Below are 57,671 nucleotides of genomic sequence, written 5' to 3'. Positions count from 1 at the left end.
GATCATTCCTATACTGACATTACCAGCCTCTATCCTGGCGCTTGTGAGCTTGTGTTTGGCGTAGTTGCAGATGCCCACACAATGTTTCCGTAGGGATTTCGCGAACTTTTTTAGATAGAGCATCTGTGACTGATCTGCTATCAGGCACCAACGTTCCAGTTGCTCCGCCATCGCCTCAAATGAAGCGGCACTCCACAGCAGCTGAAGCTGTTCTTTCAAGACGTAAAGTGCATTCAGGTTGCTATTGCTCTCCAGCAACCTTTGCAGCTTGTCACTTTGTTTTTCACTCAACTTATCCGCATTTTTGAGCAACAGATAATGTGTCCCTTTCATCAACTCTTTACCACTTGGATCGGCCTTTCTGAACTCAAGTCGACGCTGATTATGGATAGCTTTGCTGTAGTTTTTCATGACGTGGAAACGGTCAAATACTATGTCGGCCAACGGCAAGGACTCTCTGACAGCCTTTTGGTAGGCAGGCCCCATATCCATCGCTACGGCCTTTATTTTGCAGGCTGTATCTGGTTGCAGTTGTTTCAAAAACCTTGAAAAAACCTCGGCAGTTCGGCCTGCTTCAACCCAGATCAGATGACCGCCAACCATATCGTAGACCACCGTCATGTAGTCATGACCTTTCGCCCGGGCAACTTCATCTACACCAATATATTCCAAGCCAGTTAGCTCTGCAGGATCAAGCGTAGGGAGAGTTTCAATAAGGTATGCCCTGTCGATATTCTTGACCGTTTCCCATCGTATATCCAAATGTCTGGAAACCGCTTGAATAGACATATGCCGACATAATCCACTGATCAGTCGGCAAAATCGGTGAGTGAAACGGCACCCTTTATCAACAAAATCACACCCCTCAATGCGGCGTTCGCCCTTGTTAATATAAACCTGCGCCAGCTCAATCTCGACCACACAAGGATACCCAAAAAGGGGGATGTCGTTTACTTGTCGGCGGACATGCTGGTTGATGCTTCCCTTCTGGCCTGTAGCAGGGTCTATAGCCCTCCTACGCGCGTCTCGGCTGCAGTGAATGACAATCTTAACACCGCCGTCATCCAGTTTAATTTAATCCGGTAAACCCCCGGCTATGCCGGGGGACTCTCAATGGTTTGACCGTTCCCACGGTCTTACATTTCTTTGTTTATTGACCAAAATAACAAAGGAATTAGCCGATGAGAGATTACAAAAGCCTTGCACATACGAGATGGGATTGTAAATACCACGTGGTTTTCATCCCTAAACGCAGGAAAAAAGTTATCTATGGCAACCTACGTCAGTATCTTGGTGAAATTTTCCATGAACTGGCCGGGCATCGCGAAAGTAAGATTGAGGAGGGCCATTTGATGCCGGATCACATTCACATGTGTATCAGCATACCGCCCAAACATGCTGTTTCAAAAGTCGTTGGATACCTAAAAGGAAAAAGCGCGATTGCCATAGCTCGAAAATTCAAAAATAAAGCACGGAATTTCAAGGGTGAAAATTTTTGGGCCCGTGGATATTTCGTCTCAACTGTAGGGCTCGATGAACAGATGGTGAGGGAGTATATCAGAACGCAAGAAGAGCGTGATAAGTACTTTGACCAAATGGATATATTCAATCCATAACCGCTTTAGCGGTTCCCAATTTGCCCCTTTAAGGGGCTCACCCGCTTAAGCCCCCGGCTTTGCCGGGGGTCATTTAACTTCATTTACACGTTGCCCTTTGAGGCCTAAAATATGCTGCGAGATGTTGATTGTCATATACCTGCTCTATGTAAAGTTATCAGAAACCATACATATCAACAGGTTACTTGGCGGTCGGCATCTTTTTCTACTCAACAAAGCGGAGAAGAGCCAAATTTTTGCTTTTGCCTGCCAATTTGCGCTTTGTTTCCATAGCCTTACAAACGCTTCCTGAGCAATGTCTTCTACTTCTGAATTATTGTTGGTAATTCTTAGGGCTAATCCTACTAGAGGGCTAAGATGGCGTTGCACAAGGAGCCGGCAGGCAACTGCATCTCCCTGTGCGACCAGGGCCATAAGCTTTGCATCCTCTTCGGGGGTATGAGGGTGTCTCATCCTAGGCCCTGGTTTCTTGTTTCGTTGCCAACATCTTTGCTTGCTTTGTCGTAACGTCTAGCTTTTGTCGCGACCATGCTGTGGTATTTCGTCGATACTGATTACACCGTCGCCGTTTTTATCTAAGTGCTCCATCATTTTATTCATACGGGCGTTAAATTCGTCGGCGGTAAGACTGCCAGAATTATCGGCATCCATCTTTTCAAATTTAGATTTCATTCTCTCTGCCATGCGCTTGGCCATTGCCTGTTCCATTTCAACAAGGCTGATCTGGCCATCACTATTACTATCGGTTTGGCTAAAGTGTGTTGCCTGCGAGTTCTGTAATTCCTCTTGTGTAATCTGGCCATCTCCGTTTGCATCGGCATCTTTAAAATGATTATTCCACTTACCGCCGCCTGCTGCGAGAGCGGCCCCAGCAGTCATGAAAGCAATACTGGTTGCTAAAATAATCGTTTTCTTACTAATCATAATTTAATCCGGTAAACCCCCGGCTATGCCGGGGGACTCTCAATGGTTTGACCGTTCCCACGGTCTTACATTTCTTTGTTTATTGACCAAAATAACAAAGGAATTAGCCGATGAGAGATTACAAAAGCCTTGCACATACGAGATGGGATTGTAAATACCACGTGGTTTTCATCCCTAAACGCAGGCAAAAAGTTATCTATGGCAACCTACGTCAGTATCTTGGTGAAATTTTCCATGAACTGGCCGGGCATCGCGAAAGTAAGATTGAGGAGGGCCATTTGATGCCGGATCACATTCACATGTGTATCAGCATACCGCCCAAACATGCTGTTTCAAAAGTCGTTGGATACCTAAAAGGAAAAAGCGCGATTGCCATAGCTCGAAAATTCAAAAATAAAGCACGGAATTTCAAGGGTGAAAATTTTTGGGCCCGTGGATATTTCGTCTCAACTGTAGGGCTCGATGAACAGATGGTGAGGGAGTATATCAGAACGCAAGAAGAGCGTGATAAGTACTTTGACCAAATGGATATATTCAATCCATAACCGCTTTAGCGGTTCCCAATTTGCCCCTTTAAGGGGCTCACCCGCTTAAGCCCCCGGCTTTGCCGGGGGTCATTTAACTTAATCCGGTAAACCCCCGGCTATGCCGGGGGACTCTCAATGGTTTGACCGTTCCCACGGTCTTACATTTCTTTGTTTATTGACCAAAATAACAAAGGAATTAGCCGATGAGAGATTACAAAAGCCTTGCACATACGAGATGGGATTGTAAATACCACGTGGTTTTCATCCCTAAACGCAGGAAAAAAGTTATCTATGGCAACCTACGTCAGTATCTTGGTGAAATTTTCCATGAACTGGCCGGGCATCGCGAAAGTAAGATTGAGGAGGGCCATTTGATGCCGGATCACATTCACATGTGTATCAGCATACCGCCCAAACATGCTGTTTCAAAAGTCGTTGGATACCTAAAAGGAAAAAGCGCGATTGCCATAGCTCGAAAATTCAAAAATAAAGCACGGAATTTCAAGGGTGAAAATTTTTGGGCCCGTGGATATTTCGTCTCAACTGTAGGGCTCGATGAACAGATGGTGAGGGAGTATATCAGAACGCAAGAAGAGCGTGATAAGTACTTTGACCAAATGGATATATTCAATCCATAACCGCTTTAGCGGTTCCCAATTTGCCCCTTTAAGGGGCTCACCCGCTTAAGCCCCCGGCTTTGCCGGGGGTCATTTAACTAAATTCTCCGGCATAAATTGTTTCATGTTCTTAGAACGCAGGAGAAATTGAAAACCGTCGCTTAGTGTAGAAAAAAATTATTCGAGATCGATTTTCCCCTCTATCGTATGATCAAGGCCAAGTTCGGGTAAGTAGAGTTTAACGCTGATAGGAAGCGTGGCTTTATCGTTTAAATCTCCGCCTTCCAACCCTTGGCGAATAGCGGCCTCAATCTCTCTTTGTGAGGTAATGCCTACCTTTTTTAAAAATTTTCGGATACTCATGTTTAGGGCATCTTCGTTCATTTTATACTCCCGATTTACACTGCTAATTTGCCATTATATCTGTTTTAGGTAGATCTGGTTGTTGAATTTGTAAGCATTTCAGGCTTTTATGATCCCGCAATGCAATATAAGGGGCAAAACGAGTGACTGCGACGCAAAAGGTAATGATAGTAACTGGCGGAAGCCGAGGCATTGGGGCTGCTATTTCGCGTTCAGCAGCAGCTCAGGGGTACTCTGTCTGCATCAATTATCACAATCGCAAATCTGAAGCCGATGACCTCGTTGCTGAAATAGTTAAAAAAGGTGGTCGTGCGATAGCTCATAAAGCAGATGTTTCTGATTTTGAGCAGGTTGAAAGTCTGTTTCATAAAGTAGAAACAGAACTGGGGCCCGTTACCGTGCTCGTCAATAATGCAGGAGTTACGGGTAAGATTTGTCGATTTGATGACGTAGATCCCCAAATTATGAACCGCGTCATTGGCATCAATACTATGGGGGCACTCTACTGTTCTCAAGCTGCAGTAAAGAGAATGTCGACCAGGCATGGAGGGGATGGTGGATCTATCATCACTGTTTCGTCGATTGCCGCGCGCTTGGGCTCACCGGGAGAATATGTATGGTATGCAGCCTCTAAGGCAGCCGTTGATGCCATGACTATCGGCTTAGCAAAAGAAGTTGGCGGAGAGGGCATCCGGGTGAATTCGGTTGCACCTGGCATTATCGATACGGAAATTCATGCTTCTGGCGGAGAGCCTGAACGCGTGGACCGTATTGCGCCGATGATTCCAAAAGGCCGAGCTGGTACGGCTCAGGAAATTGCGAATGCTGTGATGTGGCTCTCCTCTGATGGGGCCTCTTATTGCAATGGCTCTATTCTTGATTGTTCAGGAGGGCGGTAAATGAAGTTGTGGCGAAAACAGGGATTGATGGTTTGGAAATGCGTTTATGAGTGAAGGTCCCCTTTTTCTTTATCGTGATATGCGTAATTCGGGAGAATTACGTCCCGATCAGACTCAGGAACTTGCCGCAGAAAAATTGCAGAGTCTTTATCTCGCACTGAAAAAATACCAACCCTCTGCTGGTTTGGGTGGGTGGAAGGAGAGGCTTGGTCTCGGCCGTAGGAAAGCCTCTCCACCTCAAGGGCTTTATTTTTTTGGTGGGGTTGGTACAGGTAAATCCACGATTATGGATATGTTCTTTTCCGTTGCCCCGGTAGAAAAGAAAAGGCGGGTGCATTTCCATGCTTTTATGCAAGAGGTTCAAGAACGGTTACACAAATGGCGTGAACGCCACAAAGGGACGCGTTCTGACCCGCTCCCAGATCTTGCCGCTGAATTAGCTGAAGATACCCTCTTGCTCTGTTTTGATGAGTTCCACGTTGTGAACATTGCAGATGCGATGATTCTGGCGCGCTTGTTTGAAGCTCTGTTTGAGCAGGGTGTCGTTGTTGTCGCAACATCAAATTGGCCGCCAGATCGTTTATATGAAAACGGATTGCAGCGTGACAGCTTTCTTCCCTTTATCGATATTCTGAAGGAACGACTGGATGTACTTCAGCTTGATTCCGGAATAGATTATCGTCTCGAACGAATGAAAAATTTACCTGTTTATCATACTCCTTTGGGCGAGACCGCGAACAAAGCTCTTGAAGATGCCTTTCTTAAATTGACAGAGGGGGCAAGCTCTGAAGCCGAGATACTTCTTGTTAAGGGAAGAGAGCTCGAAATAAGCCGCGCAGCTAGAAAAGTTGCTTTTGTGAGCTTTGATGATCTTTGTGCAGAGGCGTTGGGGCCTGGTGATTACCTGGCAATTGCAGGGCATTTTCACACCATTATTATGTCAGACGTCCCCAGTATGGGATCAGAAAACCGGGATAAAGCCCGGCGCTTTATGTCCTTAATTGATGCGCTTTATGAGCATAGATGTAATCTTGTTGTCTCTGCCGCTGCCGAACCCGAGGCGCTTTATCCTCAAGGGGACGGGGCTTTTGAGTTTGAACGTACTGTTAGCAGGCTTCAGGAAATGCGATCTCAGGAATACATTTCGCTGCCGCACTTGGGATAATAAGGAGTAGGGAGTTTGGCTGCGATTGTTCTGAGCTAAGCAAAGGAAATACTTCCTTTTTTTACCAAAAAGCCTTAAACTTTAGGTCGAGGATGTTTCCTCACCTGCTGTAGACTCGGAAAATCTGATTTGTATCAAGGTGCAAAGATTTTACGAGTGGCACCATCCCAATAGCAATGTCTGAAGGGAGAAGATGCAAATGCTGAATCTGAAGAATGTTGAAGCAAAACTGAGAGCTCGAATGGTAGATCTTGGGGCTCGGGTTGACCAGATAGAGCAAGATTTGCGTGAACCGCATAGTCAGGATTGGGGGGAAAACGCGACCGAGAGTGAAGGCGATCAAGTTCTTGAAGGGCTCGAGGAAGCTGGATTGGACGAGATTAATAATATTCGCGCCGCTTTAACCCGTATTGAGAAAGAGACTTATGGAGTATGTTCCGGCTGCGGGGAAGATATTCCTGAAGGGCGCCTTGCAGCTCTTCCCTATGCAACAACCTGCGTAAACTGTGCAGAATAATTACTTTTTCGCATTATCCTGTCGTAAAATAACTTTTTTAAACGGTCACTTTTTAGTTAGTTTGTAACGGGTTTGTGTGCGTTGCAACAATGCTCCTTGCTCAGTCAGGCCTTTCGCGTTAGGAATCTCGTTATAATTTTCGCAGGTTACTCTACCTGCTCCGCATATTGTTCGAGGGTCCGACCGGGCCTAAGAAATCCGAATAGGGACAGAAATCATGGCACGTAAAAAGATCGCGCTTGTTGGTGCTGGTAATATTGGCGGGACGCTCGCCTTGCTAGCTGGAATGAAAGACCTGGGAGATGTCGTACTTTTCGACATCGCAGAAGGTATTCCTCAGGGTAAGGCTCTTGATCTTGCACAGCTTTCACCAGTTGAAGGTTTTGATGCTAACTTCAAAGGCGCAAATGATTACGCTGACATCGCTGGTTCCGACGTTGTTATCGTCACAGCAGGTGTTGCGCGTAAGCCAGGCATGAGCCGCGATGACCTTCTTGGTATTAACATCAAGGTTATGCAATCTGTTGGTGAAGGCATCAAGCAGAACTGCCCGAATGCTTTTGTTATCTGTATTACCAACCCATTGGACGCAATGGTTTGGGTTCTTCAGCAGGCTTCTGGTCTTCCGACCAATAAAGTCGTCGGTATGGCTGGCGTACTTGATTCTGCTCGTTTCCGTCACTTCCTGGCAGATGAGATGAATGTTTCTGTCGAAGATGTTACCGCTTTTGTTCTTGGCGGGCACGGTGACACCATGGTTCCAATGGTTCGCCATTCGACAGTTGCCGGTATTTCTCTTCCTGAACTCATCAAGATGGGTTGGATGAGCCAAGAGAAATTGGACTCCATTGTTGAACGTACCAAAAATGGTGGTGCAGAGATCGTTGGCCTGCTTAAAACGGGTTCTGCATTCTACGCACCGGCTGCGTCAGCAATTTTGATGGCTGAAAGTTATCTTAAAGACAAGCGCCGTGTCCTGCCATGTGCTGCCTATCTTGAAGGTCAATATGGTGTTGATGGTCTCTATGTGGGCGTTCCGGCTATTCTTGGTGAAAACGGCGTTGAGAAGATCGTTGAGATCGATTTGAACGAAACCGAATCTGCTCAGCTGGCCAGTTCTGTTGACTCCGTTAAGGGGCTCGTTGCAGCTTGTAAGGAAATTCAATCTAAAGCTTAGGGGTGATTGTGCATCGCACAATAAACACTGCTTAGGATTGCGTAAAAAGAAGGCGTTGAGGATTTCGGTCCCAACGCCTTTTCTTTTTCCGACTAATTGCGCCATTTTATGTCAGTTTTCCGACAAAAATTGTTGCGGTGCGGTTGCGCTCTCTGTTGGGGGTGTTAATCTATCGATAAGTATCACGCAGTATGCTTTTTGTAATAACAGAGAGTATGCTGTCACTATCCAGGGCTTTTCGGCTCTAATCGAATTCAAAAAATAAAAACCATTGAGGCTTTGTGGCGTCCCATGAACATTCATGAATATCAAGCTAAAGAGCTGCTGAGAAAGTACGGTGTAGCCGTCCCTAGAGGATCTGTTGCATTTACACCGGAAGAGGCAGAGAACGCAGCCCGCGAATTTGGCGGTCCAATCTGGGTAGTAAAATCCCAAATTCACGCAGGTGGACGTGGCGCTGGTCGCTTTACGGACGACCCTGATGGCGATGGCGGAGTTCGACTCTGTAAATCTCTTGATGATGTAAAAGAAAATGCGCGCAAAATGCTCGGTCATACCCTCGTGACCAAGCAGACTGGCCCTGCGGGTAAAGAAGTTAAGCGCCTTTACATCGAAGAAGGTTGCGATATCAAACGCGAATTGTACCTCGGTATGCTTATTGACCGCGCGACGAGCCGTGTAACGATCATGGCGTCTACTGAAGGCGGTATGGAGATTGAGGAAGTTGCAGAAGCAACACCTGAAAAAATTCTCAAAGTTGCTGTTGATCCAGTTGAAGGCTTCATGCCTTACCACGGACGTAAGCTCGCTTTCGGTCTTGGCCTTGAAGGTAAACAAGTCGGTTCTGCCGTTAAGTTCATGGCAACCATGTACAAAGCCTTCTTAGATCTTGATGCCAGCATCGTTGAGATCAATCCTCTGGTAGTAACGGGTGCAGGCGACATCATCGCGCTCGATGCCAAAATGAACTTCGATGATAACGCACTCTTCCGTCATAAAGACGTTGCAGGAATGCGTGATGAAGACGAAGAAGATGCCAAAGAACTAGAAGCTGCCCGTCACGAACTAAACTATATCTCTCTTGATGGGGAAATTGGTTGCATGGTGAACGGTGCTGGTCTTGCGATGGCAACGATGGATATTATCAAGCTATACGGTAGTGAGCCGGCTAACTTCCTCGATGTTGGTGGTGGCGCAACTAAAGAGCGTGTGACCGTTGCTTTCAAGATCATTCTTTCTGATCCAAATGTGAAGGGTATTCTGGTGAATATCTTTGGCGGCATCATGCGTTGTGATGTGATCGCCGAAGGTGTTGTCGCTGCTGCCCGTGAGGTTTCTCTCAGTGTCCCATTGGTGGTTCGTCTTGAGGGAACAAACGTTGAATTAGGTAAGAAAATTATGGCGGAATCCGGTCTGCCGATTATCTCAGGTGATGATCTGGCTGACGCTGCAGAAAAAGTGGTCAAAGCCGTGAAGGAGGCCGCGTAATATGTCGGTACTTGTAAATAAGAACACTCGTGTAATCTGTCAGGGCTTTACTGGTGCTCAAGGAACTTTCCACTCTGAGCAAGCAGCCGCTTATGGCACACAGATGGTTGGTGGCGTTACGCCGGGCAAAGGTGGCACAAGTCACCTTGATCTTCCTGTTTTTAACACTGTAGCCGAAGCCGTAGACACAACCGAAGCGAATGCTTCTGTAATTTATGTGCCTCCTCCGTTCGCTGGCGACGCAATTCTTGAAGCCGTAGATGCGGGCGTCGAGCTTATCGTTTGTATTACAGAGGGTATTCCCGTTCTGGATATGGTCCGTGTAAAACGTGCCCTGGTAGGATCGAAATCCCGCCTGATTGGCCCGAACTGCCCAGGTATCATTACCCCGGATGAGTGTAAGATCGGTATTATGCCAGGTCACATTCATCAACGTGGTAAAATTGGTATCGTTTCGCGCTCAGGTACTTTGACCTATGAAGCTGTTGCTCAAACAACTGCCGCAAATCTAGGTCAGTCTACCTGTATTGGTATTGGTGGTGATCCTGTAAACGGCACTAACTTTATCGATTGCCTCGAACTGTTCCTCGAAGATGATGAAACTCAGGGTATCATCATGATCGGCGAAATTGGTGGTAGTGCAGAAGAAGAAGCCGCAGAATTTTTCGCAGCTTCTAAAGTGAAAAAGCCAATCGCTGGTTTTATCGCAGGTGTTACAGCGCCTCCAGGTCGTCGCATGGGTCATGCGGGCGCGATTATTGCTGGTGGTAAAGGTGGTGCCGACGACAAAATTGAAGCCATGAAATCTGCAGGCTTCCAAGTCGCTGATTCTCCTGCTAGCCTAGGCAGTACTATGCTGAAAGCGATGCAAGGATAAACAACCTAATTGGGAGGGAGCCGGACTGGTAACCTCCAGTTCGGTTACGTTTAAAATGGCGAACACCAACGTTGGGCTCGAAGCCCGCTACTTTGGACCTAAAGCCGGTGAACTGGCAGACCTTTATGCTCAGTTTCTAAGCAACCCCGCATCAGTAGATGCGGGGTGGCAGTCCTTCTTCTCAAATCTTGAAGACGATGCCAAGGACCTCTTGACTGGTATACGCGGAGCAGCACCAGCTGTCGCAGCCAGTACACCATCTGCACCATTGAACGAAGAAGAAAACCGGCGCGCAATTCTCGATTCTATTCGGGCGTTGATGTTGATCAGGGCTTACCGTGTTCGTGGACATCTCGAGGCTAATCTAGATCCTCTGGGATTGAAAAAAATTACCCCACATCCTGAATTGGATCCCCGGGCCTATGGCTTTGGTGATGGTGATATGGATCGTCCCATTTTCATTAACGGAGTGTTGGGGCTAGAAACCGCTACCCTGCGTCAGATCGTAGAGCGTGTGCGTAAAACCTATTGTGGTAAAATTGGTGTCGAGTTTATGCATATTCAGGAGCCCGAGCAGAAAGCTTGGATCCAGGAGCGCATAGAAGGTATCAATAACCGTACAGATTTTACTTCAAAAGGTAAGCATGCGATTCTAGAGCGCTTGGCTGCTGCAGAAATATTCGAACAATTCCTCGGTAAAAAGTACACCGGAACCAAGCGTTTTGGTTTGGATGGAGCCGAGACAATGGTTCCGGCCTTAGAGCAAATTCTCAAGCGTGGTTCAGCCCTTGGTTTGGAAGAAGTTGTTCTCGGGGTTGCCCACCGTGGCCGCCTGAATATTCTCGCAAACCTTATGGGCAAGCCTTTTCGCGCGATCTTTAATGAGTTTAAAGGCGGCGCGGCAAACCCGGAAGATGTTGGTGGCTCAGGGGATGTAAAATATCACCTTGGAACGTCCTCAGACCGCGAGTTTGATGGAAATTCCGTCCATCTGTCCCTAACGGCTAATCCCTCTCACCTCGAGGCCGTTGATCCCGTCGTCATTGGTAAAGTACGTGCTAAACAAGATCAAAAGAATGATACTGAACGTACCAAGATCATGGGGATCTTGCTGCATGGTGATGCTGCGTTTGCGGGACAGGGACTTGTCCCCGAAACGTTGGATCTTTCAGAGTTAGATGGCTATACCACTGGCGGGACGATCCACTTTATTGTGAACAACCAAATCGGCTTTACAACGGATCCGGTTCACTCTCGTTCTGGTCCTTATTGTACTGATGTTGCCAAGGCAATTCAGGCGCCAATTATCCATGTGAACGGCGATGATCCCGAGGCCGTGGTTCACGTAGCACGTATCGCCATTGAATATCGTCAAACATTCAAAAGCGATGTTGTTATCGACATGTTCTGTTATCGCCGCTTTGGCCATAACGAAGGTGATGAACCGACATTTACCCAGCCCCAGATGTATAAAAAGATTGCTCAACAACGCTCCGTGCGTGAGCTTTATGCGGAACAATTATCCGCTGAAGGCGCGCTCACAAAGAGTGAAATTGATGCGGTCAATCAATCGTGGTGGGATAAACTGGAAGAAGAATTTGCGATCTCGGAAGGCTACAAACCTAACAAGGCTGACTGGCTTGAAGGTAAGTGGGCTCATATGGGTGCTGTTCGCGGTTACGATGCTCGCCGTGGTGATACAGGCGTCAAGCTTGAGCTTCTTAAAGAAGTCGGTGCAACGCTCTGTAAGGTTCCGGGTTCCTTTAATATTCATCGCAAACTGACCCGTCAGCTCAAAGCCAAGAAGGCAATGATTGATACAGGTGAAGGTATCGATTGGGGCACGGCAGAAGCCCTTGCTTATGGTACTCTTCTAGTCGAAGGCCACCCGGTTCGTTTGTCTGGTCAGGATTGTAACCGTGGCACTTTCTCACATCGCCACGCAGCTTGGATTGATCAGAAGGATCAGACCGAATACAAACCGTTGAACAATATCCGCGAGAGTCAGGCAAATGCTGAAATCATTAACAGCCCTTTGAGTGAGCTGGCAGTTCTTGGGTTTGAGTACGGCTATTCGCTTGCTGAGCCAGACGCGCTTGTTCTTTGGGAAGCACAGTTTGGTGATTTTGTTAACGGGGCTCAGATCATTATTGATCAGTTCATCGTATCTGGAGAATCAAAGTGGCTCAGAATGTCTGGTGTCGTGATGCTTCTTCCTCATGGATATGAAGGTCAGGGACCAGAGCATTCATCAGGTCGGGTAGAGCGGTTCTTGCAGTCTTGCGCAGAGGACAACATTCAGGTTGTTAACTGTACAACTCCTGCAAACTATTTCCATGTTTTGCGCCGTCAAATTCATCGTGGCTTCCGTAAGCCTCTGATTATCATGACGCCAAAATCTCTTCTGCGTCACAAGCGTTGTATCTCCAATCTTGACGACATGTTGCCAAATACATCCTTCCACCGTGTATTGCCCTGCAAGCATACAGTGAACCCACCGAGCAAAATTAAGCAGGTGGTTCTCTGTACCGGTAAAGTTTATTACGATCTCTTTGATGAGCGTGAAAAACGTGGCATGAAGAATGTTCACCTTATCCGGTTGGAACAGCTGTATCCGTTCCCGGCAGAAGCACTGTCACAGGCCCTAAAAGGGTATGAACATTGTGACCTTGTTTGGTGCCAGGAAGAGCACCGGAATATGGGTGCATGGTCTTTCGTGTCTACCTTCATTGAGGAAGTTGCAGAGGAAATGGGCTTCAAGCACATTCGACCTCGTTATGCGGGCCGTAAGACAGCGGCTTCTCCTGCAACAGGTTCCGCAAAGAAGCACATTCTGCAACTGGAATCCTTACTTGAAGATGCCTTTACGCTTGGTAAAAAAGCGATGAGCCGGATTCAGACTCGTAAAGCAGAAGAGCTTGAAGCGCGAGATGCTGCAGCAACTAAAGTTGAGAAACTTCGCCCGGTGGCAAAAGCCGGTGAATAATTGAAGAGGGTGGTCCTGTTGGATCACCCTTTTTTACTGACTGCTTAGCAAGTTAAGCAAAAAGCCCGATTAGAATATCTGATAAAACAAACAAACATATATAGAGACAAAAAATGGCCACCGAAATTGTAGTTCCGGCACTTGGGGAATCTGTCACAGAAGCAACTATCGCTAAATGGCTCAAACAGCCAGGCGAAGCAGTTGCTATGGACGAAGCTATCGTTGAGCTAGAGACCGATAAAGTTACGCTCGAAGTAAATGCCTCTGTTGCAGGTGTACTCTCTGGAATATTTGTTCAAGAGGGTGACGATGTAGAAGTCGGCGCTGTTTTGGGCTCGATCGGAGAAGGTGAAATTTCTACTGCACCTGTACACGAGCCTGCAGCACCTGCAGCACCTGTAAAAGAAGAGGCCGCCGCCGCGGCAACTCCGAGTGCAGTTCAAGCATCAGGGGATCCGGTTGAGATCCCTGTACCCGTTTTGGGAGAGTCAGTGACCGAAGCCACGGTTGCGCAGTGGATGAAATCAGTCGGGGATGCTGTTGCTCAGGACGAAGCAATTTGTGAGTTGGAAACAGACAAGGTGACTTTGGAAGTAAACGCTCCTGTCGCTGGCGTGTTGACAGCTATAAACGCAGAGGCTGATTCTGACGTTGGCGTTGGCGCAATATTGGGCGTGATCACACCTGGAGGAGGCGGCGCGACAGCTGCTCCTGCAGCAGCCGCTGCTTCATCAACCCCGGCTGTATCTGCACCTGCAGCTCCGAAAGAGGCAGCTGCGGTTAATGGTGCCGGTTTGGATCCGTCACAGATTTCAGGTTCGGGCGCTGGTGGGAAAGTTACTCCAGCCGATCTTGTTTCATTCCTCGAAACAAGTACGGCTTCTGCGGCAATGACACTCCCCCCTGCAGTTGGAAAACTCATTGCTGAAAATGATCTTAATCCCCATCAGATTAAAGGGACTGGTAAAGATGGCGCCCTTACCAAGGGCGATGTTCTCGAGCATCTGAAAAACCCACCCGCCGCTCCGGCGCCAGTTGCTCCTGTTTCTGCACCAGCACCGGCAGCCGTATCTGCAAAAGCTGCTCCCGCAACAGCGAGAGAAACCCGTGAGAAAATGTCGAAGATGCGTAAAACCATCTCTCGCCGTCTCAAGGAAGCTCAAAATACTGCGGCCATGCTGACGACTTTCAATGAAATTGATATGTCTGCTGTGATGGCAGTGCGCAAGCAATACAAAGAAGCTTTTGAGAAGAAGCACGGCGTTCGCCTTGGTTTTAACTGTTTCTTTGCCAAAGCTGTTGTTCAGGCAATGCAAGACGTTCCAGCTGTTAATGCCCGCATTGACGGAGATGATATTGTTTATAATAACTTCTTTGATATTGGCATGGCGGTTTCAACGCCTTCCGGTTTAATGGTTCCAATTATTCGAGATTGTGATCAGAAGAGCTTTGCTGAAATTGAAGGCAGTCTTGGTGATTTGGCCAAAAAGGGCCGCGATGGCAAGCTTGGCATGGATGACATGACCAATGGCAGCTTTACGATTACCAACGGTGGTGTTTTCGGATCCCTGCTTTCAACGCCAATCCTGAACATGCCTCAAGGCGGTATTCTTGGCCTGCATAAGATTGAAGAGCGTCCTGTTGCGGTGAACGGCCAAGTTGTTGTTCGGCCAATGATGTATACGGCACTGAGTTATGATCATCGCCTCATTGATGGTCGCGAAGCGGTCACCTTCCTGGTTCGCGTAAAAGAATGTATGGAAGATCCTCAGCGGCTCTTATTGAGTATGTAAGGCACTGTAATAAAAGGGAGGCTTTGGCCTCCCTTTTTCTTTGGTGGACAAGGCCTGTGCTTCGACTTGGTGTTGTCACGTTTTCCGGATAAGATGGCATCCCATGAGCGAAGGATTTACTTCGTATGGGGTTAGGATGGGGTTCGAGTATGGATGATGCGTCACTGAATTTTAATGATCTGATCGATCGTAGTGGTCATGCGGATTTTGAGCTGGATCTCACGGGGTTGGACCTCAGGCACTCGCTTGAATCAATCCGGCAAATGATCGAAAGACAACGCCGTCGGCGCAGCATACGGTCGGTGCTTATTCGCCTGGACCCACCAGTTCCCGGGAATGGCGAAACTTTGTTCCGACCCGTCGGCAAACATTTGGTAGAGCTCTTAAAAAAAGAAATGGTTAGCCGGGTAAAGCCCTATGCTGACGAGGAATGTTCTGGCTTCGTTATCCACCTCCCGGCGGGGAAGGATGTTGAGTTAGATGAGGCTAAAGAATAAAAAAAGCCTCTGATAACGGAGGAGATATCAGAGGCTAAGTACTCACCCGAGAAAAGGTGAGGAGTAGGCTTGTTAAAAGGGCTGAGTATTACAGGGAGTCAATGAATGCCCTGCCCTTAGGCCTTAAAATTTAAACGCCGGAATTTTGTGATCCCGCATCTTTTTCTTCTGCATCTCTATCTTTGAAGTACTCTTTGGTCAGTTTGAAGACCACAGGGCTAAGCAGTAGAAGTGCAATCAGATTTGGCAGTGCCATCATCGCGTTAAGCGTATCAGACAAGAGCCAAACAAAGTCGATTTTCAAGAATGCACCGATAAATACAGCAATACACCAAACGATTCTGAACGGCCAAATTGCTTTTGTGCCAAACAGGAAGCCAATGCATTTCTCGCCGTAGAAGCTCCAACCAAGAATGGTTGTGAAAGCAAAAATCGAAAGCACGATGGCGATCATATAGTTACCAACACCAGGAAGGGCGGTTTCAAAAGCAAGAGACGTCAAGCTTGCACCGTTCTCTCCACTGGTCCAGGCACCACTTGTAATGATGGCAAGGCCTGTGATGGAGCAAACGATGATGGTATCGATAAAGGTACCGAGCATCGCAATGCTACCCTGACGAACGGGATCATTTGTTGTCGCTGCTGCGTGGGCAATAGGAGCACTACCCAAACCGGCTTCGTTGGAGAAGACGCCACGGGCAACACCAAAGCGGATCGCCATCCAAACGGTAGCACCGGCAAATCCACCTGCACCAGCAACTGGTGTGAAGGCGTGTGTGAAGATGAGGCTCAGAGCGGCAGGAATTTCTGCTGCATTGATAAAGAGGACAATTAATCCACAGGCGATGTAGATAATTGCCATGGCTGGAACCAGTTTACCTGCAACGGAACCAATGCGTTTGATACCGCCAAGAATAACAGCAGCCGTCAAGACAAAGAGAATTCCGCCCGTTACATAATCCGGCACACCAAAAGATGTGTTAATGGCAGCGGCAATTGAATTGGACTGAACCATGTTACCAATACCAAAGCCTGCGATGGAACCAAAGATGGCAAAGGCAGGTGCGAGCCAGTACCAGCCTTTGCCAAGGCCGTTTTTGATGTAGTACATTGGGCCACCAACGTGGTCGCCGTTTTCATCTGTCTCGCGGTATTTTACAGCAAGAACAGCTTCGGCATACTTCGTGGCCATACCGACCAAGGCTGTACACCACATCCAAAAGAGTGCGCCTGGGCCACCGATGAAAATTGCTGTAGCAACACCGGCGATGTTTCCTGTTCCGATTGTCGCTGACAGAGATGTCATTAGGGCGTTGAAAGGGCTGATTTCCCCCGCATCACCTGTTTTTTCTCTTCCTTTCCAAAGAAGTGAAAAGCCGTAGCTGATTTTCCGAATAGGGAGGAAAGTCAAACCGACTTGGAGGAAAAGGCCTGTTAACAGGATGAGCGCAAGCATCGGCGCACCCCAAACAATACCGTTTATATCATTTATAAAATTGGTGAGTAGTTCTAAAGCTTCCATAGCTATCCCCTAGTTCGCTTGTTCTTAAGACGAGCGAAGCTGTTTGATGTATGCAGTTTGCTGGAACGGCACACATACAATGCGTTGATACTAGTTAGGCTCTTCTCCGCTTTGTTGAGTAGAAAAAGATGCCGACCGCCAAGTAACCTGTTGATATGTATGGTTTCTGATAACTTTACATAGAGCAGGTATATGACAATCAACATCTCGCAGCATATTTTAGGCCTCAAAGGGCAACGTGTAAATGAAATTAAACTGGATGACGGCGGTGTTAAGATTGTCATTCACTGCAGCCGAGACGCGCGTAGGAGGGCTATAGACCCTGCTACAGGCCAGAAGGGAAGCATCAACCAGCATGTCCGCCGACAAGTAAACGACATCCCCCTTTTTGGGTATCCTTGTGTGGTCGAGATTGAGCTGGCGCAGGTTTATATTAACAAGGGCGAACGCCGCATTGAGGGGTGTGATTTTGTTGATAAAGGGTGCCGTTTCACTCACCGATTTTGCCGACTGATCAGTGGATTATGTCGGCATATGTCTATTCAAGCGGTTTCCAGACATTTGGATATACGATGGGAAACGGTCAAGAATATCGACAGGGCATACCTTATTGAAACTCTCCCTACGCTTGATCCTGCAGATCTAACTGGCTTGGAATATATTGGTGTAGATGAAGTTGCCCGGGCGAAAGGTCATGACTACATGACGGTGGTCTACGATATGGTTGGCGGTCATCTGATCTGGGTTGAAGCAGGCCGAACTGCCGAGGTTTTTTCAAGGTTTTTGAAACAACTGCAACCAGATACAGCCTGCAAAATAAAGGCCGTAGCGATGGATATGGGGCCTGCCTACCAAAAGGCTGTCAGAGAGTCCTTGCCGTTGGCCGACATAGTATTTGACCGTTTCCACGTCATGAAAAACTACAGCAAAGCTATCCATAATCAGCGTCGACTTGAGTTCAGAAAGGCCGATCCAAGTGGTAAAGAGTTGATGAAAGGGACGCATTATCTGTTGCTCAAAAATGCGGATAAGTTGAGTGAAAAACAAAGTGACAAGCTGCAAAGGTTGCTGGAGAGCAATAGCAACCTGAATGCACTTTACGTCTTGAAAGAACAGCTTCAGCTGCTGTGGAGTGCCGCTTCATTTGAGGCGATGGCGGAGCAACTGGAACGTTGGTGCCTGATAGCAGATCAGTCACAGATGCTCTATCTAAAAAAGTTCGCGAAATCCCTACGGAAACATTGTGTGGGCATCTGCAACTACGCCAAACACAAGCTCACAAGCGCCAGGATAGAGGCTGGTAATGTCAGTATAGGAATGATCCGTAAGCGAGCCAGAGGCATCAAGGATACCGAATACTTCAAACTCAAAATTAGACAATCATCCATTCCAGATAATCAATCTATGCTCTATTTGAAATCCTAAATCTACTCAACAAAGCGGAGAAGTGCCACTAGTTACTCTGCTGGGAGCTGCTTTTATAAAATCGTTTTTCGATTTCTAATTTTGGTCGTTTTATCCTATTGGAAACATTTCCGCAATGCGGGAATCTGTGTTCTTGTAATAAAAATTATGTGATGGGGCTGTGATTGTACTAAAATTATTTAAGTATCAGTATCTTAATAAGGGTGTGGCGTCGAAACCCAGATGATGACGGCATCTTTTTCACTGGTTGATATGCAGGCGTGACCCATTCCACTATCATAATAGAGGCTATCACCTTCATTCAGAGTTATGGGTTCATAGAACTCGGTATAGAAAGTGAGCTGGCCCTCTAACACAAAGAGGAACTCTTCCCCATTATGGCGCACGAGTTCTCCAAAATCGGCCATGGAGCGTGCGTGAATGGTGCTCTTAAAGGGAATCATCCTTTTGTTGATGATTTCAGTGCAGAGCAGTTCGTGCTCATATGTGGCCGTGGGGTGAGGCTTTCCCTCACCTTTGCGGGTTATCGTTTTCCGACCAACATTTTTCTGAGTGTCCCCTTTGGTAAAGAGTTGGGGAATGTCGATCTCTAGCCCGGCAACCAGCTTTTGAACGACTTCAAATGTTGGCGACATCTGGTCGTTTTCGATTTTAGACAGTGTTGAACGGGCGAGTCCGGTTCTTTTGGATGCTTCTTCCAGGGTCCAGTTTCTTCTTTTGCGTACATCACGGAGTCTGGTCCCTAATTTCAAGGGTTCCAGGGTTTGCTCGGCCCCTGATATGGTGGCTTTAGGCTCTATAATTTTATGTGTATCTTTCTTTGCCATGCCTTGCCCCAATCCCCTGATTTTTATATTTGTTTTTATACTTCTTAATAGCCGCTCAAAAAATCACAACAAGTTTCCGATAAGAAATATTTGATTGCTATCGGAATATTAGCTAATCTCGCCCCGTTTGTGAATGTTTTTATATCTGCGTCGATAGCAGAGTCATCATAGTCTTGAACTTACCAGTGAAGTTTTCTGTAGTTTTTATTGCTTCAAGGCTATGTGCATCAGGTTTCCTATGCTATCCAGATTATCGAAATCAAATAGCTTATAGCCGACCTGTCGCAATCTCTGTGCGTCATGGTTATGGGGGAGAATCCCCAGGACACTGAAAGGATCCATAGTAAAATGAGTGAAGCTCTCTACGATCTGGTCATTATTGGTGGTGGCCCGGGTGGGTATGTTGCGGCAATTCGCGCAGCACAATTGGGGCTTAAAACGGCATGTGTTGAAGGCCGAGGCGCCTTGGGTGGTACCTGCTTGAATGTTGGGTGTATGCCGTCAAAGGCGTTGCTGAACTCATCCGAAAAGTATGTAGACGCTCAAAACCATTTTGCCGAGCATGGTATTAAAGCCAGCATTGAGCTAGATCTGGAAACGATGTTGGGTCGCAAAGACAAGGTTGTCGATGATCTGACCAAAGGCGTTGAGTTTCTTCTAAAGAAAAACAAGGTTGATTACATCAAGGGCTGGGGCTCTATTCCAAAAGCTGGAGAAGTAGCGGTTAAAAGCGAGGATGGCGAACAGACGCTCAAGACCAAGAATATCCTGATTGCTACAGGTTCCGAATCTACGCCGCTTCCTGGTATTAAAACGGATGAAGATCAAATCGTAACCTCAACTGGCGCACTTTCGTTGAAGAAAGTCCCGGAAAGCATGGTTGTGATTGGTGCTGGGGTTATTGGGCTCGAGCTTGGCTCCGTCTGGTCACGTCTTGGTGCAAAGGTAACTGTCGTTGAATTTCTCGATAAAGTCCTCCCTGGTATAGATGAAGAGACTGGCAAACTTGCCAAGAGCGTTCTGAGCAAACAGGGCCTCAAATTCAAACTTGGCATGAAGGTAACGGGCGCTGACAAAGCGGCTGGCAAGGTCAAGCTGACCATGGAATCCGTGAAAAAAGGTAAGGTTGAAGAACTTGAAGTGGATACCGTCCTTGTTGCTATTGGGCGCCGTGCGTACACATCAGGTCTTGGCCTTGAAGAGCTCTGCGTTACTATGGAGCGCGGCATCATCCAGGTAGACGGTAACTTTAAAACATCCGTAGATGGTATCTATGCCATTGGTGATTGCGTGCCTGGCCCTATGTTGGCTCACAAGGCCGAAGAAGATGGCGTTGCCTGTGTAGAAACATTGGCAGGTCAACATGGCCATGTAAACTATGCCTTGATCCCAGGTGTTATCTATACCCATCCTGAAATTGCCAGCGTTGGTAAAAGCGAAGAAGCTTTGAAAGAAGCAGGTGTCGCTTACAATGTGGGTAAATTCCCCTTCAGCGCCAATAGCCGTGCACGTTGCATGGGTGAATCTGATGGGCAGGTAAAAATCCTCTCTGATGCGGCCACCGACAAGGTGCTTGGGGTTCACATCATTGGTCCTGTGGCTGGTGAGTTACTCTCAGAGGCCGTCGCCGTGATGGAATTCGGTGGATCAGCCGAAGATATCGCCCGTACCTGTCACTCACACCCAGGTTTGAGTGAAGCGGTTAAAGAGGCTGCTCTGGCTGTCGATAAGCGCGCAATCCACATGTAATCCGATCAGTTCATCGGATTTAAGATTGAGGGGTAGCTTTTTGCTGCCCCTTTTTTATTTTGCCAATATATGCATGTAAAATTATAGCATAAATGAGTGCTTTCCATATTCGGCAGTCTTAATAGAATACGATAAATAAAAAGACCTTTTGGGGCATGGGGGGGAAATGAAAAAAGCAACTTTTCTGGTGTTTGCAGTTGGGATGCTGATTAACGTTACGACTGTTAAGGCAGAGGGGTTTTTCTCTTCATGCCCAACTGCAGCAGATCTTGATCAGGGGATAATCTTTACGACACCTGCGCGAGTTGGTGTCCTTTATAAACGATACCGTAGGTTATCGGGTCCCCTCATTGGGAATAACTATATTAATGGCATTTTTCCTGACAGGACCTCTGTTACTTATGCGGGACTGTTTACGCATAAACATTGGCGTGATGGGAATGTTATTCAATATGAAGAGCCGTTAACAGATATGAGTGAGTTGCTACAATTCAAAGTAGGAACAGAACATATATTTGAAAGTGTCAGATATAACCCTGCCACGCCATCACGGAAGGTAAAAACTACCGCAACCTATTTTATCGAAAAGGCTGACGAGGTTGATCTTGGCGGCTGCATTTATTCAGCTGTGCATATTCGTAAAGAAGGTTCTATGGAAATGGCTGATGGGAAGGTTGTGTCAGATAACCAAAGTTTTCGTTTTATTCCAAAGTTGTATCTCAAGGTTTCGGGAAATTATGGTGATATTGAAGGTGTTAGAAACAGGCGCTTCTGGGACAATGACAACTGGCCCTTTTCTGAGAAAGCGGTAGAGGTCTTGTCAGACTGACTTTATATACGGAGTGGTAGTTTGTTGGATTGCAATGCTTGACGGTAGTACAACAAAAAAAGCGACGTCTTTGATCGCTGTGATGTGTCTCTCACAAGTTTTGGGCATGCTCGATAACGCAACCTTTTCGGCCCTTATCATTCTCTTTCAGGAAAAATGGCTGCTGAGCAACACTGAGATTGGATGGATCAGTGGGATCTATTACGGCGGTTATGCCGCGGCGGTGCCTTTGCTTGTTGCGCTTACCGATAGAGAAGATGCGCGACGTATTTATCTCTACTCTATGGCGCTCGGTGGTTTTGCTGCCCTTGGCTTTGCGTTGCTGGCTGAGGGGTTTTGGACAGCGATGGTCTTCCGGCTCTTTGCGGGGGTCAGTTTGGCTGGAACCTATATGGTGGGGCTAAAACTTCTAACCGATCTGGTGAGCGAAAAGAAACAACAAAGCCGAGCAGTTGCTTATTATACGGCGCATTTTGCCATTGGTACTGGAGTATCCGTTTTTGTTGCCGGAGAAGTCTGGAGCATTTGGGGTTGGCAGTGGTCATTTCTTGTTGCTGGTATTGGTAGTTTTTTTGCCTGGGGCGTGGTTTTACTTTTTGTCTCAAAAGGTCATAAACCTGAACACCATATCCCTCTTAACGAGCTCATAGATTTTCGCCCCGTTATCGCCAACCGTCCCGCTCTGGGATACATCTTTGCCTATGCGGCTCACCTTTGGGAGCTTTTTGCCTTCAGGGCATGGCTGGTCGTGTTCCTGGTTTTTTCTCTATCTTTGCAGCCTGTCGATAGCTTTGGCTGGAGCCCAACTCAAATTGCGTCCTGGGTCTTTTTATTGGGATTGCCGGCAAGCGTTATCGGTAATGAGTTCTCTGTTCGCTTTGGCCGTAGAAAGCTGCTGACCTTTGTGATGGTCCTGTCAGCGGTATTAAGCTTTGCAATAGGCTTTTCTGCCAGCCTTCCTTTTGTTGTCGTGATCGCAGGCTTCACCCTTTACGGGATCACAACAACAGCAGACTCGTCTTCTTTGACATCGGGTATCGTCGCCAACTCGGACCCGAAACGCAAAGGCGCGACTATGGCGCTTCAGTCTTTGGCCGGATTTGCTGCTGGCTCTCTATCGCCAATCGTCTTTGGAGCGGTGCTCGATCTATTTGGCGGCTCTGAAAATACCCTGGCTTGGGCGGCGGCTTTTTCAACAATGGGGATCGGTGTTCTATTGGGGCCGATGTTTATACATAAGCTTGGTCAAAGCGAGCCTCTGTCCAAAGGAACGGATTAGCTTTTTAACGCGCTTGGGTGAGCCTTGTCGTACACCTTTAACAGCTCGTCCGCATCAACATCAGTGTAGCGTTGGGTCGTGGATAGCGATGAGTGACCCAGTAACTCTTGAATAGCGCGAAGATCGCCTCCGTTGGCGAGCAGATGTGTCGCAAAACTGTGGCGTAGCGCATGCGGGGTCGCTGTATCAGGAAGTCCGAGTAGCCCGCGCAGCTTTTGAGTTTGCAGCTGAATAATCCGCGCCGAGAGGCGTTTTCCTTTTACGCCAAGGAAAAGAGCCTCGTCTGGATTGCGAGAAAAAGGGCAGGCGGCTCGATATTTATCGATGGCTTCGCAAACGACGGGTAAAATGGGGACCAGACGTTCTTTCTTTCCCTTACCTGTAATGCGAAGTGTCTGTTGTTTATGTGTTGGCGCTTCGCATTGGTTGAGAGAGAGAGCTTCTGAAATGCGTAACCCGCAGCCGTAGAGTAAAAGGAATATGGCCTGATCACGTAGTCCTACCCAGCTATCATCGTGGAGATGGGTACTTTCGTGCATAACCTGCTTGGCCTCTTCTTTTGTTAGGGCTTTAGGAACGGTTTGCGGGCGTTTGGGTGTCCTCAAAATATCCAGTGCGTGATTATTAATGAGTTCACGCCGATTGAGCCATTTGAAGAAGCCCCGAACGGCAGAAAGTGATCGTGCCGTTGACGCTTTGCTGAGTTCACGCGCCGAGCGTGCTGCCAGCCAGGATCTAAAATCGCGTGTTTGAAGGTCGTTTAGCGTTGATAGAGAGGAGAGTTCTCCGCTGTGATCAGCAAGGAAGCGCAGGAAACTACGGATGTCGTGACCATAGGCTTCGAGTGTTTTATCGGATGAGCGTTTTTCCGTTGCATGCCACTTCAACCAGCCTTCAACGGCTTGTTGGACATCGTTTTTCCAAGCAATTGGGGAAAGATCGATTTGCTCTGGCTTCTTTATGTGGCTGCCCCTCTTTATTCCGGGAGTTTTAACCATGTCCGGATCGTATTTTCGACCACTGAGCCGATAAAACGAATGAGCTCAGTTCCCTGGCCGGGTTCAAACTGATCGTCTCGCTGAGATCCAAAAGCCAACATGGCTGGGGGGGTTGTGGATGAGATATGTAGGCGGATCAAGGCATCTGATTGAATCAAAGGGGCCATAGTACCATAGAGGCAGACGTCACCTTCGATATGGTCTCTAAGAATCGCGGGCTGTCCTCCGCCGATAAGGCCATCGACCATACCTGGTAACAGGCAGGAGATACCTTCAACGGGGGCTGCAACGTCAGCCTCACCAGGTTGTTCGACCCCAATAGCAATGGCATCCATCCCCATGATTATGGGGAGTTCTGTGCTTATGATGTCGATAAGGTGCTCAAAGTTTTTTGCTGAAATCAACGCTTTGACGGCGCGGTGCGTTCTGTCTTGGGTCAGCTTGTTGTGGTGACTTCGTGAAATAACGAGGTCACGTTCTCTTGTTACCTGATCTAGCTTGGTGCGGAGTTTTTCGATCATATATTGCTGGAGATCAGCAAGACCGCGCCCTTCTGTTTTTCCGGGTATTTCAAGAGAATCAATGATCTGTGGATTCTGCACCAGAAAATCCGCGTGCTGACGTAGAAATTTTTCTACATGACGCGCAGTGATGAGGGGCTCTTTTTCCGGAGCCGTCTCAACATCCTGAGAAGGGCTGCTCATATCTTGTTCCTAGCGTTAGCGCTTAAAGTATTGTCTGACCCGCTTTTTCCCAATCAGCCATAAAAGCATCCAGGCCTTTATCTGTCAGAGGATGCTTAAACATAGCACGAAGTACTGCTGGTGGGATTGTAGCCGTATCTGCGCCCATTTTTGCGGATTCAACAATGTGCAGTGGGCTGCGTGTTGATGCCACCAGTACTTTGGTGCTCAGATCAGGATAAGCGTTATAAATTTCCACAATATCTGAGATCAGGGTCAAGCCATCTTGGGCTAGATCATCAAGGCGTCCAATAAAGGGTGAGACATATGTTGCGCCGGCTTTTGCGGCCAGAAGAGCCTGAGCTGCAGAGAAGCAAAGCGTCACATTAGTAGAGATGCCTTCATCAGAGAAAGTCTTACAAGCTTTCAGTCCGTCTGGCGTAAGCGGAAGTTTAACAACAATGTTGTCTGCCAGTGCTGCAAGTTTACGTCCTTCGGCAACCATGCCTTCGTACTCAAGAGAGGTAACTTCTGCACTGATTGGACCGGAAATGATTTCGGAAATTTCTTTGATCACTTCGATGAACTGACGACCACTTTTTGCAATTAAAGACGGGTTGGTTGTTACGCCGTCTACAAGACCGGTGGCTGCTAGTTCGCGAATTTCATTAATATCCGCAGTGTCGATAAAAAATTCCATCAATAACCTCGTTATAAATCTGGTTCTGCCCGGTGAGGCCAAAGGACTGGCCGTCATGGTTTGCAGAAAATATGTCTGCCCCAAGATAGCGTCTCACCGCCAGAGGTCCAGAGTTCCGTTGTAAATAAAGTCGTAAATTAGAATAAGGGGAGGATTTTCGCGTTCAAACGAGAAATAGATGTTTTTCTTTCTTGTCTCGCCTAGTCTTGGCAGAAACAATCAACAGGCTTAGCAAGTTTTATGGATATGAGGGTAACGATTCGTGTTTGAAAGTGGCAGCGATCTGACGTTGTTTGATCAGAGCATAGAAAAGCCGCTTCGTTGTCGAGTGCAGGTTATACTACCTATTGATCGCCCTTATGATTACATATTGCCCTATGGTCCGGACGGTAAACAGATCAATCTTGAGCCGGGACAAATTGTGCAGGTGCCTGTTGGACGCCGGATTCTTCCCGGCGTTGTCTGGGATGGTGCTGCCAATGAGGATGTTCCCCTTAAAAAGTTAAAGGAAATAGTAAGCGTCTCTGAAGCGCTCCCTCTTAAGGCTGAATTACGAAAATTTATCGAGTGGGTTTCCACCTACACCCTTTCTCCCCAGGGCTCTGTTCTGAAAATGGCTTTGTCGGTACCTCAGGCTTTGGAGACGATTGTCGGACAAAAGCTCGTGCGTTTCGTCGAGGGGGGGGAGGTCGATAGTGCCTTAAGAATTACGGCTGCGAGAAAGCGGGTCATCGATGTTGTACGTGACAGTGGCGGATGGGCCATTGGCGATCTGGCAAAGGAAGCTGGTGTCTCTGGTTCTGTTATTAAGGGGTTAGAGCAGGCGGGATTCGTAGAAAGTTATTATGATGTTCCGGATTTCTCTTTCCCGATACCGGACTTTAAAGTTGAAGGTCCAGTACTGTCAGAAGGACAAAGAGACGCTGCCGATGATCTGATGAAGCGGGTGCGTGAACACACGTTTTCTACTGTTCTCTTAGATGGGGTCACTGGATCAGGTAAAACGGAAGTGTATTTCGAGGCTGTTGAAGCCGCGATAAAAGAGGGGCGGCAGGTTCTTGTTCTCCTACCCGAGATTGCCCTCTCCAGTCAGTGGCTGGATCGTTTTGAACAGCGATTCGGCGTTGCGCCAGCAGAATGGCATTCCGAACTGTCACCTGCTCTTAGGCGTAAAACCTGGCGCGCTGTATCCGAGGGGAAGGCCCCGGTCGTGGTGGGCGCGCGTTCGGCTCTTATATTACCCTACGAAAATCTGGGTCTCATTATTGTTGATGAAGAACACGAGGGTTCCTTCAAGCAAGAAGACGGGGTCTATTACCATGCACGCGATATGGCTGTGGTTCGGGCTAAATGTTGTTCATGTCCTGTTGTCCTGGCTTCGGCTACTCCGGCACTTGAGACCATGGTTAATGTACAGAATGGCCGTTATGACCGCCTCATCCTTCCGGGGCGGCATGGTGGTGCTGGCATGCCGGATATCGAACTGATTGATTTGCGATTTGATAAGCCAGAACGATTGAACACGGGGCCAGGTTGGTTGTCGCAAGCACTTCGTGGGGCGATCCGACAGACTCTGGAGGCTGGTGAACAGGCCATGCTCTTTCTTAATAGGAGGGGGTATGCGCCACTGACGCTTTGTCGAACCTGTGGACACCGGATGCAATGTCCGCATTGTACTGCCTGGTTGGTCGAACATCGCCGATTTACAAGACTACAATGTCATCATTGTGGGTTTAGTGCGGCCTTACCTGAAACATGTCCTTCATGCGCAGCAGAAGATACGTTGGTTGCCTGTGGCCCCGGTGTGGAAAGGATTGTAGAAGAAGCGACAAAGTTATTTCCAGAAGCTAATGTTGCCTTGATGGCCAGTGATACACTCACGTCGCCAGCAGCAACCAGAGAAATGGTCGAGCGGATACAGAATCGGGATGTCAATCTGTTGGTGGGTACACAGGTTGTCGCCAAAGGGTATCACTTTCCCTATTTGACATTAGTCGGTGTGGTTGATGCTGACCTTGGTTTGTTCGGCGGTGATCTGAGGGCTGCAGAGAGAACTTTCCAGCTTCTTCACCAGGTTGCTGGTCGGGCAGGGCGCGCGGAGCGTAAGGGGCGGGTTCTGCTCCAGACATCAGATCCCAACCATCCGGTGATGCAATCTCTCAAGGCTGGAGATCGGGATAAATTCCTCGAACTTGAAGCTGAAACAAGGGCAAGAGGGCACTTACCGCCATTTGGTCGCTTGGCAGCTGTCATCATTTCTGGCCCCGACGAATCAGAGCTGGATAATTTCTGTGCCAGTCTTGCGCGTGCTATCCCGCAAATAGAAGGCGCTCAAATTCTTGGACCTGCCCCAGCACCGCTTGCTTTATTGCGTGGAAAATTTCGACGCCGATTCCTTATAATGTCCAAACGGTCGATCGCGCCTCAAGGTATCGCCAAAGAGTGGCTTGGTCGCATAAAGCCTTCATCCAGAATCAAGGTTGTGGTCGATATAGATCCATATTCCTTTTTATAGGGATGCATGGCTCTATCAATATTTCCAGTTTTCTGATTCTGAAGAGAACTTCTTACGGAAATTTCATATTGGAAAAGTTTTTTTTTACGTCAAAGTTGGCCTGAAAACAGAATCTTAACTGGTTATTTTTAAGGATAAACAGGGACTTCCAAGTGTTTGACGAAGCTTTGGCAGAGTGCAGTTGCGAAAAAGAGTGTAATAAAAGCTCGAATCTTTCATCTGACTCGCTTGAAACCCTGTTATGTCTGTGATACCAAACCCGCGCCTGATGATTAGTACTGATTGTACTTTTCCTATCGAAAGAATTTCGGCTTCACTGAAATGCGACCTGTTCGGGCAGGGTCAGTTTCTGGTTTATCTTGGGGGCAATCGGCTTGGCAGGCGAAAACACTAGCTTGAATGGCTTGGCAGGACGCTATGCGTTAGCGTTGCTGGGAATTGCCGAGGAAAAATCTGCATTGGATGCAGTGGCTGAAGATTTGGCTGGCTTGAAACAACTCGTTTCAGGTAGCTCTGAACTTCAGGATTTGCTCAGCTCTCCGCTCTACACACGCAACCAGCAGGTAACTGCGTTTTCTGCAATACTCGACAAAGCGGGTGTCAATGATGTGACACGTAACTTTGTATTGGTTGTTGCTGAAAATCGTCGTCTTGCTGTTTTGGCAGACATGGCAGACGCTTATTTGGCGGAACTGGCGCGTCGCCGCGGTGAAGTTCGGGCTAAAGTAACAGCAGCACACGAATTAACTAAGACACAACAGAAAGCAATTGCAGATGCCCTTAAGGCTTCTGTAGGTGGTTCTGTTGAAGTTGACGTAACTGTCGATGAAACATTAATCGGGGGCATGATTGTGCAGGTTGGTAGCCGCATGGTTGATAGCTCCTTGCGTACAAAACTTCAGAGACTTGAACTGATGATGAAAGGGGTTGGGTAATGGATATCCGCGCCGCTGAAATCTCTACCATTCTCAAAAACCAGATTGAAAACTTCGGCGCTGACGCTGATGTGGCTGAAGTAGGCCAGGTTCTTTCTGTGGGTGATGGTGTGGCTCGCATTTATGGTCTGGACAATGTTCAGGCTGGCGAGATGGTGGAATTTGCTAACGGTATTCGGGGCATGGCCCTTAACCTTGAGGTCGACAACGTTGGTGTCGTTCTTTTTGGTGATGACCGTGGTGTTAAAGAAGGCGATACAGTCAAACGTACCGGCTCTATTGTTGACGTACCTGCAGGTAAAGGCCTGCTCGGTCGCGTTGTCGATGGTCTTGGTAACCCAATTGACGGTAAAGGCCCTCTTAAGGATGTTGAACTTACTCGTGTGGAAGTAAAGGCCCCTGGCATTATTCCACGTAAGTCTGTTCATGAGCCAATGCAGACTGGTATTAAGTCTATTGATAGTCTTATTCCAATCGGTCGTGGCCAGCGTGAGCTGATCATTGGTGACCGTCAGACAGGTAAGACTGCGATTGCTCTGGATACGATCCTGAACCAAAAAGTAACGAACGATGCTGCTTCTAGCGAAAGCGAAAAGCTTTTCTGCATCTACGTAGCTGTTGGTCAGAAACGTTCCACTGTTGCTCGTTTGGTTAAGACACTCGAAGACAATGGCGCCATGGATTATTCCATCGTTATTGCTGCGACTGCTTCTGATCCTGCACCGCTTCAGTTCCTTGCTCCATACACTGGCGCAGCCATGGGTGAGTACTTCCGCGACAATGCAATGCACGCTGTGATCGTTTATGATGATCTTTCAAAGCAGGCTGTTGCTTATCGTCAGATGTCTCTTCTTCTTCGTCGTCCTCCTGGACGTGAAGCTTATCCTGGTGACGTTTTCTATCTTCACTCCCGTCTACTTGAGCGTTCATGTAAATTGAACGACGAACACGGTGCAGGCTCTTTGACTGCTCTTCCTGTGATCGAAACTCAGGGCGGTGACGTGTCTGCCTTTATTCCGACTAACGTGATTTCTATTACGGATGGTCAGATCTTCCTTGAAACGAACCTCTTCAACAAAGGTATCCGTCCAGCTGTTAACGTTGGTCTATCGGTTTCCCGTGTTGGTTCTTCAGCGCAGATCAAGGCTATGAAGCAAGTTGCTGGTAGTATTAAACTTGAGCTCGCTCAGTATCGTGAAATGGAAGCTTTCTCTCAGTTCGCTTCTGATCTCGATGCCGCAACTCAGCGCCTGTTGGCTCGTGGTTCTCGCTTGGTCGAGCTCCTCAAGCAGCCACAGTACAAGCCGCTGACTGTTGAAGAGCAGGTTGTTGTTATTTATTCAGGTGTGAAGGGTTATCTTGATGCGATTGACGTGAAAGCGATCGGTCACTTCGAAGAAAAACTTCTTTCTGAAATTCGTGGCAATGGCCAGGACATTCTGGAAGCTATCCGTAAAGACAAAGCTCTTTCTGCTGATACAGAAGGCAAGCTGAAATCCTTCATGGATAATTTTGCCAAGACTTTTGTATAACGGATTGGCAGTCCAGAGTTTAATGGCTGTGGGAAACGAATAACGACATGGCAAACTTAAACGATCTGAAACTTAGGATCTCTAGCGTTAAGTCAACGCAAAAGATCACTTCGGCCATGAAGATGGTTGCTGCGGCTAAGCTGCGCCGTGCACAAGAACAAGCTGAAGCATCCCGACCATACGCAGAGCGTATGGAACGGATGTTAGGTTCTCTTGCTGTATCTGCAGGTAAACAGCCCGGAGCATCTCCTCTTCTCGCTGGAACTGGTAAAGATGACGTTCATTTACTGATCGTAGCTGCGGCCGATCGCGGTCTTTGCGGTGGCTTCAACTCAAATATTGTGAAAGAAGCACGCAATAAAGCTCATGAGCTGATCAAGGCTGGTAAAACTGTAAAGTTCTACTGCATCGGTCGTAAATCTCGTGATCAGTTACGACGGGAATTTGGATCCAGCATCGTTGATACGATTGAAGATGTGGCAAAACCTAGTTTGGGTTTTGATAAAGCAACGACAGTCTCTGATCACGTGTTGGGAATGTTTGATGCTGGCGAATTTGACGTTTGCACGATCTTCTATGCGAAGTTCAAATCTGTAATCGCTCAAATCCCGACTGCTCAACAGTTGATCCCGTTTGAAGCTGAGGGCGATGCGGATGCATCTGGCCTTGCTGATGGCAGTATCTACGATTACGAACCATCGGATGAGAAAATCTTGAGCGATTTGTTGCCTCGTAACATTTCAATTCAGATCTTCAAAGCGATGCTTGAAAATGCCGCTAGTGAGCACGGTGCTCGTATGTCCGCTATGGACAGTGCGACACGTAACGCTGGCGAGATGATTGATCGACTGTCGATTCAGTATAACAGAACGCGTCAAGCAAACATCACAAACGAGTTGATTGAAATTATCTCCGCCAAAGAGGCTCTCTAATTATTGAGAGCCCTGGCAAGCGCACTGGCTAAGGAGTGACACTAAATGGCTGATAAGAATATCGGTAAGATCACACAGGTCCTCGGACCCGTGGTTGACGTTCAATTTACAGGCGCTCTGCCTGAAATTTTGGGCGCTCTAGAACTACAGAACGATGGCAAACGCCTTGTTCTTGAAGTTGCCCAGCACCTGGGTGAAAACACTGTTCGTACCATTGCTATGGATGCAACAGACGGCCTAATGCGCGGTCAGGAAGTTGTTGATACTGGCGATGCGATTAAAGTTCCTGTCGGTCCAGAAACTCTGGGTCGTATCATGAACGTTGTTGGTGAGCCAATTGACGAGCGTGGCGAAATTGGAAACAAATCTGCTTTCCCAATTCACCGTGCTGCTCCTAACTTTGACGAACAGGCAACTGATGCTGAGATCCTGGTAACAGGTATTAAGGTTATTGATTTGCTCTGCCCTTATTCAAAGGGTGGTAAAATTGGTCTCTTCGGTGGTGCTGGTGTTGGTAAAACCGTGACAATCATGGAATTGATCAACAACATCGCGAAAACACACGGTGGTTACTCTGTGTTTGCTGGTGTTGGTGAGCGTACTCGTGAGGGTAACGATCTTTACCACGAAATGATTGAAGGTGGCGTTATCAACCTAGACGGCGACAGTAAATGTGCGCTTGTTTACGGTCAGATGAATGAGCCTCCAGGAGCCCGTGCTCGTGTTGCTTTGACTGGTCTTACTCAGGCTGAGTATTTCCGTGATGAAGAAGGTCAGGACGTTCTGTTCTTCGTGGATAACATTTTCCGCTTCACACAGGCTGGTTCTGAAATTTCAGCTCTTCTTGGTCGTATTCCTTCTGCGGTTGGTTATCAGCCAACTCTTGGTACTGATATGGGTGCCATGCAGGAGCGTATTACTTCTACGAAGAAAGGTTCAATCACTTCCGTTCAGGCCGTTTATGTTCCTGCGGATGACTTGACTGACCCTGCACCTGCAACAACCTTCTCTCACTTGGATGCGACAACCGTTCTGTCTCGTCAGATTGCTGAGCTTGGAATTTACCCAGCTGTGGATCCTCTGGATTCTACCAGCCGTATTCTTGAGCCATCAGTGATCGGTGAAGAGCACTACACCGTTGCCCGTGAAATCCAGCGTGTTCTACAGTCTTATAAAGATCTGCAGGATATCATTGCGATTTTGGGTATGGATGAGCTTTCCGAAGAAGATAAAATGACAGTTGCCCGCGCTCGTAAGATCCAGCGCTTCTTGTCACAGCCGTTTGACGTGGCTGAAGTCTTCACTGGCTCACCTGGTGTTCAGGTTGCCCTAGAAGATACCATTGGCGGTTTTAAAGGCATTCTTGCTGGTGAATATGATCACCTTCCAGAAGCAGCTTTCTACATGGTTGGTACCATTAGTGAAGTTGTTGCCAAAGCTGAGAAAATGGCCGCTGAAGCCGCTTAAGGTTTCGTGAATAGTTTAATTGTCGTAAGACCGGTAGCAGGAAGAGATTGATGGCCAACCAACAGGTGGAATTCGAACTCGTATCACCAGAGAAACTTCTTCTTTCCCAGAGTGTCGACATGGTTGTCGTGCCTGGTGAAGATGGTGACTTTGGTGTGCTGCCGCGTCACGCACCGATGATCTCCACAGTGCGCCCCGGCGTGATCGCAATCTACTCTGGTAAAGAGATTAGTGAGCGTATCTTCGTTGCTGGCGGATTTGCTGAGGTGACCACCGAACGCTGCACAGTTCTCGCTGAAATTGCTCAGCCAGTTAGCGAGCTAGACAAAGCAACAGTTCAACAGCAGCTTCAAGATGCGAAAGAGGATTACTCTGACGCTAAAGATGATGCTGGACGTGACGCTGCAAGAAAACAGATCGAGTTGTCTGAGGCCCGGCTTACTGCCATCGGTTAATCAGACAGTTTAAAGAATTATGAAAAAGCCCGGTGCCACTTTGGCCCGGGCTTTTTTTTATACGTTTCTATAAATTAATTTATATGACCAGAGTATTGTCACATAGGTAACAGTACTTGATGATTCCGGTCTTATAGTCATGTCGGCGTTGGGTTTTCTGCCTTTGTCGAGGACTTGAACATGCTGATCCGCAAGCGGAAAACAAAAGCTGGATAAACAGAAAGAAAAAAGGGTCTAGAGCAACTTTCTCTCTTGACCCTTTTTATTGTTGGGTGTGAAAGCCTCTTAAGACTTTTTCACAAACTTGGTCAGAATAACGATTTGCTGCCCACTGACACGGCCTTCAATCTGTTCTGCATTATCAGGTACCAGGGATATGCCTCGCACGGCAGTGCCCCGCTTAGCCGTGAAGCCGCCGCCTTTGACGTTAAGATCTTTGATTAGAGTGACGGTATCGCCTGCCTCTAACACCACACCGTTCGAATCAAGGTGTCTACTAACCCCATCCTCATCGGACTGATCTGAAAGACCTGCTTGCGCCCAGGCCATGGTCTGATCATCAAGGTAAAGCATATCCAGGAGATCCTGTGCCCAACCTTCGCTTCTCAACTGATTAAGCATGCGCCAGGCCATTACCTGAACGGGATGAACCTGGCTCCACATACTATCATTGAGGCAACGCCAATGATTAACATTGATTTCTTCAGGATTATTGATTTGCGTATGACAGGTTGAGCAAATCAAAATGGATTGTTCTGCACTCCCATCCGAGTTTGGTGGGATTGCAAAGCCAGTCAGGTTTTCAGAGGAGCTACAAAGCTCACATTTAGAACCACTACGGGTGATTAGATCTTGTTCTGTGGACATTTTTTTATTGCTCATGTTAGCTCGGTATTCGGCATATGTTTTAGAATAACGAGTTGCCGTTTATTTTGAGGCTAGATTAACGTTGCTTTGATCCTCATACAACGCACTCTCTCTGATAATTTTATATTAAATGCTTAGATCATTCCGAAGGATCTATTGCCATGTGCTTACATCAAGAGTTTTTTCAGTTTGAAACTCCATCAGTACATCTGATTTTTTTCCTACAAAAAAAATCATAGTCTGTATTTCGTAGAGAATTGCGCCCTTTTCTATATCAATAAGAACATAGCCTTCTCCTGTCCCTTTTACCTCGGCTCCATCGATTTTAACATCAAGATTAAGAGCCAGTGCCTTTCTGTCCTTCCATTCATATAAACCAGCGGTACTGTATTGAAACGCGATGTCGAGACCCATCATTTGACTTTTAATGTTGGATTGATAGTCCTTGGTGAAACCATGTTCGGGGTAGGTAAGAGAAAGATCTTCAAGGCTCGAAATGAGGCTTTTGAAGCTGATATCAATTGCCGACTTTTGGGAGGAAGTTGTTACGTTGTCTGGATAGTTATTTACTCTGATATCTGACAGTTTCCCGTTCTTTTGGATATTTGCAAGCATACCAAATTTGATGTTTTGTGATTTCCCGTTAACGGTACTATTTAGGACATTAATCTCCATAGTTCCCTGTTCATCACCAATATCAACTTTTACTGTTCCTAACTTGGTCGTGGTGATCACTGGTTGTCCAACAGTCTTGTTTGTTTCAATGTTCTTAGTTTCTGTGAGTGGGTAACTTTTTACCGTGATCAAAACGGGAGACGTGATCGGTGCTATATTTTGGCTTTTAATTTTTGTGGATAAGGTTTCGGCGACAGCTACATTGTTTTGAAATAGAAATATGATGATTGAAATTGTCAGAATAAATTTATTTTGTTTCATGTTAAGTCCTTGTAGAGCGTCAACCACTTTGTCCGGTTGCGTCAACCACCTTGGCCGCTTTTGATGCGGCTGTGATCTGACGTTTATTTACGATGCTTCAGGCATATTTTTCACCTTTTTGTTTGTGGTTTTCCGCAACATTTTTTTGAGATTTTGGGCGGCTTCCCATTGTCTGTAGCTGTCGATATTCATCTCAAGAATGGTTGAGTGGTGAACAAGACGATCGATTGCTGCAACGGTCATGGCCTTATCTTGAAAAATATTGTCCCATCCGCTAAAAGGTTGATTGGCAGCAATTGCAATACTTCGGTACTCATATCGTCTGGCGATCAATTCAAAGAGCACGGATGTTTCAGATATATCCCTTTGTGCATAGGTAATATCATCGAGAATGATGAGATCAAATTTATCGAGTTTTGCGAGGGCGTTTTCGAGCATAAGTTCACGTCTGGCAGCCTGGAGTTTTTGCACCAGATCACTGGTTTGCGTATAGAGCACACGGTATCCAGCCTCTATAAGAGCATAACCTACGGCGCATAGGAGATGAGTTTTTCCTCCCCCTGAATTTCCAATGGCAATCAGATTTGCTCTTGCGTCAATCCAGTCACCGGCAGACAAGGCTTCGACCTGCGCCTTTTTCACGTTAGGCAGCCGCTTGAAGTTAAAAGTGGCCAGAGTTTTTCCGCCCAGCAGGTTTGATGCGTTGAGATGGCGTTGAATGCGTCGCGTGTCCCTTTCGGCCAATTCATATTCGGCCAAAACGGCAAGGAACCTGGCTGCTGACCAGCCCTCCTTGTCGGATTGGATTGCGATATCTTGCCAGTGTTTGTGAAAGCTGGGTAATCGTAAGTCAGTTAGCATAAGAGGCAGCTTGTGCTGATCCACTTCAATGTTTGTCATGCCCGATCCTCCAACAGAGTATCAAAGACTGATAATGAAGGTTGAACCACGGGAATATCAGGAGGTAAATCCGTGTTCTTTTTTGTGATATTCAGCTTAAGTTTTTTTGCGCAAGGTAGCCTTCCTGCATTGATTTCTCTCGAAATCAGGTGCGCGACTTCGGCCTCACAAGCCTCTTCGTGCGCAAGGAAAAGTATCCCAACCATCTGACGACACGCATCTCTGCGGGACAACTTTTTCTGAAACAATGTCCAGGCCAGGGAGTACTCGGTTCTTGGAAAAATACTGTCACGATAAATAGAATTGGCGAGTGCCTGAGGTTTACGTTTGAGAGCATGAATGACGTGATGATAATTGATAACATGAATGCGGGGGCCTTTGCCGTGCCCCCGCTCACGAGAATGGCTGACGACATGAGTGCTGCCTAGATAGGCTTCTATCCGGTTATCGTAAATATGGACACGCAAGCGTTGACCAATTAGGCGAGAAGGGGCGCTATAAAAAACCTGCTTAACTAAAAAACCACTTGTTTTGGTAACTCTCGACACGACTTCAGTGTAATCTGTTGTTCGCCGAGGAGGTAACGCCTTGAGAGATTTCAACTCTGTTTGGATATCTTGGTCACGATGTTTGTTCCGTCTAGCAATCAGCTCGTCCAAAAATCGCCGATACTCATCCAAAGTGTCAAAGTCATTACTGCCACGCAAAATCAGGGCCTGCTTTATCGCAGTCTTAAGGTGACCGTGGTGAGATTCAATGGCACCGTTCTCGTGTGATTCCCCTCTGTTATTTCGACTGGCCTCCATACCGTAGTGCTCAACAAAAGCAGAATAACGTTTGGTAATGTCCTCCTTTTCCTCAACGCTCAAATTCCGAAAGGCCGCAGACAGGCTGTCGGTCCGGTGGTTTTCAGGAGCGCCCCCCAAGGACCAAAGCGCATTTTGTAAGTTCTCCGCAAGGGCTGTAAAACTCTCACCGACAAGTACGACCCCAACATGTTCCCATCGGCTATATACCAGAACAAAATGATAGAGCCGATGCACCAAAGGATCTCCTGCAATGGTAATACTTAAGTCGGCTGCATCCGTGAAATCTGATTGGCCCATGTAACCCGGCTCAGGTGTTTGCCTGAAAATGATATCCTTTTCAGGGCCATTCAGAGCCCGCCATCCCCGAACTCGGCGCTCTAACGTGCGCTTGACACGGTCATCGGGAAAACGGAGCGGATAGAGGCTCTGTATGTGGCGCAACAAAGTAATGGGTTTGACCGAGTTGTCTTTATCCAAAATGGGAAGGATGTCCTTATCCCAGATATCTTCAAGCGGATCAGAAACTGTTCGCCCTCGCTTTATATTGCGTTGTGACGGTAAAGTCGCATCAACGTCAAATCGGCGGGCCGTGCGTTCGCTAAACCCTGCGCGGGCAGCGGCGGTTCGTTGACCATGAGTTTTTCTATCTGTCATGTAAAGTCTCAGTTGTTCATCTGTGATAAATTTATACGGCAAACAGGTTCCTCCAATTACATCTAGAGGTTCCTAATTTATCAACTCACAGCAGCTTGTAACTAACACCAAATTAAGCCTTGGCCGGTGGATCTGATTATCAAACGGGCACGCCCTTTTTAATGATCAGATCCACCGGCCAAGGTGGTTGTCGCAACCGGCCAAGGTTATTGTCGCTGAACAAGTCCTATAATTACAATAATGCGCTACTATTAATTGTTAAAGATAATCCCTTATAACTCAAAGTTATAGAAATAATTTAATGAGAGCATGTGATGCCTTTTATGGACGTGGTGTTTCTTGAGGATGGCAGGGTATTGAGACCGTGCGGTGACGATGATCTCGTTGGTGTGTCTCAGATGGTTCTTGCTGAAGCGGGGAGGAGTATCGCGGGGGATTTTAATGATATGGGCTGGAGTGATTTTGAAGAATATCTATCCACGGGTCAGCTTTTAAAGCGCCTAGTCACGGGATCAAAAGCACTTATTATTCAAGAGGAAGATGATGAAATTTCTGGGTATCTGGAAATTTCCGGGAACCAAGTTTTACTTTTATTCATCGCCGAAAAAGCACAAAGGCTTGGATTGGCATCAAAGCTTTTAAATCGCATGCGAGATACGCTTGATTTAAACGAACTTTACGTCAACTCTTCAACAGCAGGTTACGAATTTTATCGTAATCAACAGTTTGAGCCGATTAAAGATTGGAAACAAAAGGCCGGGGTTAAATATCGAGAACTTAAGTGGCAAAAACAACAGAAGTAAATAATTTTCTGTATCGAACAGCACTAACTTTATAAAGAGATCAGTTTTTTATTGTTTCGTTACCGATGTACCTTTTAGTCTCGATAGAGAAACCGAAATCAAAATACTTAAGGAATTCCACCCGATGCCACATTGTATTATCGAATATGCCACGCCTTTAGAAGGTAAAATTTCCATTACAAAATTGATAGATGATGTGTTTATGGCAACAGCTGGTTCTGGCTTGTTTGACACAGCCGCTATTAAAGTAAGGGCCATTCCCTTTGCTGATTTCAAAACAGGCGCTGAACAGCAGAATTATGTGAATACGACGGTAAAACTCTTGCCGGGGCGAACTGCTGAGCAGAAGAAAAACCTGGGTATTGCTGTCCTCGAGGCAAAGAGAGCCTCACTCGAAGGTCAAGCCTTGTTATCAGTAGAAGTGGTGGATATTTCCGAATCTTATTTTAAGTAGATGGTTACTTGATGAGATAAGAGAATTCTTTGACAAGCCGGGTGTAGAGTTCGTGTTTAAAAGGGACAATAAGATCGGGGAGAGTGCTCATATCGGCCCATCTCCATTCTGAGAATTCAGGAATTTCGGTATCGATATTGATCTCGCTGTCTTGTCCCTTAAAACGGAAGACGAACCATTTTTGTTTCTGTCCTCTATATCGGCCCTTCCAGATCTTGGGCACGAGTTCTCGCGGTAAATCGTAAGTGTGCCAGTCAGGGGTCTCAGCAAGAAGCTCGGCATTCGCGGTACCGGTTTCTTCTTCTAGTTCACGCAACGCGGCCTCGATGGGCTCTTCACCCTGATCGATCCCTCCTTGAGGCATTTGCCACGCATCCCCCGGGTTATCGATCCGTTGTGCGACAAAAACTTTGTCATGCTCATTCAATAGCATGATGCCAACGCAAGGGCGGTAGGGGAGGTCATCAATTTCAGAAGCGGATAATGTCTTATTCGTGGCCACTGTTTTCACCTTCGTCAGCTTTTGCTTCTGTATCATGATTTGTTGTCGTGGTTGTTGTGGCATGGGCATCTGGTTGCTGATCGGGGGATCCTGGAGCTGCGGCAACAGCAGTAAGGGGGACGAGTTGGAAGCCCTTACTTTCGATGTCGTGGATCCAGGTCGCAATGCGTTCAAGTGTTACGGGGTAAGGGCGCCCTGTTGCGATTGCGAAGCCATTTTTCAATGCGATGCGTTCGACCTGGGCAAGGCGGGAGTCAATAGCGCCCCTACTTAGCTGTGCCTCATCTACGGCCCGTTGATTTACGACAACAGGAACTCCGTATTCAGCACCTAAGCTGACAGCGAGGCTTTCTTTGTTTTTCCCATTATCAAGAAAGAGCAACCCGTGATCCTTGAAGTATTCCATAACGGGTTTCATTTGACGTGCAGAGGTGACAAAGCGGTCCCCCATATAGGCGGTCATCCCAACAAAGCCCGATCCTCTGTTGGCAATCCAGGCAAGGTTATTGATATTTCCCTCTGGCTGGCGACCTGTAAGCAAAGCCTGAGGCCCAGGGTCATCGGATGGATAGGTAAGCGGTTCCATTGGAAGGTCTAATAGAACTTCGTGGTGGTGAGATCTCGCCAAGGCAATCCAGCTCTCAAGATCTCGGGCATAAGGCGTAAAGGATAGCGTAATAGTCTTGGGGAGCTGTCTGATTGCAGCTTCTGTTGCTGCACGGGATAGCCCCAAACCGGTTAAAACGATCGCAATTTTGGGACGACCATCTGCTTCGGGTGGTTTTTGTCCGTACCGCTTCCAACTCGGTGCCGTATTAAGAGCATCTTCATGTATCGGTTTGGTCGGTTGTAACGCAGCTACTTCTGGGACGTTATGGCCGTCGCTAACAGGTTCATGAACATCTTCTGACGTGGAGTCAGAGCTATGATCAGGAGTATTTGTGCTCTGTGCAGTGGGGGCTGGTTTTTCCTGTTCTTTTGTTGATGCTGTCTCGTGCTCCGTCGTTTCGTTGTCAGCATACTCATCCGGCTGTTGAGCATTGCTATGCTCGTCCTCAAGTTCGTTGGAAGCGTGTTGTTCTTCTTCAACTTGAGTATGATCTGCGGATTCAAGTGAAGCTTCACTGGTAACGAGATCTTCGGTCGGATCTGCAGGCTCATCAGTGAGGGGAGTAGAAATTTCTGGTTCCTCATGGTCTACCGAGGAATTTTCGGCTCTATGAGTTTCTTCCTCCCCGTCTTCATTTGTGGGCAGATGCTCTTCTGTCTCGGTATGAGCTTCTGAGGTGTAAATATATGGCAACGGAACATGGGGGCCATAAATAGTGTAGCCAGCCGCGGCGCCGATCACAGAGATCAGCGCCACCCAGCTAACAATAAGGACTATTTTGTTCCAGTTCACAGCTATCTCAACTGTTAAATATTAGACCGATAGGCTGCTTAGTTACTTGCACCGTTGCTTGTATTGTAGAGGGAGATACCTTGAATTAAATCCAAAGCTCTATCGAGTTGGTAATCCAAAGGTTTCGCCGCTTCTGCAGCCTTTTCTCCATCGCCATTGGTACTATCACCATTGGTGCCGCCCTTGTTTTCTAAGGCCCCACGAAGGTCAGCTTCTCTACGTTGGTTATTAGCTTCCAGGGTTTCGATCTTTGCCTGCTCCACGGTGATATCCGGTGCAATACCCTCGGATTGAATTGATCGACCTGAAGGGGTGTAATAACGGCTTGTTGTTAGGCGCATTGCCCCGTTTCCACGAAGAGGCATAATAGTTTGCACTGAGCCTTTCCCAAAAGATTGGGTGCCCATAATGATCGCTCGTCTATGGTCTTGAAGCGCTCCGGCAACAATTTCAGATGCTGAAGCAGAGCCGCCATTAATTAATACAACTAAAGGCTTACCATCAATCAAGTCGCCAGAACGCGCATTGAAACGTTGAGCATTTGTATTGTCGCGACCACGCGTGGAGACAATTTCTCCTTGCTCGAGGAAAGCATCCGATACTGAAATCGCTTCGGTTAGAAGGCCACCAGGATTTAAGCGTAAATCCAAAACCAGGCCGATCATTTTATCTCCAAGCTCATCCTGGATTGCCTTGATTGATTTTTCTAGCCCGGGTGTTGTTTGTTCGTTGAAGGACGAAACGCGGACATAGCCAATATTATCTTCTATGCGGTGGCGCACAGACCGTACTTTGATAACGGCACGCTCGAGTGTGACGTCAAAGGAGTCTACACCCTCCCGGCTAATTGTAATCTTAAGCTCACTACCTACTTTACCGCGCATTCTCTCAACTGCTTCTTGCAGGGTAAGGCCAAGAACTGCTTCACCATCGAGATGGGTGATGAAATCTCCTGCTTCAATGCCTGCTTTTGACGCGGGGGTATCATCGATAGGAGAGACAACTTTCACAAATCCATTTTCCATGGTGACTTCAATACCAAGCCCGCCAAATTCTCCCCTGGTTTGAACTCGCATGTCTTTGAAAGAATCAGGTGTCAGGTAACTCGAGTGAGGGTCAAGCCGGGTAAGCATGCCGTGAATGGCAGATTCAATCAGCTCCTCATCGGAGACTTCTTCTACGTAGCTGGCTTTGATGCGTTCAAAGACATCGCCGAAAAGTTCGAGTTGCCGGTAAGTATCGCGCCGAGGATCAACGGGTGCTTCAGCTACGAGGCTGGTGGGTAGTGCAATAGCAAAAGCTGTTGTTAAAAGCACTTTTTTGAGACTGAGCATTAACCGTTCACCTTATTGATATTTGAAATCTTTGTATTTGCGAGTATCCAGGGAGCTGGATTGATGGGTTGGCCACTTCGACGCAGCTCGAAATATATTTCTTCTTGTTCTAACTTTCGATCTCCCATCTGGGCGACCGGTTCTCCTGCTAGAACCCATTGTCCTTCCGCCACATCAATCCTTTCAACACCTGCTAATAATGTATGATATCGTCCAGAATGTTCAATGATCAAGATCCTCCCATAGCCACGGAATTCACCTGCGTAGACCACGCGTCCGTCAAATGGTGCAACGACCTGTGCTGAGGGGCGTGTCGCGATCACTAATCCTTTGTCGAATGATACATTTGTTCCCTTTTTTTGCCCGTACTTACTAATCACTCTTCCGCGAGCTGGATATAAAAGTACACGTTTCTGGCGAGAAGGGAAGTCTCGTATCTGTGATGGATCAGGGATTACAGCGAGTTGAGTGGCTTTTTCAGGTGCTGCAGGGGCTATTGTGATAGAGGTGTTCTCTGAAGTAGAGGCGGTTGGTGGACTTGGTTTCGGCTTCGGTTTAGCTATTGTGAGAGCAAGTCTTTTGCGCTCTTTCTCAAGCTTTTTGACCAAGTCTTTCATATCACGGGCTTGTTGAGCCAGCTTTTTAACCTGAGCACTAACAGATGCTTGAGATGAAACGTTCTGAGATTGAAGAGCTTGTTTCCTCTTTATGAGGATATTGAGATCGTCTCTTTCTCGATTCAAATTTTTTCGAGAAGAAAGAAGCGCAGTTCGTTCATCTTCGATTCGACTTTTAAGTTCAGCGAGTTCGCTCAGATCGCCCCGGAGTTTTTCAACGCGCGTTTCTATCTCGGGTACTGCGATTTTGAGCAGTATGGCAGATCTGACCGTATCGACTGGAGATCCCGGGGCCGCAGTAAGGGCTTCTGGAGGAAGTAGAGCTATGCGTTGAAGGGCGGATAGGGTCCGGCTTAACCTTACTCTATCTCTGGAAAGGTGGATTTTTTTCGCTGTTGCTTCTTCTTTTAGGGATATCAGTGTGTCTTCTATGGCAGTGAGGTCGCTTTCATAATTTTGAATTTTTCGTGCCGCTACAATTAATTGTCCGCGTAATTCTGAAAGCTCCTTGCCTAACTGAACCGAGGTCGCAGACAGTTTTCTTTCTTCCTTTTTGCCCTGAGCAGCTTTTTGCTCCAGAGTTTGAATTTTCTGTTTGGTGTTCTGCGCTAACGAAAGGGCTGGGGGAGGGAGGAAAAAGATTGCACACACCAGACAAGACATAAGCGCCCAACGCCTTGAAGGAGTTGGTTTGTGCCTGAGTTGAGGGGTATGCGAGCTTTTCACGAGGATCCTCTGTTAGTCTTCGTCTCTTCTGATCAAAGATTGGCCGTCCATTTCCGCGGGTTGATCGAGATGGAGTAAATCCAATATCGTTGGGGCAATGTCTGCAAGGCGGCCATTGGCAATTTTTGTTACATTATCGGGCCCGTTTACCAGTAATATTGGCACGGGGTTAAGTGTATGGGCCGTATGTGGCAATCCTGTGATTGGATCCAGCATTTCTTCTGCATTACCATGATCTGCGGTTATCAGCAGGTGTCCATCAACGGATTGAACGGCAGCATAGATATCTTTCAAGCAACCATCGACTGTTTCTGCAGCTTCTATTGCGGCATTAAGATCGCCTGTATGACCGACCATATCACAGTTGGCAAAGTTACAAATAAGCATCTCGAATTTACCGCTGGTAATGGCTTCACAAAGCTTTGCATTAACCTCTGGTGCTGACATAGAAGGTTGCAGATCATAAGTCGCGACTTTAGGGGATGGTATCATAATACGTTCTTCACCGGGGAGGGGCTCTTCGACACCGCCATTGAAGAAGTATGTGACGTGAGGATACTTTTCTGTCTCTGCAATTCGGAATTGGTTGAGACCAGCTGCGGATACAATTTCACCCAAAGTCTTGGTCAGGTCTCTCGGAGAGAACATAACGCCCATTTTTTGTGCGAGCTCATCTGAATAGGCTACCATGCCGAGGAAAGAGTTGCACTTGGGGTGGTATTCTCTCTCAAAGCCTGAAAAATCGGCATCGATAAAAGCATGCAGAATTTGGCGGGCGCGATCGGCACGGAAATTTGTCATGATAACGGCATCGCCGTCTTTCATGCCTTGATAGCCATCCATGACGCAGGGGAGTACAAACTCGTCCCAAACCTTGTCTTTATAGCTTTTGTTGATCGCTTCATCTGGGGAAGTAGCTTTTTCACCCTTGCCTGACGTAATCGCATCATAGGCGAGTTGCACGCGTTCCCAACGGTTATCGCGATCCATGGCGTAATAGCGACCAAGAACGGTTCCAATAATGACCCCAGGCGTTTCTCGCTGAAAATCTTTGACAAAATCCGCAGCACTTTGTGGGGCACTGTCACGGCCGTCCAAAATTGCGTGAACAACGACGGGGATACCTGCACTTTCGAGGGTGCGAACCAAGGCCGACGTCTGGGATTGGTGCCCATGAACGCCACCATTGGAAATCACTCCCAGCACCTGGGCCGTACCACCTGATTGTTTCAGCTTTGATATCGTGTCCAGCAATGCAGGATTCTTTGTAAAGCTTCCGTCCTCTATCGCCGTATCAATTCTGGGAAGGCTTTGCATAACAACACGGCCCGCACCGATGTTCATATGACCTACTTCAGAATTTCCCATTTGCCCATCCGGAAGCCCGACATCCCGTCCACAAGTCGCAAGGTACCCCAAAGGAACTTGGTTACTTAAGCGATCAATCAGAGGTGTCTTTGCCAAGTTGATTGCATTGTGATCATCTTCTCTACGAAAACCCCATCCATCTAGAATACAAAGAATAACCGGTTTTGGTTTATTTAATGTAGATGGCATGGATAGGTAACACTTTCTTTTATTAACTACGGTAGGACGGCTATGACGTTCAGGGATTTATTTGTTTGAACACGCTAATTAATTTTGCATTTTAATCTAGTCTTCTTTTTGGGAAAACTCACGACTTTGTTTATGTTCAAGGAGGATTTTACTGGGGAAGGATATTTCTACTCGGGTTCCAACGTTTTTCTCTGATGTAATTGAAAGAGTTCCTCCTGCCAAAGCGATATAGTGATCTGCCAAGGATAATCCTAAACCGCTGCCTCCCTCAGATCTGATATAGCTTGAAGAGGCCTGGGCAAACCGTTTCGTGGCTGATGACAGTTCTTTTTTGCTCATCCCCACACCAGTATCTTCAATGACAAAAGTTAAAACATCATTTTTTTCTGAAATAAGGGAGAGGTTAATGCTCCCTCCTTGTTTGTTAAATTTGACGGCATTAGAGATAACGTTGGTTAGTATTTGCCTGAGGACTTGTTGGTCTCCCGTCATCTGTAAGTCGGGGATAGTCATCTCTAGGGTGATATTTTTTTGCTCGATGCTAGGTTTTACACGTGTAATGCAGGAATTTATGAGTTCATTTACTGTGAATTCAGAGAGGGTCAATTCAAACTTTCCTGCTTCAAGATCTGCGAAGTTTAAAATGTCATCGATTAAAGAAAGTAAATGTGTACCGCTTTCATAAATATAACTTACATATTCAGCTGTTTTCATCTGATCCATAGTGTTTTGTTGTAGAGACAGGATTTCTGAAAAACCTATTATGGCATTCAAGGGAGTCCGCAATTCATGACTCATAGAAGCTAAAAATGGCACTTCTCCGCTTTGTTGAGTAGATTTAGGAGGCACTTCTCCGCTTTGTTGAGTAGATTTAGGATTTCAAATAGAGCATAGATTGATTATCTGGAATGGATGATTGTCTAATTTTGAGTTTGAAGTATTCGGTATCCTTGATGCCTCTGGCTCGCTTACGGATCATTCCTATACTGACATTACCAGCCTCTATCCTGGCGCTTGTGAGCTTGTGTTTGGCGTAGTTGCAGATGCCCACACAATGTTTCCGTAGGGATTTCGCGAACTTTTTTAGATAGAGCATCTGTGACTGATCTGCTATCAGGCACCAACGTTCCAGTTGCTCCGCCATCGCCTCAAATGAAGCGGCACTCCACAGCAGCTGAAGCTGTTCTTTCAAGACGTAAAGTGCATTCAGGTTGCTATTGCTCTCCAGCAACCTTTGCAGCTTGTCACTTTGTTTTTCACTCAACTTATCCGCATTTTTGAGCAACAGATAATGTGTCCCTTTCATCAACTCTTTACCACTTGGATCGGCCTTTCTGAACTCAAGTCGACGCTGATTATGGATAGCTTTGCTGTAGTTTTTCATGACGTGGAAACGGTCAAATACTATGTCGGCCAACGGCAAGGACTCTCTGACAGCCTTTTGGTAGGCAGGCCCCATATCCATCGCTACGGCCTTTATTTTGCAGGCTGTATCTGGTTGCAGTTGTTTCAAAAACCTTGAAAAAACCTCGGCAGTTCGGCCTGCTTCAACCCAGATCAGATGACCGCCAACCATATCGTAGACCACCGTCATGTAGTCATGACCTTTCGCCCGGGCAACTTCATCTACACCAATATATTCCAAGCCAGTTAGCTCTGCAGGATCAAGCGTAGGGAGAGTTTCAATAAGGTATGCCCTGTCGATATTCTTGACCGTTTCCCATCGTATATCCAAATGTCTGGAAACCGCTTGAATAGACATATGCCGACATAATCCACTGATCAGTCGGCAAAATCGGTGAGTGAAACGGCACCCTTTATCAACAAAATCACACCCCTCAATGCGGCGTTCGCCCTTGTTAATATAAACCTGCGCCAGCTCAATCTCGACCACACAAGGATACCCAAAAAGGGGGATGTCGTTTACTTGTCGGCGGACATGCTGGTTGATGCTTCCCTTCTGGCCTGTAGCAGGGTCTATAGCCCTCCTACGCGCGTCTCGGCTGCAGTGAATGACAATCTTAACACCGCCGTCATCCAGTTTAATTTCATTTACACGTTGCCCTTTGAGGCCTAAAATATGCTGCGAGATGTTGATTGTCATATACCTGCTCTATGTAAAGTTATCAGAAACCATACATATCAACAGGTTACTTGGCGGTCGGCATCTTTTTCTACTCAACAAAGCGGAGAAGAGCCCTAAAAATTGAGTTTTTGCCTCACTAGCTTCTTCCGCTTGGGTTTTTAAAGCTGACGTTTTCTCTAATAAATTTGTAAGTTCTTGCTGACTATCTTGTAGTTTATCAAAAGCCTTCACCCGCTGTAATTCTCCCGTGGTTCTAGCAGCCAAAGTCTCAATAATGTTTTCGAAGAACTGACTATCTGTGGCTTTATCCAGTTTCCCAAGGATAACGAGTACACCAATAACATGCCCCTCTGAATTCATGAGCGGTGCACCTATGTATTCTTGAAGGTTAGGGATGTTTAAATTTATTTCGTCGAGATAGGGTTGGGATAGGTGTTTGGTTTTTACTGTTTCACGGCTTGAAAAGACTCTTTCACAAGGGCTGGTTTCTATAGAATAACGCCGATTATTACAGAGTTGCCCATTAACAGCTATTTGTTGGGTTTCAACGGCTTTGCCATCGGGAGACATCAGTCCAATATAAACTAACTTTGAACCTAATATTCGGCCTAAAACGCAAACAATTTCATCAAGAAATCCCTTACCTACACGGCCTCGCATGGCGAGGATAATTTCATTTAGAGCTGTTTGCCAGCTTTGGAGATTTTGCTCTGCCTTTTGACGTTTTATGCTTTCTTCGTTTGCATTGGACAGAGTTGCCAAACTCAGTTCGATAGAGTTCCGGAACATTTGCATGAGCTTAATTTGGTCTTTACTGTAATCTCGACCTATCGAATCAAGGATACATATGGTGCCAAAGATTTCTCCCTTGGGCCACTTGATTGGTAAGCCACAGTAAGAAATCATACCGAGTTTTATGTCGGGGTTATGGTCCCATAGAGGATCAGTGAGTGCATTGGGAACTACGAGCTGTTGTTCCGTACTCATGACCGTTTCGCAATAAAGACCTGAATTCAAATGCTCTTTCGCCCCCTTCGGATAGACATTCTCGGGATTATTGCTGGCTGCAAAGACTTCAATTTCCTTTGCGTGAGCCCGCATAATCAAAGCTGCTGGGGTTTCTGTTACTTTTGCCAAAAGGTCGATGGTCTCTTGCCAGGTTGAAAAAATCGTGTCCGAAATTTCACAATCTGTACGGATAGAGTACTTGGAATTAGGGCCTTTTACCTTAAGCATCTTTCACCAGATTTGTCTGGATGACCTTGGTTCAGTCTCTTTATTTTGAACGGCTAAAGTATAGGCTTTTGATCTTTAATTCTGGTTAACTGAAGAATTGATTGTTTGTTCAGGATGAGATTGATGGCTCAAGAGACAATAACTAGTCCCTATGGTAAGGATGTCCGGTCAGGATACAGGAGGATCGGTATATTTGTTCCGCAAATAGTCCGCGGACCAGCATGTGTGGCCAGGTTAGGCGGCCAAGGCAGAGGCTTTGCTGGGACTTACTTTTGACCTCGTCAGATAATCCGTCGGCTCCGCCGATAAGGAAAACAATATCCTGTTCGCCACTATCCTGCCACTTGCTCAACAGTTGGGAGAATTGCGGACTGGAAAGATCTTTTCCGCGTTCATCCAGGGTGACAATTTTAGCCCCTTTGGGCACAGCGGCGAGGAGCAGTTCGCCTTCACGCTGTTTAAGCTGAGCAGCAGGCAAGTTTTTCTTTTCCTCAACTTCACGAAGCTCAAGGCTCCAATTGAGGCGATTGCCTGCTAAACGTTTGCAATAGAGTTCAAAAAGTTCCCTTGCCGGTCCCGCTTTCGCTTTTCCGACAGCAACTAAGGTTATGCGCATCTTAAATCGTTGTTACGCGATTAGATGTCTTTGGACGCAAATGGCTGTGCTGATTCAGGTAGCTCCAGGCCCCACATTTTTTCCAAGTTATAAAAAGCTCGGACTTCTGGGCGGAAGAGGTGAACAACAACATCCCCAGCATCAACCAATACCCAATCTCCACGTTCTTTACCCTCGGCAATGATACTCTTCATGCCAGAGTTTTTTAGACCGCGCAGAAGGTGATCAGACATGGCTGATACTTGGCGGTTCGAGTTCCCGCTAGCAATGACCATGTAGTCAGCAATACTGGATTTTCCGGCGAGTTCGATAACGACAATATCTTCGGCTTTGTCGTCCTCTAGTGAGTTTCGAACTAATTCAAGCAGGTCACGGTTGTTGCCCGTAGCATCCTGCATCTTGGCCTCAGTGGCCGCAGATTCTCGTGGTATGATCGGTCTCCGTCAAAGGAACCTGCTCGTGGGATCACGACTTCTCACTGCAGGTTGTTGGCATATGTCCTGTACTTAATCGCTATACAGCACGCTTAGTTATGCTAACAACTCTAGCACATCAAAGCGGCGCTACCCTATATGTTAATGAGTTGGGTTACAATAAAGGGATTTATTGAGCGATTTTTTATGACTTTTTTCCCAGTTTGTGACCATTTCTAATCTTCGTTGAGGATATTTTAGATTGATGGCCGTGGATCAATGTCCAGGCTGGAGCCTGTGATTTGTATAATGTATGGGAGCTTTTTTCTGATCTTCGATTGTGTCGAAAGCGTTGTGCAGCCTTTGATGCAGCTGCTTGTAGAGAGTATCCGGGGCGAGCGAAGACGGCGACCCTTACAGTATTGAATATGTCCTGCCAATCTCTCCAGCGAGAGATTTGGCTCAGATTGTCTGCTCCCATGATCCAGACGAACTCGACTTTAGGGAATCGGGTGACAAGGTTGCTGAGAGTGTTGGCTGTATAGACAGAGCCAAGCTGGCTTTCAATCGTCGTAACACGAATTCGGGGATGTCTTTGAAGGGCCCTTGCACTGGTAACGCGTTCCGCAAGTGGCGCCATGCCCACTTTATCTTTGAGAGGGTTCTGGGGGGAAACCAGCCACCAGACTTCATCCAGATCCAAACGTTTAAGCGCATCAATGGATATTTGGTAGTGGGCGGAATGCGCGGGATTAAAGGACCCTCCCAAGAGGCCAATTTTACTTCCCTTAGCCGGTAAAGTCCCGCCTAAGCTATTGGCGAGACTTCGTGGGCTAATAAGCTTGTCAAATTCAAGACAGGGTGTGCGCTTTTGTTTCATCTAGATGCGATCAGGTTGGTTGAAGCATCAAGGACGGGCGTGTCCCGTTCCGCGGACGAGGTATTTATAGCTGGTCAGTTGATCGGCACCAACAGGGCCACGGGCATGCAACTTTCCTGTGGATATACCGATCTCGGCACCCATTCCAAACTGTCCGCCATCGGCGTACTGAGTTGAAGCATTATGGATGACGATACCGGCATCAACTTCCTGTTGGAATACTGCAGCTGCTGAAGTGTCTTCGGCAATAATGGCTTCTGTATGGTTCGACCCGTGACGGTTGATGTGAGAAATCGCGTCTGCAATCCCATCAACTTTACGTACGGAGAGAATGGCATCGAGATACTCAGTGTCCCAATCCACAGCAACGGCTTCGTTCACACGCGTATCCAATGATTGAATGGCAGCATCGCCACGAATTTCACAGCCTTTAGCCTGGAGCTCATCAAGGATGGGTTTTAGATCGGCATCTGCAAATGTCTCGTCAACCAGAAGAGTTTCCGTTGAACCGCAGATACCTGTGCGGCGCATTTTTGCATTGAGGACAACTTCTAGAGCCATCTTCGGGTCAGCCGAACCATGGAGGTAGGTATGGCAGAGACCGTCGAGGTGAGCCAAAACAGGCACGCGACTTTCGGTCTGAATACGTTCAATCAGACCGCGTCCCCCACGAGGAATAATAAGGTCGACATAATCGCTCATGGTCAACAAGTGGCCAACTGCAGCACGGTCGGTTGTTGGGACCCGCTGGATAGAGGTTGTTGGTAAGCCCGCAGTCTCTAGGCCAGACTGCAAGCATTCCAAAATTGCACCTGAAGAATGAAAGCTTTCTGATCCACCACGCAAAATGGATGCGTTTCCTGCTTTAAGGCAAAGGGCACCAGCATCAGCCGTTACGTTTGGGCGGCTTTCATAGATAATGCCGATGACACCAAGAGGCACGGATACTTTTTCGAACTTTAGGCCGTTCGGTTGTTCCCAGTTCTCTATAGATTTGCCAATTGGGTCTGGAAAAGCTGCGATGGCTTCGAGGCCTTCTGCCATGGCTTCAACACGGTCAGCATCCAGAGCTAGGCGATCTAGCATTGCGCTACTGATGCCTTTGGCTTCAGCTGCAATCATGTCTTTTTTATTTGCTTCAAGGATAACCGGGAGTTGAGCGCGAATAGCTTCGGCAGCAGCTTTCAGGGCATTGTTCTTTGCATCTGCTGGTGCGAGTGCCAGATCCTGGGCAGCGGCTTTCGCAGCTTGTCCGAGCTGATCCATTTGTGCTTTCAGTTCACTCATATCCTTAGTTTCCTGTTTGGATGCAGTTTTTGATAAACTGCTTTGTTGTTCTTCGTATAGTCTTGCTCAGTTTCAAGTGTGGACTTGATTATATTGTGTGTTTTTAGCTGAGGACAAGGTCGTCTCTGTGTATCAGTTCTTCGCGCCCAAGATAACCGAGACGCTCTTCTATCTCAGATGATTTTAATCCGATAATTTTCCGGGCGTCATGGTTTGAATAGGCAGCCAACCCACGGGCAACCTCTCGACCTTCGGGGGATTTAACATCAACGGCATCTCCGCGCTGAAAGTCACCGTCGACGGCAATGACCCCGGCAGGTAGAAGAGACTTGCCGTTTTGCAAAGCCTTTAAGGCTCCGGCATCAACCGTGACCGTGCCAAGGGGCTTTAAGCTCCCGGCAATATAGCGTTTACGGGCTGTTTTGGGTTCGACCGATGCTTCAAAAACTGTCGCGCGGTTGCCGTCGAGAATGTTCTTGAGAGGATTGAGCTGATGACCATTGGCAATAATCATATTACAACCAGCTCCAACGGCAATCTTCGCTGCAGAGATTTTGGTGATCATGCCACCAGAGCTATAACCGGGAAGAGCTTCACCCGCCATTGCATCAATTTCCGGGGTGATTTCACTCACCACAGGTAAGAATTGTGCATTTGGATCGCGTTTTGGGTCCGCTGAATAGAGGCCATCGATATCGGATAGAAGTACCAATAGATCCGCATCAACCATGGCGCCAACACGTGCCGCCAAGCGATCATTGTCACCAAAGCGGATCTCGCTGGTTGCTACGGTGTCGTTTTCATTGATGATGGGAACAGTGTCGAGGCGGAGCAGGGTGGTCAGAGTATTACGCGCATTCAAATGGCGGCGGCGTTCTTCTGTATCACCGAGCGTCAGAAGTACTTGAGATACTGTGGTATCATGACGTGCAAGTGCTTCTTGGTAAGCGTGGGCCAGTAAAATTTGACCGGTAGCTGCTGAGGCCTGTTTTTCTTCAAGCCGTAAATTTTGTTTGGTGAGCCCGAGACGGTTTCTACCAACAGCAATAGCCCCCGAAGATACCAGAATGACCTCTGCGCCATCCTGCCTTAGGCTGGCGACGTCATCGGTTAATGCATTGAGCCAGGCGTGGCGGGGGTGCCCTGTAACTTCATCAACTAAGAGCGCAGAGCCAATTTTTATGACGATGCGTTTGGCAGACTTTAAATGTTTAGCGGCGGACAATCCCAGCTCTGGCGTTTTGTTGTTCATAGTTTTTCACTGTCGGATAAGAGAAGTCAGAAGAAACGGCAATCTTAAATCGGTGAATAACCTTGAGGGCCTTCTTCAGCTTCAGCTTCTTTAATTTCTTCTTCTCGACCTTCCAGAATATGATCCAGCATAGAAGCGAGAACGTCCTTTACGCCATCCTGACTGATGCCGGACAGAAGGTGCACGTCTTGTCCGGATAGCTTGGCCAGAGCCTGGCGACGTTCTTCTGCTTCTTCTTCGGTCAAAGCATCTGTTTTGTTCAGTGCAAGAACAACAGGCTTGGTATCCAGACCCTGACCGTAGGCTTCGAGTTCTGCACGAATAACCTTATAATCATTCAGGTAGTCTTCGGAAGTGCCATCAACCAAATGCAAGAGAGCGCCACAACGCTCCACATGACCAAGAAAACGTGTGCCAAGACCATGCCCTTCGCTGGCGCCTTCAATCAAGCCGGGAACGTCTGCGATGACAAACTCTTCCCCACGGCTGTAAACAACACCGAGATTGGGGTGAATAGTTGTGAAAGGGTAGTCAGCAATTTTAGGCTTCGCACGCGATACGACGGAAAGGAAAGTCGACTTCCCAGCATTTGGCATGCCCACAAGGCCAGCATCGGCAATAAGTTTAAGACGAAGCCAAAGCCACATTTCCTCGCCTGGCCAGCCAGGGTCAGACCGACGTGGAGCCCGGTTTGTTGATGTTTTGTATCGTGCATTACCAAAGCCGCCATCGCCACCTTTACAAAGGATGACTTCTTGGCCTTCTTCTGTAATGTCGGCAATGACCTGTTCTTTGTTCTCATCAAGCACAACCGTACCGACGGGAACTTTGATGATCAGAGGTTTTGCCGCGGCGCCAAACATGTCGCTGCCACGTCCGTGGTCACCACGTTTTGCTTTGAAGTGTTGAGCATACCGAAAATCGATAAGCGTGTTCAGACCATGTGCTCCGCGAACGATAATATCGCCGCCACGGCCACCATCGCCACCATTGGGGCCACCGAACTCGATGTATTTCTCGCGCCGGAAACTGGAGCAGCCTCCGCCACCATCGCCGCTTTTTACAAAAACTTTGGCTTCATCAAGAAATTTCATCGTCGTGCCTGTTCTCTATCGTGGCTTAGATGTAAGCGTGGTCGTTTAGGCGCCTGCATCTAAAGTATGTGGCTGATATACAAAATTAAGTATAGCGAACCTTATGACCTGTGGGAAATATTGGCCTATAATCATGGGTAATTATGGCCAAACATTAAGTCTTGAATTCGGAATAAGAAAAGGGGGGAATGGTAAGCCATTCCCCCCTAAACCATTTCAACCCAGATACGAGATCTGGTTGGCGGGGCCGTTAGGCCGCCGGCTGTACAGAAATGTAAGTGCGTCCACCAGATCTCTGACGGAATACAACGTTACCTTCGATAGTGGCGAAGATCGTGTGATCTTTACCCATACCAACGTTGTCGCCAGGATGGAATTTAGTGCCGCGCTGACGTACCAGGATGTTGCCTGAGATAACGTGCTCGCCACCGAATTTTTTTACACCAAGGCGGCGACCTGCTGAGTCGCGACCGTTGCGGGATGAACCGCCAGCTTTCTTATGTGCCATGAGGTCTTATTCCTCTGCTGCTTTTTTAGGAGCTGCTTTTTTAGGAGCTGCTTTAGCCTTAGTTTCAGCTTTAGCTTTAGGAGCTGCTTTTTTCTTCGGAGCTGCTTTCTCCGTAGTTTCTGCATCTGCTTTAGCTGCTGCTTTGGCTTTCAGAGCAGCTGCTTTTTTAGCAGGCTTCGAAGCGCCATCGGCGAGAATGTCAGTGATCTTGATGACTGTGAGATCCTGGCGATGGCCGTTCTTACGGCGATGGTTCTTACGACGCTTCTTTTTAAAGATGACGACTTTGTCGCCGCGCGTCTGTTCAACCACATCAGCCTTGACCACGGCGCCGTCCACTACTGGCGCGCCAATGGTTGCCTTCTCATCGTCACCGATCATTAGTACTGAATCGAAATCAACAGAAGCACCAGCTTCGAGGTTGATTTTTTCGACGACCAGAACGTCGTCCTTACGGACTTTGTACTGCTTGCCGCCGGTTTTGATTACTGCGAACATGTTTTCGGTCACTTAGCTGTTAATTAGGCATTGTATTCATGCATAGTTGGCCACACGGAATCCGAGCAGCCAGTGATGCTGGAATATAGCGGTGCTTTGGCAGGAGTCAACGGCTTTATGAAGTTATTGTGATTAGAAGAGAAATGCGGATCGGACTCAAGCTTAAAAGCGTTTGTTACCTTGGTATCTAAGCGATTGTCCGTGATTTGATCAGATTGTATTTTTCCCTGACCTAAAAGCAAAAGAAAATGGTCAACGGAATTTGCTATCGCTTTTAGCCCGGAACAGGCACTATCTAGGGTAGGTAATTTATTTGATTAGGGTGGTACAAAACAAAAATACGATCGGAGAGAGTATGAACAGCGAAAGCAAGTGCCCGGCGTTGGGCGGTCCTCACAAACACAACGCTTCAGGAGCTATGTCAAATCAGCACTGGTGGCCTAACCAGCTAAATCTCAAAGTTCTCCATCAAAACTCTCCCAAATCCGATCCAATGGGGACAAATTTCAACTACGCGGAAGAGTTTAAAACTCTTAACCTGGATGCCTTGAAACAGGACATCTTTGATTTGATGACCACATCACAGGATTGGTGGCCTGCCGATTATGGTCACTACGGGCCGTTTTTCATCCGAATGGCCTGGCACAGCGCGGGTACTTACCGTATCGAGGACGGCCGTGGAGGCGGGGCTTCAGGTACACAACGTTTTGCACCGCTTAATAGTTGGCCAGATAACGTGAACCTCGACAAGGCACGCCGATTACTCTGGCCAATCAAGCAGAAATACGGACGCAAGGTATCCTGGGCTGATCTGATGATCTTCGCAGGAGATTGCGCTCTGGAATCGATGGGCTTCAAAATTTTCGGGTTCTCTGGTGGACGTGAGGACATCTGGGAACCAGAAGAAGACATATACTGGGGATCCGAGACCACCTGGCTTGATGATGAGCGATACAGTGGCGACAGGGAACTTGAGAATCCCCTTGGCGCCGTTCAGATGGGGTTAATCTATGTAAACCCCGAAGGTCCAAACGGTAACCCTGATCCCCTCGCAGCAGCCAGAGACATTAGAGAGACTTTCCGTCGCATGGCGATGAACGACGAAGAAACCGTCGCGCTTATTGCAGGGGGGCACACGTTCGGTAAAGCCCATGGTGCCGGTGATGCTGACAAACATGTTGGCCCGGAACCCGAAGCGGCTAGTCTCGAGGAACAAGGCTTCGGTTGGACGAGCAGCTTTGGCAGCGGTAAAGGCGTCGATACCATAAGTAGCGGACTTGAAGGCGCCTGGACCAATGAGCCGGCAAAATGGAACAACGATTTCTTCGACAATCTGTTTAATTACGAGTGGGAACAGGTAACAAGTCCCGCTGGTGCGACCCAGTGGACGCCAAAAGAGGCATCTGCAAAGGGCACGGTACCGGATGCGCATGACCCATCGAAAAAGCATGCTCCTATGATGCTGACAACAGACCTCTCCTTGAGGGAGGATCCGATCTATGGTCCGATTTCCAAACGGTTCCATGAAAACCCTGCAGAGTTTGCGGATGCCTTTGCCAGAGCGTGGTATAAACTTACGTCTCGAGATATGGGGCCACGAACACGTTGTCTCGGTCCACTGGTTCCTACAGAATCACTCTTGTGGCAAGATCCGGTGCCTGATGTCACTCATGAATTGATTGGGGAGCAGGATATCACCGCCCTAAAAGGCAAGGTGCTTGAGGCAGGACTATCTATTTCCCAGCTGGTGTCGACTGCCTGGGCTTCAGCGGCAACTTTCCGCGGTAGCGACAAACGTGGTGGTGCGAACGGAGCGCGTGTACGACTTGCTCCGCAAAAGGATTGGGCTGTGAACAATCCGGCTGAGCTGGATGGTGCATTAAATGCGCTAGAGAATGTTCAAAAGGCGTTCAACAGCACGCAATCAGGCGGGAAGAAAGTCTCTCTCGCTGATGTCATTGTTTTGGGTGGATGTGCAGCGGTCGAGAAAGCTGCCAAAAGCGCGGGGCACAATGTTCAGGTTCCTTTCTCACCAGGGCGCACGGATGCAGTACAGGAGCAAACTGACGAGGTCTCCTTTGCTGTTCTTGAACCGACCGCTGATGGTTTTCGTAACTATCTGGCAGACGGTCACAAGAGACCCGCGGAGGAACTGCTGGTCGATCATGCTCAGAAATTGACACTTACAGCGCCTGAGATGACGGTGCTTGTCGGTGGACTACGTGTGCTGAATGCCAACACCGGGCAGTCCGAGCACGGTGTATTTACCAAGCGGGCTGGGGAATTGACTCCTGATTTCTTTGTGAACCTTCTGGATATGGGCACGGAGTGGAAGGCTTCAGCTACATCTGAAGGCGTGTTCGAGGGACGTGATCGCGGAACCGGCCAGGTCAGGTGGACGGGCACAGCCGTTGACCTTGTTTTTGGCTCTAACTCCCAACTTCGCGCTATCGCAGAGGTCTATGGGTGTGAGGACTCGCAAGCCTCGTTCGTGCAAGACTTCGTGGCGGCGTGGGACAAGGTTATGAACCTTGATCGTTTCGACCTCAGCTAATCTCAGAGGTGTGCTTATTAAAGAGGACGCTGTCTGAATGTCTTCGTTCCTCTGAATGAAGGATCATCTCATTTGACGTGGTGATCCTTCAAGAATGCAAATTTTGGTATCTCCTCGTTCTTTGGAGGATGCTTCAGCCTTTTTATGAAACATGAAAAGCAAACCAGTGAAGCAAATTGGCTTCTAATGGTAATCGGGATCGTGTAGAGAGACTGTAATAACAAAATACCGCTGGATATATAATAAGGAATAAGAGATGGCACGTATTCACTGGCTGGGCGCAGGCCTTTCCACAGTACCGGGTATTCGTCGGCTGATCGAACGAGGACATTCTGTTACGGTTTGGAACCGGACCGTGGAAAAAGCCGAGGCTGCAACAGCAGGACTTTCTG

54 protein-coding genes and 1 pseudogene (1 of these 55 running past the window's edge) are annotated in these 57,671 nt (G+C 47.5%); 25 read left to right on the top strand and 30 right to left on the bottom strand.

All coding sequences use genetic code 11. The annotated features are described in order from the left end of the window. A protein-coding gene (locus ACOGW3_RS09965; RefSeq protein ID WP_419902857.1) for an ISL3 family transposase crosses the window boundary here: on the bottom strand, nt 1-1,074 show its 5' portion. The gene continues 102 nt to the left of window position 1, outside the view; only the first 1,074 of its 1,176 coding nucleotides appear in the window; its start codon is at nt 1,072-1,074; the stop codon falls past the left edge of the window. Nucleotides 1,075-1,181: 107 nt separating this feature from the next. Between ACOGW3_RS09965 and tnpA (ACOGW3_RS09960) the strand changes: the two genes are divergently transcribed. Continuing rightward, a complete protein-coding gene (gene tnpA, locus ACOGW3_RS09960; protein ID WP_419901075.1) occupies nt 1,182-1,616 on the top strand; it encodes an IS200/IS605 family transposase in 435 nt (144 codons plus the stop codon). A 144-nt stretch (nt 1,617-1,760) separates the two neighbouring features. Here tnpA (ACOGW3_RS09960) and ACOGW3_RS09955 read toward each other — a convergent pair whose 3' ends face one another. Beyond that, a complete protein-coding gene (locus ACOGW3_RS09955) occupies nt 1,761-2,030 on the bottom strand; it encodes a sigma factor (protein ID WP_419902829.1) in 270 nt (89 codons plus the stop codon). A 96-nt stretch (nt 2,031-2,126) separates the two neighbouring features. After that, a complete protein-coding gene (locus ACOGW3_RS09950) occupies nt 2,127-2,540 on the bottom strand; it encodes an EF-hand domain-containing protein (protein ID WP_419902828.1) in 414 nt (137 codons plus the stop codon). Between the two features lie 110 nt (nt 2,541-2,650). Here ACOGW3_RS09950 and tnpA (ACOGW3_RS09945) point away from each other — a divergent pair, with 110 nt between their 5' ends. After that, nucleotides 2,651-3,085, top strand: coding sequence for an IS200/IS605 family transposase (gene tnpA / locus ACOGW3_RS09945; RefSeq protein WP_419901154.1), 435 nt, complete (start codon nt 2,651-2,653; stop codon nt 3,083-3,085). Between the two features lie 185 nt (nt 3,086-3,270). Next, a complete protein-coding gene (gene tnpA, locus ACOGW3_RS09940; protein WP_419901075.1) occupies nt 3,271-3,705 on the top strand; it encodes an IS200/IS605 family transposase in 435 nt (144 codons plus the stop codon). Between the two features lie 156 nt (nt 3,706-3,861). On the opposite strand, the gene ACOGW3_RS09935 is transcribed toward tnpA (ACOGW3_RS09940), so the two are convergent. After that, a complete protein-coding gene (locus ACOGW3_RS09935) occupies nt 3,862-4,068 on the bottom strand; it encodes a DUF6494 family protein (protein WP_419902827.1) in 207 nt (68 codons plus the stop codon). A 122-nt stretch (nt 4,069-4,190) separates the two neighbouring features. Between ACOGW3_RS09935 and ACOGW3_RS09930 the strand changes: the two genes are divergently transcribed. The 9 genes from ACOGW3_RS09930 to ACOGW3_RS09890 all read left to right on the top strand — a co-directional run bounded on the left by ACOGW3_RS09930 (nt 4,191) and on the right by ACOGW3_RS09890 (nt 15,446). After that, nucleotides 4,191-4,946, top strand: coding sequence for an SDR family oxidoreductase (locus ACOGW3_RS09930; RefSeq protein ID WP_419902826.1), 756 nt, complete (start codon nt 4,191-4,193; stop codon nt 4,944-4,946). A gap of 46 nt (nt 4,947-4,992) precedes the next feature. Further along, nucleotides 4,993-6,111, top strand: coding sequence for a cell division protein ZapE (zapE, locus tag ACOGW3_RS09925; protein WP_419902825.1), 1,119 nt, complete (start codon nt 4,993-4,995; stop codon nt 6,109-6,111). Between the two features lie 199 nt (nt 6,112-6,310). Further along, nucleotides 6,311-6,628: a TraR/DksA family transcriptional regulator gene (locus ACOGW3_RS09920; RefSeq protein ID WP_419902824.1), complete on the top strand. Its 318-nt coding sequence runs from the start codon at nt 6,311-6,313 to the stop codon at nt 6,626-6,628. Between the two features lie 217 nt (nt 6,629-6,845). Continuing rightward, complete coding sequence (gene mdh, locus ACOGW3_RS09915; protein WP_419902823.1) at nt 6,846-7,805, top strand: malate dehydrogenase; 960 nt, start codon at nt 6,846-6,848, stop codon at nt 7,803-7,805. Between the two features lie 291 nt (nt 7,806-8,096). Then, nucleotides 8,097-9,293, top strand: a complete 1,197-nt coding sequence (sucC, locus tag ACOGW3_RS09910; protein WP_419902822.1) for an ADP-forming succinate--CoA ligase subunit beta — start codon at nt 8,097-8,099, stop codon at nt 9,291-9,293. Nucleotide 9,294: 1 nt separating this feature from the next. Next, nucleotides 9,295-10,170, top strand: a complete 876-nt coding sequence (gene sucD, locus ACOGW3_RS09905) for a succinate--CoA ligase subunit alpha (protein WP_419902821.1) — start codon at nt 9,295-9,297, stop codon at nt 10,168-10,170. 55 nt (nt 10,171-10,225) lie between these two features. Beyond that, nucleotides 10,226-13,156 (top strand): 2-oxoglutarate dehydrogenase E1 component, encoded by a 2,931-nt coding sequence (locus ACOGW3_RS09900; protein WP_419902820.1) that lies wholly within the window; start codon nt 10,226-10,228, stop codon nt 13,154-13,156. 113 nt (nt 13,157-13,269) lie between these two features. Then, nucleotides 13,270-14,949, top strand: coding sequence for a 2-oxoglutarate dehydrogenase complex dihydrolipoyllysine-residue succinyltransferase (gene odhB / locus ACOGW3_RS09895; RefSeq protein ID WP_419902819.1), 1,680 nt, complete (start codon nt 13,270-13,272; stop codon nt 14,947-14,949). A gap of 149 nt (nt 14,950-15,098) precedes the next feature. Beyond that, nucleotides 15,099-15,446, top strand: a complete 348-nt coding sequence (locus ACOGW3_RS09890; protein ID WP_419902818.1) for a hypothetical protein — start codon at nt 15,099-15,101, stop codon at nt 15,444-15,446. 130 nt (nt 15,447-15,576) lie between these two features. On the opposite strand, the gene ACOGW3_RS09885 is transcribed toward ACOGW3_RS09890, so the two are convergent. After that, on the bottom strand, nt 15,577-16,968 hold the full coding sequence (locus ACOGW3_RS09885) for an alanine/glycine:cation symporter family protein (RefSeq protein ID WP_419902817.1): 1,392 nt from the start codon (nt 16,966-16,968) through the stop codon (nt 15,577-15,579). 2 nt (nt 16,969-16,970) lie between these two features. Continuing rightward, nucleotides 16,971-17,174, bottom strand: a complete 204-nt coding sequence (locus ACOGW3_RS09880) for a hypothetical protein (RefSeq protein ID WP_419902816.1) — start codon at nt 17,172-17,174, stop codon at nt 16,971-16,973. Between ACOGW3_RS09880 and ACOGW3_RS09875 the strand changes: the two genes are divergently transcribed. After that, nucleotides 17,161-18,393 carry an ISL3 family transposase gene (locus ACOGW3_RS09875; protein WP_419901797.1) on the top strand — a complete coding sequence of 411 codons (1,233 nt, stop codon included), beginning with the start codon at nt 17,161-17,163 and terminating at the stop codon, nt 18,391-18,393. The genes ACOGW3_RS09880 and ACOGW3_RS09875 overlap by 14 nt on opposite strands. Nucleotides 18,394-18,587: 194 nt before the next feature. On the opposite strand, the gene ACOGW3_RS09870 is transcribed toward ACOGW3_RS09875, so the two are convergent. Next, entirely contained in the window at nt 18,588-19,220 is a 633-nt protein-coding gene (locus ACOGW3_RS09870; protein ID WP_419902815.1) for a helix-turn-helix domain-containing protein, read from the bottom strand. A 348-nt stretch (nt 19,221-19,568) separates the two neighbouring features. Here ACOGW3_RS09870 and lpdA point away from each other — a divergent pair, with 348 nt between their 5' ends. The 3 genes from lpdA (at nt 19,569) to ACOGW3_RS09855 (ending at nt 23,077) form a co-directional block, all read left to right on the top strand. Next, complete coding sequence (lpdA, locus tag ACOGW3_RS09865) at nt 19,569-20,969, top strand: dihydrolipoyl dehydrogenase (RefSeq protein WP_419902814.1); 1,401 nt, start codon at nt 19,569-19,571, stop codon at nt 20,967-20,969. 166 nt (nt 20,970-21,135) lie between these two features. Then, on the top strand, nt 21,136-21,798 hold the full coding sequence (locus ACOGW3_RS09860) for a hypothetical protein (protein ID WP_419902813.1): 663 nt from the start codon (nt 21,136-21,138) through the stop codon (nt 21,796-21,798). Nucleotides 21,799-21,832: 34 nt separating this feature from the next. Next, a complete protein-coding gene (locus tag ACOGW3_RS09855) occupies nt 21,833-23,077 on the top strand; it encodes an MFS transporter (RefSeq protein ID WP_419902812.1) in 1,245 nt (414 codons plus the stop codon). On the opposite strand, the gene ACOGW3_RS09850 is transcribed toward ACOGW3_RS09855, so the two are convergent. Genes ACOGW3_RS09850 through fsa form a run of 3 tightly spaced genes read right to left on the bottom strand, consistent with a single transcriptional unit; the run spans nt 23,074 to nt 25,458 of the window. Beyond that, on the bottom strand, nt 23,074-24,075 hold the full coding sequence (locus tag ACOGW3_RS09850; protein ID WP_419902811.1) for a tyrosine recombinase XerC: 1,002 nt from the start codon (nt 24,073-24,075) through the stop codon (nt 23,074-23,076). The two genes, ACOGW3_RS09855 and ACOGW3_RS09850, sit on opposite strands and share 4 nt — an antisense overlap. Next, nucleotides 24,054-24,779 (bottom strand): DUF484 family protein, encoded by a 726-nt coding sequence (locus tag ACOGW3_RS09845; RefSeq protein WP_419902810.1) that lies wholly within the window; start codon nt 24,777-24,779, stop codon nt 24,054-24,056. The genes ACOGW3_RS09850 and ACOGW3_RS09845 overlap by 22 nt, the downstream gene beginning before the upstream one ends. 22 nt (nt 24,780-24,801) lie before the next feature. Further along, on the bottom strand, nt 24,802-25,458 hold the full coding sequence (gene fsa, locus ACOGW3_RS09840) for a fructose-6-phosphate aldolase (protein ID WP_419902809.1): 657 nt from the start codon (nt 25,456-25,458) through the stop codon (nt 24,802-24,804). A 262-nt stretch (nt 25,459-25,720) separates the two neighbouring features. On the opposite strand from fsa, the gene ACOGW3_RS09835 reads away from it, so the two are divergent. From ACOGW3_RS09835 to ACOGW3_RS09810, 6 genes are all read left to right on the top strand, one after another. Continuing rightward, entirely contained in the window at nt 25,721-27,973 is a 2,253-nt protein-coding gene (locus ACOGW3_RS09835) for a primosomal protein N' (RefSeq protein WP_419902808.1), read from the top strand. 374 nt (nt 27,974-28,347) lie between these two features. Further along, complete coding sequence (locus ACOGW3_RS09830) at nt 28,348-28,908, top strand: F0F1 ATP synthase subunit delta (protein ID WP_419902807.1); 561 nt, start codon at nt 28,348-28,350, stop codon at nt 28,906-28,908. Then, nucleotides 28,908-30,440: a F0F1 ATP synthase subunit alpha gene (gene atpA / locus ACOGW3_RS09825; RefSeq protein WP_419902806.1), complete on the top strand. Its 1,533-nt coding sequence runs from the start codon at nt 28,908-28,910 to the stop codon at nt 30,438-30,440. The genes ACOGW3_RS09830 and atpA overlap by 1 nt, the downstream gene beginning before the upstream one ends. 47 nt (nt 30,441-30,487) lie before the next feature. Then, nucleotides 30,488-31,372 carry a F0F1 ATP synthase subunit gamma gene (locus ACOGW3_RS09820; RefSeq protein WP_419902805.1) on the top strand — a complete coding sequence of 295 codons (885 nt, stop codon included), beginning with the start codon at nt 30,488-30,490 and terminating at the stop codon, nt 31,370-31,372. 45 nt (nt 31,373-31,417) lie between these two features. Next, on the top strand, nt 31,418-32,839 hold the full coding sequence (gene atpD / locus ACOGW3_RS09815; protein ID WP_419902804.1) for a F0F1 ATP synthase subunit beta: 1,422 nt from the start codon (nt 31,418-31,420) through the stop codon (nt 32,837-32,839). Nucleotides 32,840-32,889: 50 nt separating this feature from the next. Continuing rightward, entirely contained in the window at nt 32,890-33,294 is a 405-nt protein-coding gene (locus tag ACOGW3_RS09810) for a F0F1 ATP synthase subunit epsilon (protein ID WP_419902803.1), read from the top strand. Between the two features lie 285 nt (nt 33,295-33,579). Here the strand turns inward: ACOGW3_RS09810 and ACOGW3_RS09805 are convergent, their stop codons facing one another. The 4 genes from ACOGW3_RS09805 to istA all read right to left on the bottom strand — a co-directional run bounded on the left by ACOGW3_RS09805 (nt 33,580) and on the right by istA (nt 37,502). Further along, nucleotides 33,580-34,161 (bottom strand): PhnA domain-containing protein, encoded by a 582-nt coding sequence (locus ACOGW3_RS09805; protein WP_419902802.1) that lies wholly within the window; start codon nt 34,159-34,161, stop codon nt 33,580-33,582. A 153-nt stretch (nt 34,162-34,314) separates the two neighbouring features. Continuing rightward, nucleotides 34,315-35,097: a hypothetical protein gene (locus tag ACOGW3_RS09800; protein ID WP_419902801.1), complete on the bottom strand. Its 783-nt coding sequence runs from the start codon at nt 35,095-35,097 to the stop codon at nt 34,315-34,317. A gap of 87 nt (nt 35,098-35,184) precedes the next feature. Then, a complete protein-coding gene (istB, locus tag ACOGW3_RS09795; protein WP_419901088.1) occupies nt 35,185-35,997 on the bottom strand; it encodes an IS21-like element helper ATPase IstB in 813 nt (270 codons plus the stop codon). Then, nucleotides 35,994-37,502 carry an IS21 family transposase gene (gene istA / locus ACOGW3_RS09790; protein ID WP_419902800.1) on the bottom strand — a complete coding sequence of 503 codons (1,509 nt, stop codon included), beginning with the start codon at nt 37,500-37,502 and terminating at the stop codon, nt 35,994-35,996. The genes istB and istA overlap by 4 nt, the downstream gene beginning before the upstream one ends. Nucleotides 37,503-37,774: 272 nt before the next feature. Between istA and ACOGW3_RS09785 the strand changes: the two genes are divergently transcribed. Next, on the top strand, nt 37,775-38,263 hold the full coding sequence (locus ACOGW3_RS09785; RefSeq protein WP_419902799.1) for a GNAT family N-acetyltransferase: 489 nt from the start codon (nt 37,775-37,777) through the stop codon (nt 38,261-38,263). A 124-nt stretch (nt 38,264-38,387) separates the two neighbouring features. After that, nucleotides 38,388-38,717 carry a 5-carboxymethyl-2-hydroxymuconate Delta-isomerase gene (locus tag ACOGW3_RS09780; RefSeq protein ID WP_419902798.1) on the top strand — a complete coding sequence of 110 codons (330 nt, stop codon included), beginning with the start codon at nt 38,388-38,390 and terminating at the stop codon, nt 38,715-38,717. A 4-nt stretch (nt 38,718-38,721) separates the two neighbouring features. On the opposite strand, the gene ACOGW3_RS09775 is transcribed toward ACOGW3_RS09780, so the two are convergent. The 16 genes and pseudogenes from ACOGW3_RS09775 to rplU all read right to left on the bottom strand — a co-directional run. Next, on the bottom strand, nt 38,722-39,219 hold the full coding sequence (locus tag ACOGW3_RS09775; protein WP_419902797.1) for an RNA pyrophosphohydrolase: 498 nt from the start codon (nt 39,217-39,219) through the stop codon (nt 38,722-38,724). Further along, the gene (locus ACOGW3_RS09770) at nt 39,206-40,621 is read right to left on the bottom strand and encodes a divergent polysaccharide deacetylase family protein (RefSeq protein WP_419902796.1); all 1,416 of its coding nucleotides are present in this window, start codon (nt 40,619-40,621) and stop codon (nt 39,206-39,208) included. The genes ACOGW3_RS09775 and ACOGW3_RS09770 overlap by 14 nt, the downstream gene beginning before the upstream one ends. Nucleotides 40,622-40,659: 38 nt before the next feature. After that, nucleotides 40,660-41,955, bottom strand: a complete 1,296-nt coding sequence (locus ACOGW3_RS09765; RefSeq protein WP_419902795.1) for a S41 family peptidase — start codon at nt 41,953-41,955, stop codon at nt 40,660-40,662. Next, a complete protein-coding gene (locus ACOGW3_RS09760; protein ID WP_419902794.1) occupies nt 41,955-43,235 on the bottom strand; it encodes a murein hydrolase activator EnvC family protein in 1,281 nt (426 codons plus the stop codon). The genes ACOGW3_RS09765 and ACOGW3_RS09760 overlap by 1 nt, the downstream gene beginning before the upstream one ends. Before the next feature lie 75 nt (nt 43,236-43,310). Continuing rightward, entirely contained in the window at nt 43,311-44,855 is a 1,545-nt protein-coding gene (gene gpmI, locus ACOGW3_RS09755) for a 2,3-bisphosphoglycerate-independent phosphoglycerate mutase (protein ID WP_419902793.1), read from the bottom strand. A 96-nt stretch (nt 44,856-44,951) separates the two neighbouring features. After that, a complete protein-coding gene (locus tag ACOGW3_RS09750) occupies nt 44,952-45,704 on the bottom strand; it encodes a sensor histidine kinase (protein ID WP_419902792.1) in 753 nt (250 codons plus the stop codon). Between the two features lie 22 nt (nt 45,705-45,726). Next, entirely contained in the window at nt 45,727-46,959 is a 1,233-nt protein-coding gene (locus tag ACOGW3_RS09745; protein ID WP_419901077.1) for an ISL3 family transposase, read from the bottom strand. 9 nt (nt 46,960-46,968) lie between these two features. Next, nucleotides 46,969-48,177 (bottom strand): GAF domain-containing protein, encoded by a 1,209-nt coding sequence (locus ACOGW3_RS09740; RefSeq protein WP_419902791.1) that lies wholly within the window; start codon nt 48,175-48,177, stop codon nt 46,969-46,971. Nucleotides 48,178-48,319: 142 nt separating this feature from the next. Next, complete coding sequence (gene rlmH / locus ACOGW3_RS09735) at nt 48,320-48,793, bottom strand: 23S rRNA (pseudouridine(1915)-N(3))-methyltransferase RlmH (RefSeq protein WP_419902790.1); 474 nt, start codon at nt 48,791-48,793, stop codon at nt 48,320-48,322. A gap of 20 nt (nt 48,794-48,813) precedes the next feature. Further along, the gene (gene rsfS, locus ACOGW3_RS09730; RefSeq protein WP_419902789.1) at nt 48,814-49,191 is read right to left on the bottom strand and encodes a ribosome silencing factor; all 378 of its coding nucleotides are present in this window, start codon (nt 49,189-49,191) and stop codon (nt 48,814-48,816) included. Nucleotides 49,192-49,411: 220 nt separating this feature from the next. Next, a complete protein-coding gene (locus tag ACOGW3_RS09725; RefSeq protein WP_419902788.1) occupies nt 49,412-50,086 on the bottom strand; it encodes a nicotinate-nucleotide adenylyltransferase in 675 nt (224 codons plus the stop codon). Nucleotides 50,087-50,113: 27 nt separating this feature from the next. Beyond that, nucleotides 50,114-51,373 carry a glutamate-5-semialdehyde dehydrogenase gene (locus ACOGW3_RS09720; protein WP_419902787.1) on the bottom strand — a complete coding sequence of 420 codons (1,260 nt, stop codon included), beginning with the start codon at nt 51,371-51,373 and terminating at the stop codon, nt 50,114-50,116. Between the two features lie 103 nt (nt 51,374-51,476). After that, entirely contained in the window at nt 51,477-52,625 is a 1,149-nt protein-coding gene (gene proB, locus ACOGW3_RS09715) for a glutamate 5-kinase (RefSeq protein WP_419902786.1), read from the bottom strand. Between the two features lie 44 nt (nt 52,626-52,669). Next, a complete protein-coding gene (gene obgE, locus ACOGW3_RS09710) occupies nt 52,670-53,719 on the bottom strand; it encodes a GTPase ObgE (RefSeq protein ID WP_419902785.1) in 1,050 nt (349 codons plus the stop codon). Nucleotides 53,720-53,969: 250 nt separating this feature from the next. Next, a complete protein-coding gene (gene rpmA, locus ACOGW3_RS09705; RefSeq protein ID WP_419902784.1) occupies nt 53,970-54,227 on the bottom strand; it encodes a 50S ribosomal protein L27 in 258 nt (85 codons plus the stop codon). 189 nt (nt 54,228-54,416) lie between these two features. Beyond that, nucleotides 54,417-54,725: pseudogene (rplU, locus tag ACOGW3_RS09700) on the bottom strand (50S ribosomal protein L21); the annotation flags it as partial. 355 nt (nt 54,726-55,080) lie between these two features. Here rplU and katG point away from each other — a divergent pair. Next, a complete protein-coding gene (katG, locus tag ACOGW3_RS09695) occupies nt 55,081-57,279 on the top strand; it encodes a catalase/peroxidase HPI (protein WP_419902783.1) in 2,199 nt (732 codons plus the stop codon). Nucleotides 57,280-57,671: the final 392 nt, after the last annotated feature.

The organism is Kiloniella sp., from assembly GCF_965205715.1.
Lineage (GTDB): Bacteria > Pseudomonadota > Alphaproteobacteria > Kiloniellales > Kiloniellaceae > Kiloniella.
This window is presented reverse-complemented; position numbering and strand designations above follow the sequence as displayed.

What these genes read in the sequence shown, in the direction of transcription:
- tnpA (WP_419901075.1), top strand. Translation starts at nt 1,182, where the DNA reads ATGAGAGATTACAAAAGCCTTGCACATACGAGATGGGATTGTAAATAC.
- ACOGW3_RS09955 (WP_419902829.1), bottom strand. Translation starts at nt 2,030, where the DNA reads ATGGCCCTGGTCGCACAGGGAGATGCAGTTGCCTGCCGGCTCCTTGTG.
- ACOGW3_RS09950 (WP_419902828.1), bottom strand. Translation starts at nt 2,540, where the DNA reads ATGATTAGTAAGAAAACGATTATTTTAGCAACCAGTATTGCTTTCATG.
- tnpA (WP_419901154.1), top strand. Translation starts at nt 2,651, where the DNA reads ATGAGAGATTACAAAAGCCTTGCACATACGAGATGGGATTGTAAATAC.
- tnpA (WP_419901075.1), top strand. Translation starts at nt 3,271, where the DNA reads ATGAGAGATTACAAAAGCCTTGCACATACGAGATGGGATTGTAAATAC.
- ACOGW3_RS09935 (WP_419902827.1), bottom strand. Translation starts at nt 4,068, where the DNA reads ATGAACGAAGATGCCCTAAACATGAGTATCCGAAAATTTTTAAAAAAG.
- zapE (WP_419902825.1), top strand. Translation starts at nt 4,993, where the DNA reads ATGAGTGAAGGTCCCCTTTTTCTTTATCGTGATATGCGTAATTCGGGA.
- ACOGW3_RS09920 (WP_419902824.1), top strand. Translation starts at nt 6,311, where the DNA reads ATGCTGAATCTGAAGAATGTTGAAGCAAAACTGAGAGCTCGAATGGTA.
- mdh (WP_419902823.1), top strand. Translation starts at nt 6,846, where the DNA reads ATGGCACGTAAAAAGATCGCGCTTGTTGGTGCTGGTAATATTGGCGGG.
- sucC (WP_419902822.1), top strand. Translation starts at nt 8,097, where the DNA reads ATGAACATTCATGAATATCAAGCTAAAGAGCTGCTGAGAAAGTACGGT.
- sucD (WP_419902821.1), top strand. Translation starts at nt 9,295, where the DNA reads ATGTCGGTACTTGTAAATAAGAACACTCGTGTAATCTGTCAGGGCTTT.
- ACOGW3_RS09900 (WP_419902820.1), top strand. Translation starts at nt 10,226, where the DNA reads ATGGCGAACACCAACGTTGGGCTCGAAGCCCGCTACTTTGGACCTAAA.
- odhB (WP_419902819.1), top strand. Translation starts at nt 13,270, where the DNA reads ATGGCCACCGAAATTGTAGTTCCGGCACTTGGGGAATCTGTCACAGAA.
- ACOGW3_RS09890 (WP_419902818.1), top strand. Translation starts at nt 15,099, where the DNA reads ATGGATGATGCGTCACTGAATTTTAATGATCTGATCGATCGTAGTGGT.
- ACOGW3_RS09885 (WP_419902817.1), bottom strand. Translation starts at nt 16,968, where the DNA reads ATGGAAGCTTTAGAACTACTCACCAATTTTATAAATGATATAAACGGT.
- ACOGW3_RS09875 (WP_419901797.1), top strand. Translation starts at nt 17,161, where the DNA reads ATGACAATCAACATCTCGCAGCATATTTTAGGCCTCAAAGGGCAACGT.
- ACOGW3_RS09880 (WP_419902816.1), bottom strand. Translation starts at nt 17,174, where the DNA reads ATGTTGATTGTCATATACCTGCTCTATGTAAAGTTATCAGAAACCATA.
- ACOGW3_RS09870 (WP_419902815.1), bottom strand. Translation starts at nt 19,220, where the DNA reads ATGGCAAAGAAAGATACACATAAAATTATAGAGCCTAAAGCCACCATA.
- lpdA (WP_419902814.1), top strand. Translation starts at nt 19,569, where the DNA reads ATGAGTGAAGCTCTCTACGATCTGGTCATTATTGGTGGTGGCCCGGGT.
- ACOGW3_RS09860 (WP_419902813.1), top strand. Translation starts at nt 21,136, where the DNA reads ATGAAAAAAGCAACTTTTCTGGTGTTTGCAGTTGGGATGCTGATTAAC.
- ACOGW3_RS09855 (WP_419902812.1), top strand. Translation starts at nt 21,833, where the DNA reads ATGCTTGACGGTAGTACAACAAAAAAAGCGACGTCTTTGATCGCTGTG.
- ACOGW3_RS09850 (WP_419902811.1), bottom strand. Translation starts at nt 24,075, where the DNA reads ATGGTTAAAACTCCCGGAATAAAGAGGGGCAGCCACATAAAGAAGCCA.
- ACOGW3_RS09845 (WP_419902810.1), bottom strand. Translation starts at nt 24,779, where the DNA reads ATGAGCAGCCCTTCTCAGGATGTTGAGACGGCTCCGGAAAAAGAGCCC.
- fsa (WP_419902809.1), bottom strand. Translation starts at nt 25,458, where the DNA reads ATGGAATTTTTTATCGACACTGCGGATATTAATGAAATTCGCGAACTA.
- atpA (WP_419902806.1), top strand. Translation starts at nt 28,908, where the DNA reads ATGGATATCCGCGCCGCTGAAATCTCTACCATTCTCAAAAACCAGATT.
- ACOGW3_RS09820 (WP_419902805.1), top strand. Translation starts at nt 30,488, where the DNA reads ATGGCAAACTTAAACGATCTGAAACTTAGGATCTCTAGCGTTAAGTCA.
- atpD (WP_419902804.1), top strand. Translation starts at nt 31,418, where the DNA reads ATGGCTGATAAGAATATCGGTAAGATCACACAGGTCCTCGGACCCGTG.
- ACOGW3_RS09810 (WP_419902803.1), top strand. Translation starts at nt 32,890, where the DNA reads ATGGCCAACCAACAGGTGGAATTCGAACTCGTATCACCAGAGAAACTT.
- ACOGW3_RS09805 (WP_419902802.1), bottom strand. Translation starts at nt 34,161, where the DNA reads ATGTCCACAGAACAAGATCTAATCACCCGTAGTGGTTCTAAATGTGAG.
- ACOGW3_RS09800 (WP_419902801.1), bottom strand. Translation starts at nt 35,097, where the DNA reads ATGAAACAAAATAAATTTATTCTGACAATTTCAATCATCATATTTCTA.
- istB (WP_419901088.1), bottom strand. Translation starts at nt 35,997, where the DNA reads ATGACAAACATTGAAGTGGATCAGCACAAGCTGCCTCTTATGCTAACT.
- ACOGW3_RS09785 (WP_419902799.1), top strand. Translation starts at nt 37,775, where the DNA reads ATGCCTTTTATGGACGTGGTGTTTCTTGAGGATGGCAGGGTATTGAGA.
- ACOGW3_RS09780 (WP_419902798.1), top strand. Translation starts at nt 38,388, where the DNA reads ATGCCACATTGTATTATCGAATATGCCACGCCTTTAGAAGGTAAAATT.
- ACOGW3_RS09765 (WP_419902795.1), bottom strand. Translation starts at nt 41,955, where the DNA reads ATGCTCAGTCTCAAAAAAGTGCTTTTAACAACAGCTTTTGCTATTGCA.
- ACOGW3_RS09760 (WP_419902794.1), bottom strand. Translation starts at nt 43,235, where the DNA reads ATGTCTTGTCTGGTGTGTGCAATCTTTTTCCTCCCTCCCCCAGCCCTT.
- gpmI (WP_419902793.1), bottom strand. Translation starts at nt 44,855, where the DNA reads ATGCCATCTACATTAAATAAACCAAAACCGGTTATTCTTTGTATTCTA.
- ACOGW3_RS09745 (WP_419901077.1), bottom strand. Translation starts at nt 46,959, where the DNA reads ATGACAATCAACATCTCGCAGCATATTTTAGGCCTCAAAGGGCAACGT.
- ACOGW3_RS09740 (WP_419902791.1), bottom strand. Translation starts at nt 48,177, where the DNA reads ATGCTTAAGGTAAAAGGCCCTAATTCCAAGTACTCTATCCGTACAGAT.
- rlmH (WP_419902790.1), bottom strand. Translation starts at nt 48,793, where the DNA reads ATGCGCATAACCTTAGTTGCTGTCGGAAAAGCGAAAGCGGGACCGGCA.
- rsfS (WP_419902789.1), bottom strand. Translation starts at nt 49,191, where the DNA reads ATGCAGGATGCTACGGGCAACAACCGTGACCTGCTTGAATTAGTTCGA.
- ACOGW3_RS09725 (WP_419902788.1), bottom strand. Translation starts at nt 50,086, where the DNA reads ATGAAACAAAAGCGCACACCCTGTCTTGAATTTGACAAGCTTATTAGC.
- ACOGW3_RS09720 (WP_419902787.1), bottom strand. Translation starts at nt 51,373, where the DNA reads ATGAGTGAACTGAAAGCACAAATGGATCAGCTCGGACAAGCTGCGAAA.
- proB (WP_419902786.1), bottom strand. Translation starts at nt 52,625, where the DNA reads ATGAACAACAAAACGCCAGAGCTGGGATTGTCCGCCGCTAAACATTTA.
- obgE (WP_419902785.1), bottom strand. Translation starts at nt 53,719, where the DNA reads ATGAAATTTCTTGATGAAGCCAAAGTTTTTGTAAAAAGCGGCGATGGT.
- rpmA (WP_419902784.1), bottom strand. Translation starts at nt 54,227, where the DNA reads ATGGCACATAAGAAAGCTGGCGGTTCATCCCGCAACGGTCGCGACTCA.
- katG (WP_419902783.1), top strand. Translation starts at nt 55,081, where the DNA reads ATGAACAGCGAAAGCAAGTGCCCGGCGTTGGGCGGTCCTCACAAACAC.